The sequence below is a fragment of the Synechococcus sp. MU1648 genome (genome assembly GCF_023630615.1).
GTDB lineage: Bacteria > Cyanobacteriota > Cyanobacteriia > PCC-6307 > Cyanobiaceae > Parasynechococcus.
The window spans coordinates 1-55,744 of sequence record NZ_JAKUHI010000011.1 but is presented as its reverse complement, the minus strand read 5'-3'; the positions used below and the strand labels follow the sequence as shown (position 1 = coordinate 55,744).

Annotated in this window: 56 protein-coding genes and 2 tRNA genes (1 of these 58 cut by a window edge); 29 read left to right on the top strand and 29 right to left on the bottom strand. The window is 58.9% G+C overall.

Features of this window, described 5'->3' with window-relative positions:
- Both efp and accB read left to right on the top strand, forming a co-directional pair.
- Positions 1-390, top strand: the 3' portion of a protein-coding gene (gene efp / locus NCN06_RS10875; RefSeq protein WP_115024733.1) for an elongation factor P. The gene continues 174 nt to the left of window position 1, outside the view; only the last 390 of its 564 coding nucleotides appear in the window; the start codon falls outside the window, past its left edge; it ends in the stop codon at positions 388-390.
- Positions 387-863, top strand: a complete 477-nt coding sequence (gene accB / locus NCN06_RS10870) for an acetyl-CoA carboxylase biotin carboxyl carrier protein (protein WP_115024734.1) — start codon at positions 387-389, stop codon at positions 861-863. Before efp ends, accB begins: the two co-directional genes overlap by 4 nt.
- Positions 864-865: 2 nt before the next feature.
- On the opposite strand, the gene pdxA is transcribed toward accB, so the two are convergent.
- Positions 866-1,882: a 4-hydroxythreonine-4-phosphate dehydrogenase PdxA gene (pdxA, locus tag NCN06_RS10865; protein ID WP_226398938.1), complete on the bottom strand. Its 1,017-nt coding sequence runs from the start codon at positions 1,880-1,882 to the stop codon at positions 866-868.
- A gap of 4 nt (positions 1,883-1,886) precedes the next feature.
- On the opposite strand from pdxA, the gene NCN06_RS10860 reads away from it, so the two are divergent.
- A complete protein-coding gene (locus NCN06_RS10860) occupies positions 1,887-2,072 on the top strand; it encodes a hypothetical protein (protein WP_115024736.1) in 186 nt (61 codons plus the stop codon).
- Here the strand turns inward: NCN06_RS10860 and NCN06_RS10855 are convergent.
- Entirely contained in the window at positions 2,026-2,979 is a 954-nt protein-coding gene (locus NCN06_RS10855; protein WP_226398937.1) for an SDR family oxidoreductase, read from the bottom strand. The genes NCN06_RS10860 and NCN06_RS10855 overlap by 47 nt on opposite strands.
- Before the next feature lie 32 nt (positions 2,980-3,011).
- Between NCN06_RS10855 and NCN06_RS10850 the strand changes: the two genes are divergently transcribed.
- A complete protein-coding gene (locus NCN06_RS10850) occupies positions 3,012-3,179 on the top strand; it encodes a hypothetical protein (RefSeq protein WP_170951219.1) in 168 nt (55 codons plus the stop codon).
- Between the two features lie 3 nt (positions 3,180-3,182).
- On the opposite strand, the gene NCN06_RS10845 is transcribed toward NCN06_RS10850, so the two are convergent.
- Complete coding sequence (locus tag NCN06_RS10845; protein ID WP_115024739.1) at positions 3,183-3,578, bottom strand: HNH endonuclease; 396 nt, start codon at positions 3,576-3,578, stop codon at positions 3,183-3,185.
- Positions 3,579-3,739: 161 nt separating this feature from the next.
- Here NCN06_RS10845 and NCN06_RS10840 point away from each other — a divergent pair, with 161 nt between their 5' ends.
- The gene (locus tag NCN06_RS10840) at positions 3,740-5,344 is read left to right on the top strand and encodes an SNF2-related protein (protein ID WP_226422809.1); all 1,605 of its coding nucleotides are present in this window, start codon (positions 3,740-3,742) and stop codon (positions 5,342-5,344) included.
- Here NCN06_RS10840 and NCN06_RS10835 read toward each other — a convergent pair.
- The 3 genes from NCN06_RS10835 to NCN06_RS10825 all read right to left on the bottom strand — a co-directional run bounded on the left by NCN06_RS10835 (position 5,299) and on the right by NCN06_RS10825 (position 6,654).
- A complete protein-coding gene (locus NCN06_RS10835; protein WP_226398934.1) occupies positions 5,299-5,580 on the bottom strand; it encodes a hypothetical protein in 282 nt (93 codons plus the stop codon). The two genes, NCN06_RS10840 and NCN06_RS10835, sit on opposite strands and share 46 nt — an antisense overlap.
- A 100-nt stretch (positions 5,581-5,680) precedes the next feature.
- Positions 5,681-6,091 (bottom strand): DUF6554 family protein, encoded by a 411-nt coding sequence (locus NCN06_RS10830; RefSeq protein ID WP_226398933.1) that lies wholly within the window; start codon positions 6,089-6,091, stop codon positions 5,681-5,683.
- A gap of 32 nt (positions 6,092-6,123) precedes the next feature.
- The gene (locus tag NCN06_RS10825) at positions 6,124-6,654 is read right to left on the bottom strand and encodes an AbrB family transcriptional regulator (protein ID WP_255614075.1); all 531 of its coding nucleotides are present in this window, start codon (positions 6,652-6,654) and stop codon (positions 6,124-6,126) included.
- A gap of 65 nt (positions 6,655-6,719) precedes the next feature.
- On the opposite strand from NCN06_RS10825, the gene NCN06_RS10820 reads away from it, so the two are divergent.
- Together NCN06_RS10820 and NCN06_RS10815 are read left to right on the top strand one after the other, a co-directional pair.
- Entirely contained in the window at positions 6,720-7,043 is a 324-nt protein-coding gene (locus tag NCN06_RS10820; RefSeq protein ID WP_226398932.1) for a chemotaxis protein, read from the top strand.
- Between the two features lie 38 nt (positions 7,044-7,081).
- Entirely contained in the window at positions 7,082-7,300 is a 219-nt protein-coding gene (locus tag NCN06_RS10815; RefSeq protein ID WP_226398931.1) for a DUF8683 family protein, read from the top strand.
- Positions 7,301-7,651: 351 nt separating this feature from the next.
- Here NCN06_RS10815 and NCN06_RS10805 read toward each other — a convergent pair.
- Together NCN06_RS10805 and NCN06_RS10800 are read right to left on the bottom strand one after the other, a co-directional pair.
- Positions 7,652-7,723: transfer RNA gene (locus NCN06_RS10805), tRNA-Gly, on the bottom strand.
- A gap of 32 nt (positions 7,724-7,755) precedes the next feature.
- On the bottom strand, positions 7,756-8,904 hold the full coding sequence (locus NCN06_RS10800; protein ID WP_226398929.1) for a pyridoxal-phosphate-dependent aminotransferase family protein: 1,149 nt from the start codon (positions 8,902-8,904) through the stop codon (positions 7,756-7,758).
- A 38-nt stretch (positions 8,905-8,942) separates the two neighbouring features.
- On the opposite strand from NCN06_RS10800, the gene cbiD reads away from it, so the two are divergent.
- The 6 genes from cbiD to mrdA all read left to right on the top strand — a co-directional run bounded on the left by cbiD (position 8,943) and on the right by mrdA (position 15,140).
- On the top strand, positions 8,943-10,049 hold the full coding sequence (cbiD, locus tag NCN06_RS10795; protein WP_226398928.1) for a cobalt-precorrin-5B (C(1))-methyltransferase CbiD: 1,107 nt from the start codon (positions 8,943-8,945) through the stop codon (positions 10,047-10,049).
- Positions 10,050-10,081: 32 nt separating this feature from the next.
- Entirely contained in the window at positions 10,082-11,668 is a 1,587-nt protein-coding gene (guaA, locus tag NCN06_RS10790; RefSeq protein WP_115094678.1) for a glutamine-hydrolyzing GMP synthase, read from the top strand.
- On the top strand, positions 11,668-12,282 hold the full coding sequence (locus NCN06_RS10785) for a sulfotransferase (protein ID WP_226398927.1): 615 nt from the start codon (positions 11,668-11,670) through the stop codon (positions 12,280-12,282). Before guaA ends, NCN06_RS10785 begins: the two co-directional genes overlap by 1 nt.
- Before the next feature lie 66 nt (positions 12,283-12,348).
- The gene (locus NCN06_RS10780; protein WP_115024749.1) at positions 12,349-12,960 is read left to right on the top strand and encodes a DUF8672 family protein; all 612 of its coding nucleotides are present in this window, start codon (positions 12,349-12,351) and stop codon (positions 12,958-12,960) included.
- 9 nt (positions 12,961-12,969) lie between these two features.
- On the top strand, positions 12,970-13,356 hold the full coding sequence (locus tag NCN06_RS10775; RefSeq protein WP_226398926.1) for a hypothetical protein: 387 nt from the start codon (positions 12,970-12,972) through the stop codon (positions 13,354-13,356).
- Positions 13,353-15,140 (top strand): penicillin-binding protein 2, encoded by a 1,788-nt coding sequence (gene mrdA, locus NCN06_RS10770; RefSeq protein ID WP_226398925.1) that lies wholly within the window; start codon positions 13,353-13,355, stop codon positions 15,138-15,140. The genes NCN06_RS10775 and mrdA overlap by 4 nt, the downstream gene beginning before the upstream one ends.
- Here the strand turns inward: mrdA and NCN06_RS10765 are convergent.
- From NCN06_RS10765 to NCN06_RS10750, 4 genes are all read right to left on the bottom strand, one after another.
- Positions 15,137-16,282, bottom strand: a complete 1,146-nt coding sequence (locus NCN06_RS10765) for a glycosyltransferase family 4 protein (protein ID WP_226398924.1) — start codon at positions 16,280-16,282, stop codon at positions 15,137-15,139. The two genes, mrdA and NCN06_RS10765, sit on opposite strands and share 4 nt — an antisense overlap.
- 13 nt (positions 16,283-16,295) lie before the next feature.
- Positions 16,296-17,492 (bottom strand): NAD-dependent epimerase/dehydratase family protein, encoded by a 1,197-nt coding sequence (locus NCN06_RS10760; protein ID WP_115024753.1) that lies wholly within the window; start codon positions 17,490-17,492, stop codon positions 16,296-16,298.
- 73 nt (positions 17,493-17,565) lie between these two features.
- The gene (gene psb34 / locus NCN06_RS10755; protein WP_115094672.1) at positions 17,566-17,739 is read right to left on the bottom strand and encodes a photosystem II assembly protein Psb34; all 174 of its coding nucleotides are present in this window, start codon (positions 17,737-17,739) and stop codon (positions 17,566-17,568) included.
- A gap of 92 nt (positions 17,740-17,831) precedes the next feature.
- Positions 17,832-18,650, bottom strand: a complete 819-nt coding sequence (locus NCN06_RS10750) for a thiazole synthase (RefSeq protein WP_226422814.1) — start codon at positions 18,648-18,650, stop codon at positions 17,832-17,834.
- A gap of 51 nt (positions 18,651-18,701) precedes the next feature.
- Here NCN06_RS10750 and NCN06_RS10745 point away from each other — a divergent pair, with 51 nt between their 5' ends.
- Positions 18,702-19,247 carry a hypothetical protein gene (locus NCN06_RS10745; protein ID WP_250398928.1) on the top strand — a complete coding sequence of 182 codons (546 nt, stop codon included), beginning with the start codon at positions 18,702-18,704 and terminating at the stop codon, positions 19,245-19,247.
- Positions 19,248-19,357: 110 nt separating this feature from the next.
- Here the strand turns inward: NCN06_RS10745 and NCN06_RS10740 are convergent, their stop codons facing one another.
- From NCN06_RS10740 to rpmI, 3 genes are read right to left on the bottom strand one after another with little or no spacing between them, the layout of a single operon-like run.
- Positions 19,358-19,876 (bottom strand): hypothetical protein, encoded by a 519-nt coding sequence (locus NCN06_RS10740; RefSeq protein ID WP_226398921.1) that lies wholly within the window; start codon positions 19,874-19,876, stop codon positions 19,358-19,360.
- Positions 19,877-19,885: 9 nt separating this feature from the next.
- On the bottom strand, positions 19,886-20,233 hold the full coding sequence (gene rplT, locus NCN06_RS10735) for a 50S ribosomal protein L20 (RefSeq protein WP_011363098.1): 348 nt from the start codon (positions 20,231-20,233) through the stop codon (positions 19,886-19,888).
- Positions 20,234-20,289: 56 nt separating this feature from the next.
- Complete coding sequence (gene rpmI, locus NCN06_RS10730) at positions 20,290-20,487, bottom strand: 50S ribosomal protein L35 (protein ID WP_006852081.1); 198 nt, start codon at positions 20,485-20,487, stop codon at positions 20,290-20,292.
- Positions 20,488-20,544: 57 nt separating this feature from the next.
- Here rpmI and NCN06_RS10725 point away from each other — a divergent pair, with 57 nt between their 5' ends.
- Genes NCN06_RS10725 through NCN06_RS10715 form a run of 3 tightly spaced genes read left to right on the top strand, consistent with a single transcriptional unit; the run spans position 20,545 to position 24,694 of the window.
- A complete protein-coding gene (locus tag NCN06_RS10725; protein ID WP_250398927.1) occupies positions 20,545-22,104 on the top strand; it encodes a SpoIID/LytB domain-containing protein in 1,560 nt (519 codons plus the stop codon).
- A 23-nt stretch (positions 22,105-22,127) separates the two neighbouring features.
- Positions 22,128-23,447, top strand: a complete 1,320-nt coding sequence (locus tag NCN06_RS10720; protein ID WP_226398919.1) for a glycosyltransferase family 2 protein — start codon at positions 22,128-22,130, stop codon at positions 23,445-23,447.
- Positions 23,447-24,694 (top strand): exo-alpha-sialidase, encoded by a 1,248-nt coding sequence (locus NCN06_RS10715; protein WP_250398926.1) that lies wholly within the window; start codon positions 23,447-23,449, stop codon positions 24,692-24,694. Before NCN06_RS10720 ends, NCN06_RS10715 begins: the two co-directional genes overlap by 1 nt.
- A 15-nt stretch (positions 24,695-24,709) precedes the next feature.
- On the opposite strand, the gene NCN06_RS10710 is transcribed toward NCN06_RS10715, so the two are convergent.
- The 5 genes from NCN06_RS10710 to tig all read right to left on the bottom strand — a co-directional run bounded on the left by NCN06_RS10710 (position 24,710) and on the right by tig (position 30,710).
- Positions 24,710-26,533: a DNA polymerase III subunit gamma/tau gene (locus tag NCN06_RS10710; protein ID WP_250398925.1), complete on the bottom strand. Its 1,824-nt coding sequence runs from the start codon at positions 26,531-26,533 to the stop codon at positions 24,710-24,712.
- 23 nt (positions 26,534-26,556) lie between these two features.
- The gene (locus tag NCN06_RS10705; RefSeq protein ID WP_226398916.1) at positions 26,557-27,195 is read right to left on the bottom strand and encodes a lecithin retinol acyltransferase family protein; all 639 of its coding nucleotides are present in this window, start codon (positions 27,193-27,195) and stop codon (positions 26,557-26,559) included.
- A gap of 4 nt (positions 27,196-27,199) precedes the next feature.
- The gene (gene clpX / locus NCN06_RS10700) at positions 27,200-28,549 is read right to left on the bottom strand and encodes an ATP-dependent protease ATP-binding subunit ClpX (RefSeq protein WP_250398924.1); all 1,350 of its coding nucleotides are present in this window, start codon (positions 28,547-28,549) and stop codon (positions 27,200-27,202) included.
- Between the two features lie 90 nt (positions 28,550-28,639).
- Positions 28,640-29,314 (bottom strand): ATP-dependent Clp endopeptidase proteolytic subunit ClpP, encoded by a 675-nt coding sequence (gene clpP / locus NCN06_RS10695; protein ID WP_226398914.1) that lies wholly within the window; start codon positions 29,312-29,314, stop codon positions 28,640-28,642.
- A 43-nt stretch (positions 29,315-29,357) separates the two neighbouring features.
- Complete coding sequence (gene tig / locus NCN06_RS10690; protein ID WP_250398923.1) at positions 29,358-30,710, bottom strand: trigger factor; 1,353 nt, start codon at positions 30,708-30,710, stop codon at positions 29,358-29,360.
- 157 nt (positions 30,711-30,867) lie between these two features.
- Here tig and NCN06_RS10685 point away from each other — a divergent pair, with 157 nt between their 5' ends.
- Genes NCN06_RS10685 through NCN06_RS10675 form a run of 3 tightly spaced genes read left to right on the top strand, consistent with a single transcriptional unit; the run spans position 30,868 to position 34,908 of the window.
- Entirely contained in the window at positions 30,868-31,893 is a 1,026-nt protein-coding gene (locus NCN06_RS10685) for an aspartate-semialdehyde dehydrogenase (RefSeq protein ID WP_226422823.1), read from the top strand.
- A complete protein-coding gene (dapA, locus tag NCN06_RS10680; protein ID WP_115024766.1) occupies positions 31,890-32,798 on the top strand; it encodes a 4-hydroxy-tetrahydrodipicolinate synthase in 909 nt (302 codons plus the stop codon). The genes NCN06_RS10685 and dapA overlap by 4 nt, the downstream gene beginning before the upstream one ends.
- Positions 32,799-32,850: 52 nt before the next feature.
- Positions 32,851-34,908 carry a ribonuclease J gene (locus NCN06_RS10675; protein WP_250398922.1) on the top strand — a complete coding sequence of 686 codons (2,058 nt, stop codon included), beginning with the start codon at positions 32,851-32,853 and terminating at the stop codon, positions 34,906-34,908.
- Here the strand turns inward: NCN06_RS10675 and NCN06_RS10670 are convergent.
- From NCN06_RS10670 to holA, 3 genes are read right to left on the bottom strand one after another with little or no spacing between them, the layout of a single operon-like run.
- Positions 34,894-35,736, bottom strand: a complete 843-nt coding sequence (locus tag NCN06_RS10670; protein WP_226398909.1) for a hypothetical protein — start codon at positions 35,734-35,736, stop codon at positions 34,894-34,896. The genes NCN06_RS10675 and NCN06_RS10670 overlap by 15 nt on opposite strands.
- A gap of 32 nt (positions 35,737-35,768) precedes the next feature.
- The gene (locus NCN06_RS10665; RefSeq protein WP_250398929.1) at positions 35,769-37,574 is read right to left on the bottom strand and encodes an aspartate kinase; all 1,806 of its coding nucleotides are present in this window, start codon (positions 37,572-37,574) and stop codon (positions 35,769-35,771) included.
- A gap of 47 nt (positions 37,575-37,621) precedes the next feature.
- The gene (holA, locus tag NCN06_RS10660; RefSeq protein WP_250398921.1) at positions 37,622-38,587 is read right to left on the bottom strand and encodes a DNA polymerase III subunit delta; all 966 of its coding nucleotides are present in this window, start codon (positions 38,585-38,587) and stop codon (positions 37,622-37,624) included.
- Between the two features lie 9 nt (positions 38,588-38,596).
- Here holA and NCN06_RS10655 point away from each other — a divergent pair, with 9 nt between their 5' ends.
- The gene (locus NCN06_RS10655) at positions 38,597-39,244 is read left to right on the top strand and encodes a precorrin-8X methylmutase (protein WP_226398907.1); all 648 of its coding nucleotides are present in this window, start codon (positions 38,597-38,599) and stop codon (positions 39,242-39,244) included.
- Here the strand turns inward: NCN06_RS10655 and tilS are convergent.
- A complete protein-coding gene (tilS, locus tag NCN06_RS10650) occupies positions 39,192-40,172 on the bottom strand; it encodes a tRNA lysidine(34) synthetase TilS (protein ID WP_226422828.1) in 981 nt (326 codons plus the stop codon). The genes NCN06_RS10655 and tilS overlap by 53 nt on opposite strands.
- 58 nt (positions 40,173-40,230) lie before the next feature.
- Here tilS and NCN06_RS10645 point away from each other — a divergent pair, with 58 nt between their 5' ends.
- Positions 40,231-40,989 (top strand): DUF561 domain-containing protein, encoded by a 759-nt coding sequence (locus tag NCN06_RS10645; protein WP_226398905.1) that lies wholly within the window; start codon positions 40,231-40,233, stop codon positions 40,987-40,989.
- 9 nt (positions 40,990-40,998) lie between these two features.
- On the opposite strand, the gene NCN06_RS10640 is transcribed toward NCN06_RS10645, so the two are convergent.
- On the bottom strand, positions 40,999-41,730 hold the full coding sequence (locus NCN06_RS10640) for a sulfotransferase family protein (protein ID WP_250398920.1): 732 nt from the start codon (positions 41,728-41,730) through the stop codon (positions 40,999-41,001).
- 134 nt (positions 41,731-41,864) lie between these two features.
- Between NCN06_RS10640 and psbZ the strand changes: the two genes are divergently transcribed.
- Together psbZ and ribH are read left to right on the top strand one after the other, a co-directional pair.
- The gene (gene psbZ, locus NCN06_RS10635; RefSeq protein ID WP_006850156.1) at positions 41,865-42,053 is read left to right on the top strand and encodes a photosystem II reaction center protein PsbZ; all 189 of its coding nucleotides are present in this window, start codon (positions 41,865-41,867) and stop codon (positions 42,051-42,053) included.
- A 63-nt stretch (positions 42,054-42,116) separates the two neighbouring features.
- Positions 42,117-42,599: a 6,7-dimethyl-8-ribityllumazine synthase gene (ribH, locus tag NCN06_RS10630; protein ID WP_186494236.1), complete on the top strand. Its 483-nt coding sequence runs from the start codon at positions 42,117-42,119 to the stop codon at positions 42,597-42,599.
- Between the two features lie 4 nt (positions 42,600-42,603).
- Here the strand turns inward: ribH and mutS are convergent, their stop codons facing one another.
- Both mutS and NCN06_RS10620 read right to left on the bottom strand, forming a co-directional pair.
- A complete protein-coding gene (gene mutS / locus NCN06_RS10625) occupies positions 42,604-45,309 on the bottom strand; it encodes a DNA mismatch repair protein MutS (protein ID WP_250398919.1) in 2,706 nt (901 codons plus the stop codon).
- A 52-nt stretch (positions 45,310-45,361) separates the two neighbouring features.
- The gene (locus NCN06_RS10620) at positions 45,362-45,817 is read right to left on the bottom strand and encodes a GNAT family N-acetyltransferase (protein ID WP_226398901.1); all 456 of its coding nucleotides are present in this window, start codon (positions 45,815-45,817) and stop codon (positions 45,362-45,364) included.
- Positions 45,818-45,888: 71 nt separating this feature from the next.
- On the opposite strand from NCN06_RS10620, the gene uvrB reads away from it, so the two are divergent.
- Both uvrB and NCN06_RS10610 read left to right on the top strand, forming a co-directional pair.
- On the top strand, positions 45,889-47,928 hold the full coding sequence (gene uvrB, locus NCN06_RS10615) for an excinuclease ABC subunit UvrB (protein WP_250398918.1): 2,040 nt from the start codon (positions 45,889-45,891) through the stop codon (positions 47,926-47,928).
- Between the two features lie 93 nt (positions 47,929-48,021).
- Positions 48,022-48,093, top strand: a tRNA-Gly gene (locus tag NCN06_RS10610).
- Positions 48,094-48,164: 71 nt separating this feature from the next.
- On the opposite strand, the gene NCN06_RS10605 is transcribed toward NCN06_RS10610, so the two are convergent.
- Positions 48,165-49,028, bottom strand: coding sequence for a glycosyltransferase family 25 protein (locus NCN06_RS10605; RefSeq protein WP_250398917.1), 864 nt, complete (start codon positions 49,026-49,028; stop codon positions 48,165-48,167).
- 65 nt (positions 49,029-49,093) lie between these two features.
- Here NCN06_RS10605 and NCN06_RS10600 point away from each other — a divergent pair, with 65 nt between their 5' ends.
- Positions 49,094-50,452 carry an HlyD family secretion protein gene (locus NCN06_RS10600; protein ID WP_250398916.1) on the top strand — a complete coding sequence of 453 codons (1,359 nt, stop codon included), beginning with the start codon at positions 49,094-49,096 and terminating at the stop codon, positions 50,450-50,452.
- A gap of 27 nt (positions 50,453-50,479) precedes the next feature.
- Here the strand turns inward: NCN06_RS10600 and NCN06_RS10595 are convergent, their stop codons facing one another.
- Entirely contained in the window at positions 50,480-51,160 is a 681-nt protein-coding gene (locus NCN06_RS10595; protein WP_250398915.1) for a methyltransferase domain-containing protein, read from the bottom strand.
- Positions 51,161-51,234: 74 nt separating this feature from the next.
- Between NCN06_RS10595 and NCN06_RS10590 the strand changes: the two genes are divergently transcribed.
- Positions 51,235-51,996, top strand: coding sequence for a hypothetical protein (locus NCN06_RS10590; RefSeq protein WP_250398914.1), 762 nt, complete (start codon positions 51,235-51,237; stop codon positions 51,994-51,996).
- Positions 51,997-52,042: 46 nt separating this feature from the next.
- A complete protein-coding gene (locus tag NCN06_RS10585) occupies positions 52,043-54,982 on the top strand; it encodes an ABC transporter transmembrane domain-containing protein (RefSeq protein WP_250398913.1) in 2,940 nt (979 codons plus the stop codon).
- Positions 54,983-55,744 lie beyond the last annotated feature (762 nt).

Genomic DNA, 55,744 nt, shown 5'->3' with positions numbered 1-55,744 from the left:
ATGCTTCCCCAGGCGATGTTGGAGAAATCGTCTCTTCAGCACACCTATATGGAAGGTGAGGACTACGTCTTCATGGACATGGCCACCTATGAGGAGACCCGCCTCAGTGCCAATCAGATCGGGGAAAGCCGCAAATATCTCAAGGAGGGCATGGAGGTGAACGTGGTGTCCTGGAACGACACCCCCCTCGAGGTTGAACTCCCCAACTCCGTTGTCCTTGAGATCAAAGAAACTGATCCTGGGGTCAAAGGCGATACCGCCACAGGTGGCACCAAGCCCGCCATCCTTGAGACGGGTGCTCAAGTGATGGTTCCGCTCTTTCTTTCTGTGGGAGAAAAGATCAAAGTGGACACCCGCAACGACAGTTACCTCGGCCGCGAAAACGGATGACCATGCAGCTGGATCACGAACAACTGCACCGCCTGCTGGAGGCGCTCGGCGAGAGCGACATCCAGGAATTCCGGTTGGAGGGCGATGATTTCCGTCTGGAAATTCGTCGCAACCTGCCAGCCCAAACCGTGATGGCACCGGTGATGCCCGCTCCCGTCGCGGCAGCGGCGCCCGTTGCTGCCTCAGCAGAGCCTGCGTCCGCGCCGCCTGCGTCCACCGCAACTCGGAGTGACCTGCTCGAGGTCACGGCCCCCATGGTGGGCACCTTCTACCGAGCGCCCGCACCAGGAGAGCCTCCCTTCGTCGAAGTGGGAACTCGCATCAACGTCGGTCAGGCCGTTTGCATCCTTGAAGCGATGAAGCTGATGAACGAGCTGGAGTCGGAGGTCGGCGGTGAAGTTGTCGAGATCCTGGTCGACAACGGCACCCCTGTTGAATTCGGGCAGGTTCTGATGCGGGTCAAGCCGGTCTGAGTTCAGCTCAGATCCCAGGCGGCCCTGATCGCTGCGATGGTGCTGTCAGGGCTTGCGACTCCTTCGGCTGCGATGTCGAAGGCAGTGCCATGGTCGGGAGAGGTGCGCAGGAAGGGCAGTTCCAAGGTGGTGTTCACCGCTGCATCGAAAGCCAGCAGCTTCACTGGAATGAGTCCCTGGTCGTGATACAGAGCCAGGATCCCGTCAGGTCCAGGTTGGTTCGGGGTTTGCCAGGCGTGAGCTGCACTGATCCAGCAGGTGTCGGGAGGCACGGGACCCTCTAGGTGCACCTGAGGATGCTCGGCTCGCCATTGATCCAGCAGTGGCGTTAGCCAGTCGGCTTCTTCCTGGCCCAGCTGACCTGCTTCGCCGGCATGGGGATTCAGCCCGGCAATGCGCAGATGTGGTGTGGTCGTGAAGCGTCGACAGAAGCCATGCAGCACATTCAGTTTGTGGTGAACAAGGTCTGGTGTCAGCGCCTGAGGAATTTGGCTGAGGGGGATGTGGGTGGTGGCCAGCAGGGTGTTCAGGCGCCAGCCGCTGTTCGGAGAGACGGCGGTGAACAGCATTGAGGAGCGTTGGCATCCCGCCAACTCAGCCAGCCGTTCGGTCTGCCCGGGATAGCGATGGCCGGCCGCGTGCCAGAGGTGCTTGGCGATGGGGGCGGTGACCAGGGCGCGCGACCCCCGAGCCTGAAGCAGTTCAACGGCACGGGTGAGCCAATGAAATCCAGCATCGGCTCCGCTGGTGGTGGGTTGTCCGGGATGGACGATGTCCACCAAAGGTTGGTCGTCGATCCTGAGCGTTGCGGGGTCGGCGAGGGGTCGGCTCGATTGCTGTATCAACCGCGCATGGGTTCGGATCAGACTGCGTCTGCAACCGACCAATAGTGGTTTGAGCTCTTGGGGGACCTCAGGTGACGCCAGGGCCTTGAGCACCACTTCCATGCCGATCCCAGCGGGATCGCCGAGAGCGATCACCAGCTCATGCCTAGGGTTTGTCGAATCGTGCGGGCCCATCGCTGTGCTGCGTTTGCTGCTGCTTGGGTGTCTGTTGGTGGGATTGGCCTCCGGCCTGCGCAATGGCTGGGTCGAACTTCACCTGTCCCGTTTCCTTGAGGATGTCGGGTTTCCCATGCCCGAGCAGGGCAAGGGCTTCGATTTCAACCGTTGGTTGATTGAGGGGGAGAACGCAGGTCAGACGGATTGAGTTTGTCCTGGTTCAGGCAATCCTGCAGCCCAACGCGGTAGTTCGGATGCAACAACGGATAACCGAGTTCTTGGCAGAGCCTGTGATTGCTGACGCGGCGGTTCTCGCTCCAGAATGACTGCGCCATCGGGCTCATGCTGTCCACGATCTGATCGAACTGCTCCAGCGGTGGCAACTCACAGCCCAACAGTGAGGCGGCATGCCGTAGGAGATCGGATGTGGCGGCGGGGAGGTCATCCACCACATTCACCACGGTCCCAGGGCCCAGGGTTGGTAGAGGTACCTGCTCGGCGCGATGCATCAGATGCCAGCAAGCCCCCGCGATGTCTTCCACATGGATGCGGCAGAACACTTGTCCGGGCTTTTCGATCAGGCGCGCGCGTGCTTGCTGCAATCCGTTGAGAACCGACCGGCCCGGGCCGTAGATGCCCGGCAGCCGCAGAATCTGGATCGGTAGACCGGAGCGCTGCCAGGCGGCTTCGCAATTCAGGCGTCGGATGCTGCGGTCGAGCGCTGGAGCTGGGGCGTCCTCCTCCGACACCCAGCCGCCCTGGCGATCGCCGTAGACCCCTGTGGTGGAGAGATACCCCGCCCATCGCAGTGGCAGGCTCCTCAGCGTTGCAAGCAGTTTGGACAACGCCGGATCGTTTCCTTCGCGATCCGGTGGGATGGTGCACAGCAGATGGGTGACGCCCTCCAAGGCAGCGGGGTCGAGATGGTCCTGACCGTTGCTGTCGAAGAGCAAATCAGCCTCTTCGGAGTCGAGCGAGCGGCGGGTGCAGAGCACCTGCGTCCCCATGGAGCGGGCGAGCCGGGCCAGACAACGTCCGCTGTACCCACCGCCAAGCACCAGCAGCTTGGCGTTAGCTGCCAGTGGTTGCGATTGCTTGACAAGATCGGCCAGCATCAGTACACCTGTATTAGATCAAATGTACTGTTGTGACGTCGTCGTCCTTGCATCGCTCGCGCTCCAGGGGCATTGTCCTCCGGGCCATCCTGACGGCAGCCCTTCTTGCCAGTGCGGTGGCTCTGGCCCCTGAAGACCCGAGTGTTCAGGCCTCCATCTGCGAGCGGCATCACTCCTCTGATGTCTGCCGTGTCTGGTGAGCCTCAGGCGGCTTGGGCGGCGATGGGGAGGTCGTCAGGCTCGCTGACAGGCTGATCCGGTTGGGCCCATTGGAGCAGGCGCAGGGCCAGCCTGAGGTCGCCATCCATCCAGGCGCGAATCGCCATGGCGCGGCGTGGGTCATAGAAGCGTTGTCGCCGGTACCAGTCGAAAACATCTGCGTCAGACTTGCGTCCATTGCAGGACAAGCAGGCAGGTACACAGTTTTCGGTGACACTCAATCCACCCTTGGCTCGTGGATGAATGTGATCAATTGATTCAGAAGGTTTGCCGCAATAAATGCAACTTTTACCGGTAAAAGTGTGAAGCGACTGTCGCCATCTTCGGACGCGCAATTTGGGACAGAGTTCGTCGAGAAAAACCGCGTCCCTGTTATGCATCCGAATGCATCGGTTGTCGTGATTCTGCCGTGAACGAAAAGCCAGTCAATGTGTCGAGCGCTGCACTTTCGAAGGTTTCTTCGCCTGTGATGTGAATCTTGATTTCAAGGCTTGCACGCCGATCTGAGTTCACTAAAGTGATTGTTTGTGGGGGCCTGTTGGTGCCGCCAAAACCCACATCGACGTGTTATCTGGATCTCTCTCCAGCAGGTCTGATCCGCGTGATCAGTCCGTTCGATGCGGTGACCCAGTCTCAGTTGCGCCGGATCAAGCCCCGGGGGCGATGGAACGGTCCAGGCCATGGCTGGGATTTCCCCTTGGCGTCTGCCGATGCGCTTCAACAGGCCTTGGGACGGCGTTTTCCCATTACCTCCGCACTGCAGGAGTGGCTCGACTGGTGTCAGCACCCCCTGCCACCCGTGCCACCGCACCGGACGTTGGTGGCTTCAGCGGATCTCGACGAAGCCCTTCAGGATGGTCGTCGCCCCCTGCGCCATCAACGCTCCGGAGCCCGTTGGCTCCTGGCCCGTCGCGGTGCCGTTTTGGCGGATGAAATGGGTCTGGGAAAAACTCTCACAGCCCTTCTGGCGGCCCGTGCCTTGATGCGCTGTGCTGGGGTGCGCTTGCTTGTGGTGGCTCCCGTCGGGCTGCATCCCCACTGGCGCCGGGAATCAGAGGCCCTTGGGGTTGGTCTTGAGTTGGTGAGTTGGGCTCGGCTTCCCGACAACCTGCCGCCGGCGGGAACGCTCTTGGTGGTGGATGAAGCGCATTACGCCCAGTCTCTTCAGGCGCAGCGCACGGCTGCTTTGCTGCGTCTAGCGCGTCATCCCCGTCTGCGGGCGATCTGGATGCTCACGGGAACCCCGATGAAGAACGGTCGCCCTTCCCAGTTGTATCCCCTGCTCGCTGCCATGGACCATCCGATTGCGCGGGATCAGCGACGGTTCGAGGAGCGTTATTGCCAGGGTCACTGGAGGGAGAGTCGATCCGGGAAACGCTGGCAGGCGTCCGGTGCCAGTCAATTGGAGGAGCTGCGGCGTCTGAGTCGCCCGCTGATCTTGCATCGCCGTAAGCAGCAGGTCGTGGACCTTCCTCCCAAGCAGCGACGTCTTCACCCTGTGGATTTGTCGGAGGGTGAGCGCACGGGCTTTGATCATCGTGTCGGTCTGGTGCTGGATGACTATCGGCGTCGGGCCCGTCTCGGGGAGGTTCGACGGGATGCCGAGCCCCTGGCTTTGCTGACCTCCATGCGCCAGATCGCAGCGGAATTCAAATTGCCGGCGGCCCAGCACCTGGTGGAGTCATTGCGACGGCAAGGGGAGGCGGTAGTGCTGTTTAGTGGCTTTGTGGCCCCGTTGCAGCTGTTGCAGCAAACCATCGGGGGGGAGTTGTTGACCGGTCGCCAACGGCCTGCCGAACGCCAGGTGAGTGTGGATCGGTTTCAGCAGGGTCAAAACGATTGTTTGCTGGCCACCTACGGCACCGGTGCCCTTGGCTTCACTCTGCACCGGGCCCGACATGTGGTGTTGTTGGAACGCCCCTGGACGCCAGGGGACCTCGAACAAGCGGAAGACCGCTGTCATCGTCTCGGCATGGGGGATGGCCTCACCTGCCATTGGCTACAGCTCGGCGCAGCGGATCAGCTGGTGGATGGGTTGCTGGCCAGCAAGGCGGAACGGATTGAGGTGTTGTTGGGGCCTCGCCGGTTGACGCTGCAACGTCAATCACTCCCAGCCATGGTGCGTGACTGTTTGCAGGTGGTCTGACGCACCTGGAGTTCGTGCAGCAACATCGGATCGACTGGCTGACTGGAGCGGTTTAGCAGCGACAGCGCCACGTCGACGTCATTGCAAGCTTTGGCTTGATCGCCAAGCAGGGTCAAGACAAGGGCGCGGTCCCGATGCAAATCGGCTTGATCTGGCGTCTGGACTATGGCCTCATCGCAGCGTTCGACCATCAGTTTCAGGTCATCCATCTGGAAGTCCCCCAGGCAACTGGTCACCAGTGGTGTGGGGGCATTAACAGGCTTCGATGGTTGTTTTGCTTGGCATCCACCAAGCAGTACTCCAGATAGCAGAGTCAGAACCAGAACCACTGAGGGATCAGTAGCTGTAGCGCGTGGTGTCGTGGGTGCTCTCGATGGTGCTTTCGGTGACGGATGAGGAGTTTCCAAGGGTGGCGGCGGTGGCTGGTTGTGTGTTCCCGCCGAACAGATCACCAAGGAACTGGCCACAGTCGGGGAAATTGCCGGGGTCCTTGACGACGGCTTCCGTAATCATCACCGAGGCGTGCTCTGGAGATGTCTTGAACACGCTGCTGCCCTGGCGCTTGATCAAGCCATAAGCGGCATTCCAGCTGACCTTGTGGCCGTTGCCGCTGGAACGCATATAGCAATAAATCTTGGCGCCCTTCTCGTCTGTGGCTTCTGCTGCTTGCAAGGCGGGGCTGACGCTGCCAAACGCACCGATCAGGGCCGCGGTGCACAGAACCAGCGATGACCTGATGGGAGCCATGACAACGGTTGTGAGTTGCCTCAAGGTATCGATCAGCCTCCTGTTGTCGAGGGCACGATCATTCGCACCACTAAGGGCAGCACCAGCAGCACCGTGATTAGCCGAACAGCGTGGAGGGCGGCCACCGCGGCACCGACGCCGAATTCCGCACCGACAAGGCTCATGCCACTGATGCCCCCCGGCGCTGCTCCGAGCAAGGCCACGATTGGATCAATGCCAAGCAAGCGGCTGGTCCAGAGTCCCACCACGATTCCCGTCATCACCAGCGCCAGGGTGATCAGAACCGCTGGTTTCCACAGGAGTTGCAGTTGACTCAGGGATGCCCGCGTCAGGCCAGTACCGATCACGGTGCCGATGCCGATCTCAAGAACCGTGCGCGTTCCCGTTGGCCAGGTCGCTGTCTCCAGTTGACCGCTCATGCTGACGATGCCAGCACCCAGCAGTGCTCCCGCCAGGGGTGCAGCGGGAATGCCGCTGAGTAGAGCCAGCAGTCCGATGGCGGTTCCAGCCAGTAAATACAGCGCCAGCGTTGCCAATGGTGGCATCGGTCTCGATCGCGTCATGTCTGCTTGATCTTGAGACAGCGGCGCTCCTGTGTTGTTATCAGCGCAACCGCCAGGTTTCGAAGATGACGTCCTCCGTGTCCTTTCGGATCACCCGCACAGCGGAAGATCTCGCTCAAACCATCACTGCCTTGTCGCAGCGTTTGGTGAAATTGGAACAGCGTCAGGAAGCGCTTGAGCTTCAGCTGCGCCAGCAGCAGAAGGAGCTGAATGCTGTCCCTGACGAAGAGATTTCCACCCTGGAGGGTGTGGAAGCCCTGTTGCGTGAAACGCGTGAGCTGTTGGACAGCACCTCTCCCGTGGCGGAAGCCTCCATGCCGGAGGAGTCATTCCAGAACGACTCCTGGGGTCATGAGGACGGCTCAGATGTGACCCGCGATGTCGCATAGGGGTGGCACCCGGTGCCAAAATAAAAAGAAAGGCAACTATGGCGATCACCATCCCTGCCTCCAATGCTTGCTCTTCTCGCACCTTGCAGGGCATGACCATTTGGACCCGGTCAGGCTTCGTTGAAGGTGGCCATCAGCTCGAGAAGCTGGAATTTGCTCTGGCTCTTGCTGAAGCGCGCGGCGATCAAGTCCGCTGTCGTCAACTTCGGGATCGGATTGCCGATCTTGGGGGCAACGCTGAAGAACCTGGTACTTGACTCTGAGTCCAACGGCACCAGTGGCTGTTAGTCGGCAATGATGCTGATCGACGATGGAATGGTCTGAATATCAATCAGAGCTAATATTTTGTTGATAAGGGAACTCGAACGTTGACCCTGACACTCACAAAAACAAAACATTCCGAGACGACTCAACAACGTCAAAATCACGAATCAGCGGCTCAAGCTTTGTTCGTCAAAGCACGCGAGTGCGCTGAAGATGGCCGAATGAATGAAGCGGGTTCTTTTATCCTGCAAGCCTTGGGCCACGAACGTCGTGCTGGATGCGCTGGACCCCAAGTCCTTCAATTAATCAAGCCTCGTTCTTGAGATTCACTTGGAATTCGTTGAAGCGGATGACCGGATTCGAACCGGCGACGTTCAGCTTGGGAAGCTGACATTCTACCACTGAATTACATCCGCAATGGGGCGAGATCGCTCTCGCCACCTATGTTCTAGCCAAGCGCAGTGGAAGCTGCAGCGACGCCTGCACCCATGCTGCCTTTGTGCAGCCCTAAAGATTGAAGGGTGGCTTCAATCGCTGAGACGGCGGTCAGTACATCCCGGTCGCAGACATAGCCGAGATGCCCGATTCGGAACACCTTCCCTTTTAGGTGGTCTTGACCACCAGCCAAAAGAATGTCGAATTTTTCCTTCACGGCTTTGCGCAACTGTTCGGCGTCGATGCCTTCGGGGGCCACCGCGGTGATGGCCGGGCTGCCGCAACCCTCAGCAGCAAAGAGGGGCAGCCCCATTGCCTTCATGCCGGCTTGGGCGGCGGCGCGATGGCGGGCGTGTCGGGCAAAGATCGCCTCCAGCCCCTCCTTCTGCATCATCTCCAGGGCTGCTTCCAGGCCGAAATAGAGATTCACCGCGGGGGTGAAGGGGTTGCTGTCTTTCGCCGCTGTTTTCCGGTAAGGGCCCAGGTCCAGATAGAACTTGGGCAGATCGGAGCGCTCGTAGGCCTCCCAGGCCCTTGCGCTCATGGCCACAAAACTAAGGCCAGGCGGGAGCATGTAACCCTTCTGCGCGCCTGAGGCCACCACATCCAGCCCCCAGTCGTCCATGGGGACGTTGGTGGCACCTAGGCTGGTGACGCAGTCCGCCAGGGTCAGGGCCGTGCCGTGGGCCTTCACGTGACGGGCAATGCTTTCCAGATCGTTGATCACCCCCGTTGAGGTTTCCGAGTGGGTGAGGATCACGGCCTTGATCGCTTTGGCGCTGTCGGCTTCCAAAGCCGAGCGGAAGGCCTCCGGGTCGAGGGGCTGGCCCCATTCCGCTTTGATCACCTCCACGTCCAGTCCGTAGGCGCGGGCCACCTTGACCCAGCGTTCCCCGAATTTTCCGTTGTCGCCGCAGAGCACCTTGTCTCCGCGGCTGAGGGTGTTGATGATTCCCGCTTCCATGGCAGCTGTTCCACTGCCGGTGATTACCAGCACATCGCTGGTGGTCTGATGCAGCCACTTCAGCTGTTCAGTCGTGCGCCGGACGATGGCCTGGAATTCCCCGCTGCGGTGGCCAATGGGGTGTCGACCCATGGCCTTCAGCACCGTTTCCGGCACCGGCGTGGGGCCCGGAATCATCAGGGTGAGCTTGTCCTGCATGGCGCGGGGGATGCCAATCGGCGACTCTAGAAAACAGCTTGTCCAGTCCCATCGCCCCCTCCAGCCCAGGATTGACCTTGCCGGTGTGGGTGGCTGGGGCGGCCAAGGCAGCCCTGAAGGTGTTGCTTGGCGAGGCGTTTGATCCTGAACAGCAGTTGTGCCAGGGGCCAGATCAACCGTCTCTGCAGGTGCCTGTCTGCTCTGCGGCTCCCTTGGCGACTGATCAAGCCCTGGGGATCAGCCGCTGTGATCCTGGGCCTGGTCTGGATCTGACGCGGGATCTGGAGATCTGGGTGCGGGTGGCCTGGATCAGCGCATCTCAGCCGATGCTTGATTTGCAGGCAGGAGAAGGTGTTGGCCGCGTCGGTCCTGCGGGAGAGGCTTGTTTGTCAGGCTTCGCCCGTGAGCTGTTGGAGCGGAATCTGCTGCCCCTGTTGCCGCCCGGTCGGGGCCTGATGGTGCAGCCGATTCTTCCACTGGGTCGTGCCCTGGCCCAACGCACCAGCAATGCCGCATTTGGGGTGGTGGATGGCTTGGCGTTGATCGGCACACAAGCGGAGGTGCAGCGCAGCGCGGCTCCGGATCAGCTGCAGCAGGTGCTTGCTGATCTGGGGACGCTCGCTTCGGATCCGTCCTTTCAGGGACGCATCGTGTTGGTGATTGGTGAGAACGGCTTGGACCTCGCCCGCCAGCGGGGACTAGGGCCTTTGCTCAAGGTGGGGAACTGGCTGGGACCGGTGCTGGTGGCCGCGGCGGAAGCCGGTGTTCGCGATCTGCTGCTGCTCGGGTACCACGGCAAGTTGATCAAATTGGCTGGCGGCATCTTTCACACCCATCACCATCTGGCGGATGGCCGTCTGGAAGTGTTGGTGTCGCTGGGGCTGGATATCGGCCTGTCTGCAGACCAGTTGTTGCAACTGCGTGGTGCTGCGTCCGTTGAGGAGGCCTTCCAGGCCCTGGGTGCTGATCAATCCATGGCGCTCGGGCAGCATCTGGCCGCGATGGTGGAGCGGCGCAGTCAGTCCTATGTCGCTCGCTACGGCGACTGGTCAATGCGGATCGGTGCTGCTCTGTTCGACCGGAGCCGGACCCTCCGCTGGTGGGGACCGGAGGGGGAGAAGCGCTTCTTTACGCTGAGGGATTGACGCTCGTCTAAGAGCGGTACTTATCAGGATCGATGTCCCAGCCCTCGTCCGACGGTCAGCGTCAGCCGGCCATCGTCATCCTTGATTTCGGCTCCCAGTATTCGGAGTTGATTGCCCGGCGCGTGCGCGAGACCGAGGTGTTCTCGGTGGTGTTGGGCTACAGCACCTCGGCGGAGGAACTGCGCCGGATGCAACCGAAGGGGATCATTCTCAGCGGTGGCCCCAGTTCCGTGTATGCCGAACACGCGCCGCTCTGTGATCCCGGCATCTGGGATCTGGGCATTCCTGTGATGGGGGTTTGCTATGGGATGCAGCTGATGGTGCAGCAGCTCGGTGGCGTTGTGGAAGCCGCCACGGGCAAGGCTGAATACGGGAAGGCGCCCCTTGAGGTGGATGACCCGACGGATCTGCTCACCAATGTCGACAACGGATCGACGATGTGGATGAGTCATGGCGACTCGGTGAAAGCCCTTCCAGAGGGGTTTGTGCGTTTGGCGCACACGGCCAACACCCCTGAAGCGGCGGTGGCGCATTTGCAACGCAAGCTCTACGGCGTGCAATTCCACCCTGAGGTGGTGCACTCCACCTGCGGCATGGCCCTGATCCGCAATTTTGTTTATCACGTTTGCGGCTGTGATCCGGATTGGACCACGGCGGCCTTCATCGATGAGGCCGTTGGCCTGGTGCGGGAGCAGGTGGGCGATAAGCGCGTGCTGCTGGCGCTCTCCGGTGGGGTCGATTCATCAACCCTCGCCTTTCTGCTCAAGAAGGCGATCGGTGATCAGCTCACCTGCATGTTCATCGATCAGGGATTCATGCGCAAAGGCGAGCCGGAATTTCTGATGGACTTTTTCGACCGCAAGTTCAATATCCATGTGGAGTACATCAATGCCCGACAGCGGTTCATCAGCAAGCTCAACGGCATTACCGATCCGGAGGAGAAACGCAAAATCATCGGCACCGAGTTCATCCGGGTGTTCGAAGAGGAGAGCAAACGGCTCGGACCCTTTGATTACCTGGCCCAGGGAACGCTGTATCCCGACGTGATCGAAAGCGCAGGCACCAACGTCGACCCCAAGACCGGCGAGCGGGTGGCCGTGAAGATCAAGAGCCATCACAACGTGGGCGGTCTTCCCAAGGATCTTCGGTTCAAGCTGGTGGAGCCTTTGCGCAAACTTTTCAAAGATGAAGTGCGCAAGGTGGGGCGCAGCCTCGGCCTGCCCGAAGAGATCGTGCGCCGCCATCCTTTCCCTGGCCCTGGCCTGGCGATTCGCATCCTCGGTGAAGTTACCGATGAGAAGCTCAACTGTCTGCGTGATGCCGATCTGATCGTCCGCGAGGAAATTAAGGAAGCTGGTCTCTATCACGACATCTGGCAGGCCTTTGCGGTGCTGCTGCCGGTGCGTTCCGTCGGGGTCATGGGCGACAAACGCACCTATGCCTGGCCCATCGTTCTGCGCTGTGTGTCGAGCGAAGACGGCATGACCGCCGATTGGTCGCGCCTGCCTTACGACTTGATGGAGACCATTTCCAATCGGATCGTGAATGAGGTGAAGGGGGTGAACCGGGTGGTGCTCGACATCACCAGCAAGCCCCCCGGCACGATTGAGTGGGAGTGATGGCGTGGGATTGGTTGCGGCCCAAGCCGGGCCGCATCTTTTTAATTGGTCACAACAAGTGCGGCACGCGGTCGTTCCACAAGCTGTTGCGCAAGAACGGCTACAGCTCGATCCACTACGACAAGGGGCGCCTGGCGCGTCGGATCCAGGCCAACTTCACCTTTTCCAAGCCGCTGCTGGATGGCGTGGATGGCTACTGCGGGTACACCGATATGGAGCTCTGTGGTGAGTTCTACGCCTACCGCCTGTTCCCCCTGTTGGACCTGCAGTACCCAGGCTCCTGCTTCATTTACAACACGCGTGATGTGAGCCGCTGGGTCGACTCACGCATGAACCACCGCAAGGGCAAGTACGCCATTGCCTACCTGGATCGGATGCGTCGGGCCTTCGACGATCCCTCCTTGACGCTGGAGGACTTGCGCCAGCACTGGGAAGAGGCTTGGCAGCGCCATGATCTCGACCTGAAGCGTTATTTCGCTGGACGCAGCAACTTTTTCGCCTTCAACATCAGCGTGCCCTCGGAGCAGGCTGACCTTTGCCGTTTTCTGCGGCGTCGTGGTTACCGGATCCGCGGCAAGGTATTGCCCCATGCCGGGGCGCGATCCTCTGCATAAGCAGGTTGATTCACGGCTGGCGACGGCCCTGCATCGCCGATACCTTGGGCCACCGGCCTTTGGGACATGACGGCGACACAACAGCAGGATGTTCAGTTGCAGCGCCGCTTGCAGCAGGACAGCATTCAGCTGGGTGGCCGCACGATTTATCTGAATCCCTTTCTCTATTGGCGGCGGTTCGACAGCAACACCGATCGCTGGCTGCGGGAACCCGGTCAGCTGACCGAGGATCAAATCACGACCAACCGCAGCCGTTTTTACCCCGAACTCGACTGGGGTCAGCTGGATGATCACGGCACCGATGTCCACGATGGCGCCGTTGAGATGTTCCTCAAGAGTCTGGAGTTGATCAGCACCTTCCATCCCGAGCTGGGTTCCGGGCAGATGCTCGAGGTGGAACGCAAGATGACGATCACCAAGAAGCGGGCCTTCGAGCGCTGGGTGGATAAGGCGATCCGGCGGCGTCAGCGGGATCAGACCCGAGAGCATCGGCGCTTTGAGCGCAGCCGCTTCTGGCGCGCCTGGCGCGAGTGGATCCTGCTGGACACCACCCAGAAAGCACTGGTGCCTCTCGTGATGCTGATGGTGCTGAGTGGGGTGTTGGGCTGGTCTCTGGCGGCGAACCGTTCCGCTTGTCCGACATTGGCCCTTCCTTCGGGACAGACTGGGGTCCGTTGATCTGGCCCCATGGCCGCTGATTCCAGCTCCGAAAACCCGCTCGACCAGTTGCGTCTGTCGCTGATGCAGGACGTGCTTCCCGTGGGGCTGGCCGTGCTGGAACGGGCCCGGCAGGGCGGCCCGGGCAAGGTGGTGGAGGTGTTCACTGCGGGGTCGGAGGACCCCATAGCCGAGCTGCGCCAGGAGGGTGAGCCCGTGGCGCGTGATGTTCGAGAGCAGCTGGATGCTGTGAGCCCCGGGCTGGGCAACCCGGTGATGCCTGTCTCGGTTTCCGTCGATGAACCGGAAACGGTCGATGAACGCCAGGATGACCCCGATGACTTGATGCCGACCCTGCGGCGGATTGAAGAGCGTCTTGAGGAGTTGCGCCGTCGCTTGCCAGCGCAGCAGGGATGACCCGTTCCGCTCAGCAGCGGCAGACCGGTCTGCGTCAGCAACCCCTCGTGCTGCTGACGCTGGTGCTGCTGTTCTGCAGCGCCATGGTCGGTCGCTTGGTGTGGATGCAGCTGCTGGAGGGGTCGCGCTTCCGCGAATTGGCGGATGAAAACCGGATCCGTCTCGTGCCCCGCTCGCCCATCCGCGGTCGCTTGCTCGATCGCAAAGGGCGGGTGCTGGCCACAAGCAAGCTCACCTATTCCCTGTACCTCGAGCCGCGTCTAGTCAGTGATGCCGACTGGCCTGATCTGCGTGATCGCCTGGCACGTTTGCTCAATTTGAAGCCTGATCTGCTGGATCAGCGCCGTGAGAAGGGTCTGGATCGGGATGGTTACCGCACCACTCTGGCCCTGGATCTCAAGCCGGAACAGGTGCTGCGGTTCCGGGAACAGGCCTTGGGACTGCGGGGCGCCCAGGTGGATGTCGACATCCTGCGGGCCTATCCCCATGGAACCCTGGCGGCCCACGCCCTCGGTTACACCCAGCCGATCACGGAAAACGAATTCGAGATCTTGGCGGAAAAGGACTACAAGATCCGCGACCGCATTGGTCGCACCGGAGTTGAAGCGGCCTACGAGAGCCATCTGCGTGGCAAGTGGGGCGGTCAGATGTTGGAGGTGAATGCCATGGGAGAGGTGCAGCGCAACCTGGGCGATCGACCCTCCGAAGCGGGAGAGGATCTGGTGCTCACCCTCGACCTGGATCTGCAGCGCGTGGCGGAGCAGGCTTTGGCGGATAAGCCCGGTGGCGCTGTGGTGGCGCTTGAGGCCGCGACGGGTGCGGTGCTGGCCCTGGCTAGTCGTCCCAGTTTTGATCCGAACTTTTTCTCCAAGCTGATCACCACCCAGAAGGAGTACGACGCCCTCTTCTCCAATCCGAAGAAACCGTTGCTCTCCAGGGCCATGAATCCCTATGACCCCGGCAGCACCTGGAAGCCGGTGACGGCGATGGCCGGTATGGAGTCCGGCAAATTCCCGCCCGACACCAAGTTGCACACCACGGCCTGCATCACCTACGGCGGCCACTGCTTCCCGGATCACAACGGGGCTGGGTTCGGCCACATCGGGTATGCCGATGCCCTGCGCTTTTCCAGCAACACCTTCTTCTATCAAGTGGGGGTTGGGGTTGGCTCCAAGGCCCTGAAACAAGCGGCTGATCAGCTCGGCTTTCAGCAGAAGACCGGCATTGAGATCGGTTGGGAAGAGAGCGTCGGACTGGTTGGGGATGAAGACTGGGCGGCTCGAGGCCGCGGCTGGACTGATCCCGGCACCAGCCCCTGGATCCCTGAGGACATGGCCAGCGCCTCCATCGGTCAGTCAGTGGTGCAGATCACACCCCTGCAACTGGCCCGTGCTTACGCCGTGTTCGCTAACGGCGGCTGGCTCGTGACACCGCACCTTGCGGCCGGTGACATCAACTGGATGAGCCCCGAGCATCGCTCCAAGGTGGCGATTGATCCGTCCACGTTGCAGACGATCCGTGAGGGGTTGCGCAAAGTGGTGGAGGCCGGAACCGGTGCCGGCCTCAATGGCCCTGGCATTCCTCCGGCGGCCGGCAAAACTGGAACGGCCGAGGACAGCACTGGAGGTCCTGATCACGCCTGGTTCGGCTGCTTTGCCCCCTATCCGGACGGCAAGATTGTGGTGGTGGCCTTTGCCCAGAACACCCCTGGCGGTGGATCCGTTCACGCCCTGCCGATGGCCAAGAAGGTGCTGGCTGAGTGGGAGAGGACCCGTCAGCGTTAGGCAGCGGTGAGTTGGGCTGTTGACAGCACACTGCGGTAGTAAGTCCGCAGTTGCTCGGTGGCACCAGCCCAGCCCCAGCGCTCCGCTTCTTCACGGGCTGCATTGCGCAGGGCCTGGCGTTCCAGATCGTTGCCCAGAAGGCGGCGGGTGGCTTCGATCAGACTGGCCGCGCCGCCATCCGCACCGTCGGGCTCATACAGGCAGCCGTTGACGCCGTCGGTAATGATGTCGGGGATTCCGCCACGGTTGGCGCCGACCACGGGACAACCGGCGGCCATGGCTTCCAGCAGCACCAGGCCCAATGTCTCCGTGCTGGAGGGGAACAGAAACGCATCGCCGCTGGCGTAGGCCCCGGCCAGTTCTTCTCCGGCGAGGTAACCGACGAAGGTGGTGGCGGTTCCTTCGAAGTGTTTTTCGAGTTGCTGGCGGTGCGGACCATCCCCAACCAGGGCGAGGCGTGCCTCGGGAAGGGCTTCCAGCACCGGTCGGATCCGTTCGATCTGCTTTTCCGCTGACAAGCGGCCCACATAGAGCAGCAGAGCACCGCGATCGTCATGGCCACCCAGAAGCCGTTGGCGCAGTTCCGAACTGCGCAGTTCGGGACGGAACAGCTCCGTGTCCACGCCCCGTTGCCAGAGATCGGTGTGCTGAATGCCCTTGTCACTCAGTTCCTTCACCATGGCGGTGGAGGTGCATAGGTTCAGCAGGGCTTGGTTGTGGGCGGCCTTGAGCATTTCCCACAGGAGCGGCTCCAGCATCCCCAAGCCGTAATACTCCAGATATTTGGGCAGGTGGGTGTGATAACTGGCGACGAGGGGAATGTTTTTGTTCTTGGCGAGCCAGATGCCACCGAGGCCCAGCACTGCTGGGTTCACCACATGGATCAGATCGGGTTGAAATTCATCGATCGCTTCCGACACCGCTGGGCGAGGTAACGCCAGTTTGAGCTCGGGATAGAGAGGAAGCGGCATTGCCGGAACGCCGATCAGCCGCGCTCCCATGTACTCATCCGGACAACCTTCCGGGCAGAAGACCACCACTTCATCGCCGGCTTCCACCAGATGCTTCACCGTTTTGGTGAGACGGGTGACGATGCCATCGACCTTCGGCAGGAAGGTTTCGGTGAAGAAGGCGACTTTCAAGGATGAAGCTTGTTCAGGATGCGGAGCCGATGGCCTGGGCTTGAGTTTTGGTCCAGGCGGATGTGCAGAGGATGCGGTTGCGGTCGCAACGGTCGGCGTAGCGGGTTGCGATCTCCACTACTTCCTTCAGCAAACCGTCGTCGAGGGTGGTGGGGTTGAGGCCCAGCTCGATGAAACAGCGGTTGTCAACGATCAGATCGTTCTCTACAGCCTCGTTGCGGGGGTTCGGCAGGTTGTTCACCTGAGCACCAGTGAGAGCAGCCACCTTTTTGGCCAATTCGCCCACCTGATGGCTTTCGGTCATCTGGTTGAAGATCTTCACCCGCTCGCCATCTTCAGGAGGGTTCTCCAGCGCCAGCTGGACGCAGCGCACGGAATCGCGGATGTGGATGAAAGCGCGCGTCTGGCCTCCAGTGCCATGAACGGTGAGCGGATAGCCGATGGCGGCTTGCATCAGGAAGCGGTTCAGCACGGTGCCGTAGTCACCGTCGTAATCGAAGCGATTGGTCAGCCGCGGGTCGCGGTCGGTGGCGTCGGTGTTGGTTCCCCAGACAATGCCCTGGTGCAGGTCGGTGATGCGGACCTTGTCGTTTTTGTTGTAGTAGAGGAAAAGCAGCTGATCGAGCGTCTTGGTCATGTGATAGACGCTGCCGGGGCTTGCCGGGTGGAGGATCTCCTCCTCGAAGCGGCTGCCATCGGGCTGGGGCACTTCCACCTTCAGGTAGCCCTCAGGGATGGTGGCGCCGCGGTGGGAGCCATAGCCATAGACGCCCATGGTGCCGAGGTGCACCACATGAATTTCTTGACCGCTTTCAACGATGGCGGCCAGCAGGTTATGGGTGCCGTTGACGTTGTTATCAACGGTGTAGCGCTTGGTGGCGCTGCTCTTCATGGAGTAAGGCGCGGCCCGCTGTTCCGCGAAGTGGACCACAGAATCTGGTCGTTCTTCCAGTAGTAGATCCAGCAGGCGTTGGTACTCATGGGCGATGTCCATGTGGACAAAGCGCATCGGCTTGCCGCCGGTTTCTTCCCAGGCTTTAAGGCGCTCACCGATGCTCACGATTGGCGTCAGCGACTCAACTTCAAGGTCGATATCGATCTTGCGACGGCTGAGGTTGTCGACGATCAGAACCTCGTGGCCCTGATCCGCCAGGTTCACCGCACAGGGCCAGCCGCAGAAGCCGTCACCGCCGAGAACGAGAACTTTCACCCCAAACTCCTTCTGGAACGAGCGTGACGCTCAGTCCTGGCAAGCTACTACAGGGATTTCAGCGTGGACCGTCTCAGCTGATGGCGACGGTCACTGCCACCATGCCGGCCACGAGCAATCCACCGGTCACCAGCATCATCATCGAGCTGCGGTTGCGGCTCTGGCTGGTGGCAACATCCATCACCTCCATGCGTGGCTCCTTGGCGAATGCATTGAGACGACCGCCGTCTTCCGTGGTGACCGACATGGGTCTGATGTGACTGGTCGGACCTTATGAGTCCAATTGCTTATTACCTGGCTTTGTGAAGCAGGCTTCACCTCAATTCACGTCTCTTCATCTCATGGTGCCGACTGCACGATGCCTGTGGTCGGTGAGCTGGCGGAGGCCTGGTCCCGCCGCGGCAAGCGTCCGGAGCGATGGGCGGTCCGCCCCGCGAGCACTGCCTGACCCATGGCCTCGGCCATCGCTGGGGGGTCGCCGGCCATGGCGATAGCGCTGTTGACCAGGACGGCATCGGCTCCCATCTCCAGGGCCTGCGCCGCTTCGCTGGGCACGCCAATGCCTGCGTCAACCACCACTGGAACACAGGCGTTTTCGATGATCAATCCGATGTTTGCGGCGTTGTTGAGGCCCTGGCCCGAGCCGATCGGAGAGCCCAGGGGCATCACCGTGGCGCATCCGACCTCCTCCAGGCGTTTGGCCAGCAAGGGATCCGCATTGATGTAAGGCAGCACCGTGAAGCCTTCCTTCACCAGGCGTTCTGCGGCTTGCAAGGTGCCGATCGGATCAGGCAGAAGATGCCGGGTGTCGGGAATGACCTCCAGCTTGACGAAGGTGTTCTCGTCTTGCCCCGCCAGCTTGGCCAGTTCCCGTCCAAGCCTGGCGACACGCACCGCTTCCTCCGCATCGGTGCAGCCCGCGGTGTTGGGCAGCATCCAGATTCGGTTCCAATCGATGGCTTCCATCAGGCCCTCATGGCCTGCGGCCACAGCCTGGACCCGTCGAACAGCCACCGTGACCATGTCGCAGCCGGATCGCTCGATGCTCTGCTTCATCAAGGCCATTGATGGATATTTGCCGGTGCCCGTGAACAGACGGCTATTGAACTGACGCCCGCCAATGGTGAGGGGGTCGCATGTGGGGGAGGGCAAATCCATGACGCGCGTGAGCAAAAGGGCCTACCGTGCCCTCATCATCCATCGTCTTCCATGCCGTTCCTGCTTGCCATGGATCTCCCGGTTGGCAGCCAGGTGCCGTTTGAGACCAATCCTCAGCTGCCTCTGGATCCGATTCAGCTTGCGGTTCCTCTGGAAATCGATGAGAGAGACGTGGAGAGCTTCGATCCGGTGGCACGTGCTGTCGATCTGGCTGCATCGTTGCCCCGCCAGTGGTGCGGCACGTTTGAACCCTTTGATGGCAATTCCACCGTTGATGTCACCTTGGACATCACCCAACTGACGGCGTTGGGCCAGATGGTTGATATACGGGGAACGATGACCTTTGGTTCCGTCACCACACCGGTTCAGGGCAACTTCCACGCCAAGTCGGATCAGCTTGATCTCATTCCCTTGGCGGATCCCTTAATCGCTGGCCTCGAGCCCGGAGGTGTCTTCCTCGGCCTGCAAGGTTTCAGTCCTACCGGTTGGCAGGCTCCTCGCCTGGTGAATGTGGCCAACCCCAGCACCGGGGTTGGAGGTCGTCTTGCGATGACCAGCAGCTGCCAAGACGAGATTCCCGTTCAGCCTCTTTGGTAATCACATCGCGGTGATGAAACTGCGGTGATGAAACTGCGGTGATGAAACTGCGGTGATGAAACTGCGGTGATGACACCGTGGTGATGTCATCAAGGTGATTCCATCACTGTTCAGTTCATCCGACGCTTGAGTTTCTTCATCCCTTTCTTCGCTGTGGCGTTCTCAGGTTCGATTCTGAGTGTCTGCTCATAAAGCGAGATCGCCTCAGCGTCTTTCAACAACTTTTCCTGGGCAAAGGCCAGGTTGTTGAGGGCAACGGGATAGTCATTTTTGGCCTTCAGCGCCAGCTTGTAGTGCTTGGTGGCACCGGAATAGTCCTTTTGCGCAGCCAGAGCAAAGCCAAGAGCATTTTCAATCAGTGCGCGAGCCTCTTCGGGTTCACCACTCAGGCGTTTCAGTGCCTGCTTGAGGGTGGCCGCAGCTTGGGGGTAAAGCCGTTTGCGCAGTTGCACGGATCCGAGCTCATAAAGATCCGATGCCTGCCGAGATGAGGCCGTGTCAGATTTTTCGAGTTCGATCAGTCGTGCTTCGTCACGTCGCACACGAAAAAATTGTCGGCCCACCACCACCGCAACGATGGCAAGCAGGCCGACCAGGCCCAGCAGGTAGGTCTGGGGCAGCAGGTTCACAGTTGGAGATCAGCTCTTGGCTGCAGCCACCACGTTGGTGAAGCTGCCGGGGTCAACGACCGCTAGCTGAGCCAGCATCTTGCGGTTCAGGCGCACATCCGCCTTCTTGAGTCCGCCCATCAGTCGGCTGTAGCTCACGCCATTCAACCGAGCGGCTGCGTTGATACGGGCAATCCAGAGGCGACGGAAGTCGCGCTTGCGACGACGACGATCGCGATAGGCATTGCAGAGGGCTTTCATCACCCGCTGGTTTGCTGTGCGGAACAGAGTTCCGTTGCCACCACGGAAGCCACGGGCCAGCCGCAGAATCTTGTTGCGGCGTTTACGGGCGACGTTGCCTCTCTTGACGCGGGCCATGAGGTTGGAAGGGTTGGATCAGGTCTTGTTGAACGGTCTCGTCTGAGCAGCTGTGCTCAGGCGTAGGGCATCATCAGAGTCACGCGCTCTTCATCGGTGCGATCCACCACAGCCTTGGTGGCCAGATGACGCTTCTGCTTAGGGGTTTTGTGGTCCAGCAGGTGGTTCCGGAAAGCGCGACGACGCAGAAATTTGCCAGTGCCGGTTGCTTTGAACCGCTTCGCGGCAGCTTTGCGGGTCTTCAGCTTGGGCATTGGTCTGCTCGTTCGGGCACAAACGACAACAATACGTCCCGACGTGCCCCCCGCGGAATGATTCGGTTCCTGACGCTCACATTGCTTCTTTGCATGGGTCTGGGCTGCAAGGCCCGTGAAGACGTTGCAACTCAGTCACCCGCCGCGGTCGAGCCTGCTGCCGTTGAACCGATTCAGCTCCCCACCCACCGCTCCATCGCTGACCCACCGCCGATTGAGGGCCCTGAACCGGTGCTCTGGGTGGCGTTGGAGGACCATCTGGGTACCGCTGCAATAGCGGCGCCGCTGAATCTCCGTGCCTTCTCAGGATCGCTCACCCTTCGGGATGCAACGGGGGAGCAACGCAGCGGATCGGATTTTGCGATCACCTGGCGAAGCGTGCCCTTGGGCACTCCGTTTCCGTTGGCCCGCCGGATTGCAGGCCCCTACGCCAGCTTTGAATCGGCGGATCGTGTCGCCTCCCGTTGGCGTGCTTTGGGAGTTGAAGCGGAGGTCGCCCATCCCGGGGAATGGGAGGTCTGGGCGCCAGAAGGGGCCCCGGTTCCAGAGGGTCTCGCTGTGCGCGATTGGCAAGGCACGCTCACCAGCACCGTCGAACCGGTATTGCAAATGCCGGAGGGGGGACGCACGTTGCAGGGTCCTGTTTCGATTGAGGCGTCCGATGGACTGTTCTGGGCAGGTGGACGCTTTCAGGGTCCCTTCCGCTTGCAACGGGATGCCTACGGCAGTTGGTCCCTGGTGGAGCAAGTGCCGGTGGAGCGTTATCTGGAGGGGGTGGTTCCCCATGAGATCGGTGCCGGTTCACCGATGGCGGCGTTGCAGGCCCAGACCGTTTTGGCGCGCACCTGGGCCTTGGCGAATAGCCATCGCTTCAGCATCGATGGCTATCACCTCTGCAGTGACACCCAGTGCCAGGTTTATAGCGATCCCCGCCATGCGGGAGCTGCTGTGCGCGAAGCAATTGCGGCCACCCAGGGAAAGTTGCTCAGCCTGAATAACCAACCGATCAGTGCGGTTTATCACGCCACCAATGGCGGGATCATGGCCGCCGGCCCGGAAGCCTGGGCGATGCAGCCCACCACCTACCTGCGTCCGAAACCGGATGGGGATGAGGGCTGGAGCAGTCGTCATCCCTTGCCGCTACAGCAGCGCCAGGCGGTGCAGGCGTTGCTGGCGGATCGCTCCGGGGCCTATGGCCAGCAGCACCCCCGCTTCCGCTGGACCCGAACCCTCTCTGGTCAGAGCCTGCGCCAGGCCCTCGGAGCAGCGGCAGAACCGCTGGCTTCTCCCTTGCAGCTGCAGGTTCTGGAGCGGGGTGCCAGCGGCCGTGTGCTGGCGTTGCAGATTTCCGGCAGCGGCGATGCCTCACCGGTCACCCTCAGGTTGGATGCCATCCGTCGCACCCTCCGGACACTTCCCAGCACCCTGTTTGTGCTGGAGCCTCAGGGGGCTGAACGCTGGCTGGTGCTGGGCGGTGGCTTCGGCCATGGGGCCGGTTTGTCGCAGGCGGGAGCGATCGATCTGGCCTGGCGGGGCTGGTCTGTGGAGCGGATCCTGCGCCATTACTACCCAGGGACTGTCTACGGCCCGCTCTCAACAGTTGTGCAGTCCCCTTAAAGTCCTGCCACCTGGGCAGCTGGATGAGCTCGAACGCCACCTCTGGTGATCACCGACGGGTGAAGTCGGCCGCGTTCCTGTTCGCTTGTGGATGCGCTGGTGCAGCTCCCCATTGGCTTGACCCAGCCCGCTCGCTCTGGCCTGCCATCAGTCTTGCTCTGATGCTTGGTGGGTATGGCTTGCGTTCCGTGATGCGTGGGCAGCTGACACGTGGTGCAGCGGATGCCGTCCCGGAAATGGATCCGGGGCAGCTTCCCAGCCTGGATGTGGTGGTGGCCGCCCGGGACGAAGAATCTGTGGTGCAGCGTTTGGTGGAACGCCTCACATCGCTGCGCTATCCATCAGGGCAACTCACCACCTGGGTGATCGACGACGGCAGTGTGGATCGCACGCCTGAGTTGCTGGACAACCTGGCTGCCGAGCACCCGGGACTCAATGTCATCCATCGCCAGCGCAATGCCGGTGGTGGCAAGTCGGGTGCTCTCAACACCGCCTTGGATCGCCTGAGTGGCGATTGGCTGCTGGTGCTTGATGCTGATGCCCAATTGCAGGAGGACCTGCTCGAGCGCCTTGTGCCCTACGCGCTCGATGGTGGCTGGTCAGCGGTGCAGCTGCGCAAGGCCGTGATTGATGCAGATCGCAACTGGCTGACCCGATCCCAGGCGATGGAGATGGCCCTGGATGCGGTGATCCAGTCGGGGCGTCTGGCCAATGGAGGTGTGGCAGAGCTGCGGGGGAACGGACAGCTGATCAAGCGTTCGGTGCTGGAGGCCAGCGGCGGTTTCAACGAAGACACCGTGACCGATGACCTTGATCTCAGCTTCCGCCTGTTGACCCATGGGGCCTTGGTAGGACTTCTGTGGGACCCCCCGGTTCAGGAAGAGGCAGTACCCGGTCTCCAGGCCTTGTGGAAGCAACGGCAACGCTGGGCGGAAGGAGGATTGCAGCGTTTCTTCGATTACTGGCCGGTGCTGACGTCGGCCCAGCTCAGTGTTCGCCAGCGCTGGGACCTGACGGCGTTTTTCCTGCTCCAATACGCCCTGCCGGTGGTGTCGTTCGCTGACCTGTGCGCGGGTTTGATCACCAGAAGCGTTCCGGTGTACTGGCCCTTGTCGTTGGTGGCGTTCAGCGTTTCGGGTCTGGCGTTTTGGCGTGGTTGTCGCAGTGGGAGCGCGGGGCCGGCGATTCCAACCGCGGGCCCGGTGAATCTCCTGGTGGCCATTGCCTACCTGGGCCACTGGTTTGTGGTGATTCCCTGGGTGACGTTGCGGATGTCGCTGCTCCCCAAACGTTTGGTTTGGGCCAAAACCAGCCACGGCCATGACCATCCGGTACAGGCATGATGGTGCCCCCTTTTTCGTCCTTCGATCAGGCCGAAGATCGCTTTGAGGATTTGGCTTGGGGCCAGGTTCTCATCACACCTTTTGAACTGGGTGCCTGGGCGCTGTTGGAGCCGATGGGCGAACAAAACCATGCGCCACAGCTGTGTTGGATCCGTCCTGATCTGCTGGGCTGTGTCTGGATGGCAGGCAGCGGGGAGGGAACCGCAGGGATGTCGGTGTTTCTTTCCCTTTTGGGCGCTGAAGGCGGACGTTGGTCGGAACCGCAGCGGATTTCCAGGGATGTGGAGAGGTCGGAGCAGAACCCCTTGCTGTTCGTCTCCGACGGGTGTCTGCATCTGATTCATTCCGCCCAGTTGGTTCGCGATCCAGCGGATCGATCCGCTCTCGAGGCATCCAGCAGCTTTTCCATGCAGTGGACGGCCGTCCTTCGGCATCAGCGGCTTTCGCTGGAAGGGTTTGACCTTTATGACCTTGAGACCTGGTCGGCCGAGGCATGGTCGTCTCCCGTTGACCTCTTTAACGATCCCGCTTTCTGCCGCAATCCCCCCCATCCCTTGGAGAACGGCCATTGGTTGTTGCCGATCTACCGCAGTCTGGAAGCGGGAGGGGCCTTTGGTCATGACCACAGCGAGATGCTGCGTTTGGATCCGTCAGGTCACTGTCTGGACCAGCCGGTCGGCATTCCAGACAGCACCGGCAGGGTGCATGGCTCAGTGGTTGCGTCGTTTGATGGAAAGGAATTGCTCCAGTTTTTTCGCAGTCGCCTTGCGGATCAGATCTACCGCAGTGTGAGTACCGACGACGGGCTCACCTGGTCGGCGCCGGAGCCCACACTTCTGCCCAACAACAACAGCTCCATCCAGGCCTGTCGCTTGGCGAGTGGGCGATTGGCGATGATTTTTAATCGCTTTGGCTTCGCGCCGGATCCGGCTTCGTCAGATAAGCAGCTGGAGTGGGGAGAGGCCCGCTGGCCGCGCACCCGCTGGCCGTTGTCGATCGCCATCAGTGATGATGATGGCCTTCATTGGCCATGGATCCGCGATATCGATACTGGATTCGGCTTCTGTGGTCAGCAGAATTGGGACCTTAATGGACAACTCGCTTACCCAACTCTGATTGAGGGAAGGGCAGGGGAGCTGCATGTGGCCTATTCCTGGGCAGGTCGCCAGGCCATTCGCTACTTGAGTCTGCGGGAACTTGAGGTGATTGGCTACAACCCCGAGGCCATACCTTTTGGCTCGTTCTGATGTGAGTTGAGAACGTCAGTTGATTTCATCAACGTCGAGAACCTGACCATTGAAGAAGTCCGCCAGATTGCGGGCCTGACGATCCAGGCCAGAAGGTGGGCTGGGTTGAGGGTTGGTTTCAGTTGGAGCAGGTGCCGGCTTTGCTTCAACCGGCTCGGACTGCGTGCGCGGCAGTTCTGGTGCAACCGCCGGAGCTGATGTTGCAGCAGGTGGTTGTGTTGGTGCTGGAGGCTCGACTGCTGCTGCTGCTGCTGGTGTTGCGATCGGCGGTGTTGTGATCGGCGGTGTTGTGATCGGCGGTGGCATGGCGCTGTTGCTGGCTTCCAGGATCAGCTGCCTCGAGCCACCGAGAGCTGTGGCCACCGCCTGTTCCAGCAGTGACGCCCGGCTCTGCACCATCCCCATCCAGTTGCCAGCCACCTGCACAACTGCGCGGTTGGGATCCAGTCGCACCAGTTGCGCTTGCTGCGAGAGCAACATCCGTGTGGAGGGCAGTTCGAGGCTGCCCAGGATCTGTTGCCACAGTTCGGGCAGGTTGGTGCTGGGCGATGGCGCAGGGTTGGAGACCGTTGGCAGTTCCGGTGATGCCGCAGGTGCCGGTTTTGGACTGGCGGTAGGTGCCTCGGTTGGGGTTGGTGCGGCGGCGGGAGCTGGCACAGGAGCTGCGAACGGAGTCACAGCGATTGGTGGTGTCGTCGCTGGTTGTGTTTGGGGCGGGGCTGCGGTTATGGGCTGAGCAGCCACCGGTTCCGCCAGCAACCCCAGCAACAGCACTTCCAGCCAAAGCCGAGGCTGCACGCTTTGGCGCAGTTGTTGCTCGGTGCCCCGCAGTTGGGCTTGCCATTGCAGCAAGCGGGCTCTGCCCATGGTCTTCGCGAGGGCGGGTAGCTGATCGCGGAACTGGGGCGAAACGCTGGTGAGCTCCAGCCGATCGGGAGCGGCAGCCATCAGCACCAGATCCCGCAGCATCCCGGCCAGACCTTGCAGCACGGCCCCAGGATCTCGGCCCCGGTCCAGCAGGTTGCGGGTCGCCTCCAGCAGTTGCACCGGTTCGGCGCTGCTCATGGCCCCCACCAGCTCCAGCAGTTCCTGTTCGGGAACCGCGCCCAGTAGATCCCACACCGCAGCGGCTTCGATGGGTGGCGGCAGCAGACTCAGTTGGTCCAGAAGGCTTTCGGCATCCCGAAGCCCTCCTTGGGACCGCTGGGCCACCACGTGAATGGCTTCGGGTTGGATGTCGATCGCTTCCTGTTCGGCGATCCAGCTCAGATGTTTGTTGAGGGCATCGAGCGGGATGCGCCGGAAATCAAAGCGTTGGCAGCGGCTGAGGATCGTTGGCAGCACTCGTTGCGGATCGGTGGTGGCGAGCACGAACACCACCTGTGGAGGTGGTTCCTCGAGGGTTTTCAGCAGGGCGTTGAAGGCTGCGGTGGAGAGCATGTGGCACTCGTCCACCACGTACACCTTCCAGCGGGCCTGCACCGGTGCGAAACGGGAGCGTTCGATCAGTTCACGGATGTTGTCAACACCGGTGTTGGAGGCGGCGTCGATCTCGATCACATCCAGGGCTGTGCCGGCGGCAATCGTTTTGCACAGCTCGCAGGTTCCGCAGGGTTCGGGAGTTGGCCCGTCGCTGTTCAGGCAATTGAGCGAGCGGGCCAGGATGCGGGCGCTGGAGGTTTTGCCGGTGCCGCGGGGGCCACTGAACAGGTAGGCCGGGGCAATCCGATTGCTGGTAAGGGCGTGGCCCAGGGTGGCGGCGATCGCCTCCTGACCCACCAGCTGATCAAAGCGTTGGGGCCGGTATTTGTGATGCAGCGGCTGGTAGGCAGAACTCATGCGCCGCGAGCGTTAAAAGGAGATTACTCAGAGGATTCGGAGCCTGGCAGCGCGGGGCGCTGTTCCAACAGGGCATCAATTCGTTGTTTGAGGTCTTCCACGGCCGCCAGCTCATCCGCAAGGCTTTGACCCGTAAGCAGCAGCCGGCGGTCCGTTCCATCTCCTGCCCGTTCCAGGAGGCCCTCCAATTTGCCCAGCAGCGACAGGCGCAGGCGTTCCAGTTTCTCCACACCCCGCCTGGCCATCGTGCGGGCATCGTCATCGAGCAGGCCCCGTTGCACCAGGAGTTCCAGCCCACGCATCAGGGCGGAAGACATCAGACCGCTCCAGTGACGTCCTCGCTCCAGCACCGAGTCCACCTGGCCGCTGCGATGGCGCCCGGTTTTGCACCAGGTGGCGAAGTGCTCGCAGTTGTTGAACAGCAGGTTGTAATCCTGTTCACCCAGGCGCCCCATGGCCCGGCGCAGGGTTACCCCCACCGGTGAAGCACCGGGATGGCTAATCACCCGCATTGGTTGGCCTCGACTGAACTCCTCCAAGGGGCTTCGCAGGATTTCACGCCCCTCCAGGTAGTGGGCGACGGTTCCGTCACCGAGGTCGATGCCGTGATGGTTGAACAGGCCGTGCTGACGCGGCACCTCCAGGTGGTCAGCGGCAGCCAAGGGCTTAGGCGGTCTTCTGTTGTTCCGTGCCAGGCAGGGGGAGCACCTTGCCGCCGGTGTGTTCTTCCACCATCGCCCGGGTCACGGTGAATTCCTTCACGGATGTCTGGGAGGGGAGGTCGTACATCAAATCGAGCATCAGCTCTTCGACGATGCCGCGCAGAGCGCGGGCGCCGGTCTTGCGCCGGTGGGCCTCTTGGGCGATTGCCTCGATGGCGTCATCGGCGAACTGGAGTTGCACGTTGTCCATGCTCAGCAGGGTGCGGAACTGCTTCACCAGGGCATCGCGGGGCTCGGTCAGGATGGATTGCAAGGCGCTTTCGTCCAGGGGTTCGAGCACGGCACTCACCGGCATTCGGCCGATGAATTCTGGGATCAAGCCATAGCGCACCAGATCATCCGGCTCCAGGTGACGCAGCACATGGGCGGCTTGCAGGTCGCGATTGGCCCGACTGCGTCCGCGGCCATCGCTGGGCATGAAGCCAATGGCATTGCGGCCCATCCGTTTCTGCACCACGTCCTCGAGGCCGACGAAGGCACCGCCGCAGATGAACAGGATCTGGCTGGTGTCGATCTGGATGCAGTCCTGGTAGGGGTGCTTGCGGCCACCCTGGGGCGGCACGTTGGCCACGGTGCCCTCCAGCATTTTCAACAGGGCCTGTTGAACACCTTCGCCGGAGACATCCCGAGTGATCGAGGGGTTCTCGCTCTTGCGGGCGATTTTGTCGATCTCATCGATGTAGATGATGCCCCGCTGGGCCTGGTCCACATCCATGTCGGCCTTCTGCAGTAGCCGCAGCAGGATGTTTTCCACGTCCTCACCCACATAGCCCGCTTCGGTGAGGGTGGTGGCATCGGCCACGGCGAAGGGCACATCCAGCATTTCGGCCAGGGTCTGGGCCAACAGCGTCTTGCCGCAGCCGGTGGGTCCGATCAGCAGGATGTTGCTCTTGTGAAGGCGGGTTGCGGTTTCCTCGGTTTCGCCGTTGCCATCGCCTTGCCAGGCCAGACGCTTGTAGTGGTTGTAAACCGCCACCGACATCACCTTCTTGGCGGCTTCCTGGCCGACCACCTGTTCATCCAGGAAGCTCTTTATGTCCTGAGGCCGGGGGATGGAGGCCAGCGTTGGGGCAGGTTTACTGCTCTTGCGCGCGGCCGGTGCGGCCTTGCGGTTCTGCTCTTGGCTGTGGCGTGGATTGCCCTGGCCATCCACAAGCTCCTCATCCAAGATCTCGTTGCAGAGATCGATGCATTCATCGCAGATGTAGACGCCGGGTCCGGCGATCAACTTGCGCACCTGATCCTGGGATTTCCCGCAGAAAGAGCACTTCAGATGGGCGTCGAACTTGGCCATCGAACGCTGGGCACCACAAAGGAGAACAACACAGGAATCAACCGAGGGCGTCTCCCTGAACACACAGGATCGAGAACGGAAGGGCTTCTGTCAGCTCTCCGTAATGATTCCTCCGTCCCCGGAACTGTCCACCACGCGATCGATCAGGCCGTATTCAACCGCTTCTGCTGGAGAAAGGAAGTAGTCGCGGTCGGTGTCTTCTGAGATCTTGTCGAGGGGCTGGCCGGTGTGGTCGGCCATAAGTCCGTTCAAGGTCTCCTTCAGATACAGAATTTCCTTCGCTTGAATCTCAATGTCCACCGCCTGACCCTGGGCGCCTCCGAGAGGTTGGTGGATCATGATCCGGGCATTGGGCAAGGCGAGACGCTTGCCTTTGGTGCCTCCGGAAAGCAGAAACGCTCCCATGCTGGCGGCAAGGCCGTAGCAGATGGTCACCACGTCCGGGGCCACCTGCTGCATCGTGTCGTAGATCGCCAGTCCTGCTGTGACTGAGCCGCCCGGCGAGTTGATGTAGATCTGAATGTCCTTCTCTGGGTCCTCAGCCTCGAGGAACAGCATTTGGGCCACTAGAGCATCGGCGACGGCGTCATCCACACCGGTGCCGAGGAAGATGATTCGCTCCCGCAAGAGCCGGGAATAGATGTCAAAGGCACGGTCGCCGCGACCGGACTGTTCCACAACCGTGGGTAGAGGCCCCGGTGCCGAGACGGGCATGGCGGCCCGCCAGCGGTTCTGGACGGGGTGGTGACTGCGGGCGTCGATCACGCGATCGGTGTGCGGTGAAGTTGGCTCAATCTATGGGCGTTGCTCAGTCCTTGGCGTCCGCCTTGGACTTGGTTTTGGTGGGGGCCTTTTCGGTGAGCGTGCTGTTCTCCTCGAGCCAACCCATCAGACGGTCCTGCATCAGGTCATCCATCACGGCCTGCCGCAGGCGTTCCGGATCGATTTTGGCCTCGTCGGAGAGTTCTTTTTTCACCTCTTTGATCTTGGCGTCAACGTCCTTGTCGTCGAGCTTGATCTCCTCCGCTTCAGCCAGGGCGGTGAGGGCAAAACTGCGGCGCAGCCGTTCCTCGGCCTCCGGCCGGGAGTTCTGCATCAGGTTGCGCACAAGATCGGGCGTGAACAGAGACTTCACATCCATGCCCTGCTGGGCGAACTGGGCTGCCGTTTGCTCCAGCAGGTTGCGGCTCTCCTGCTGAATCAGGGCTTCGGGCAAGTCCACTTCGAGCTGCTCGACCAATGCGGCGACGAGCGCATCGCGGCGGTTGCTGGTCTGGCGCCGTTCGGCGTCGTCCTTGAGCCGCTGCTCGAGATCTTTGCGCAGATCTGCCAGGGTTTCCTGCTCGCTGGCCTGCTTGGCGAAGGCGTCATCCAGGTCGGGCAGTTCGCGGGTCTTGAGGTCCTTGAGCTCGATCTCGAAGGCGGCCTTGCGTCCGCGCGCGTCCTCCTTCGGATAGTCCTCGGGGAATTGGCAATCCACGGTTTTGTTGTCGCCGACTTTCATGCCGATGACCCCCTCGATGAAGCCCGGGATCATCCGGCCGTTTTCCAGGTCGACATCCATGGAATTGGCACTGCCCCCCTCGATTTCGCTGCCGTCATCGCTGTAGGTCCCTTTGAACCCAAGCACCGCGATGTCACCGTTCTGCGCGGCACGATCTTCCACGGGAACGACCGTGGCCATTTGCTTGCGGGAGTCCTCGATCATCTCGTCGACTCGGGAGGCGTCGTAGGCGACGGTTTCGAATTCCGCCTTCAGCCCCTTGGTGCTCTTCAGTTTCGGCGTCGGAGCGACGTCGGCTTCCAGGGTGAAGGTGAGTTCCTTGCCGGGCTCAAAGCTTTCCAGCAGCCCATCGAAGCCACTGCTCAGATCGGGCTGGCTGATCGGCTCCAGGGATTCCTGCTGAATGGCGTCCCGCCAGGCGCCATCAATCAGCTGTTCCAACGCTGTGGCTTTGATTCGCACACCTCCCAGCTGCTGAACCAGCACCGTGCGCGGCACCTTGCCCTTACGGAAGCCCGGCAGGTTGATGCTGCGGCTGAGACTGGTGATCGCGTCTTCGTAACTCGTTTTGCAGCGCTCCCCAGGAACGGTGACCGTCACCGCCAGACGGCTGCTTGGGCGGGCTTCGGTGGTCACCTTCAGGGCTGCAGCGCTCATGGGGGAAGGGAAAGGGCAGCCAAGCACTGTATGCAACGGTTGAACTGGGCCTGGATCGGTAAGCTGAGCCCGTCGCACCATCGGCATCACGTTCTCTACGTAGTGATGTCGGTTCCGAAAGTCGACGGGTTTTCGTTCAGATCGTTCACTCCACCGCTTGTCTTCGACCCTTCCCAACCGTCCTCTCAATGTTGCTGTTCTTGGTGCCAGCGGTGCTGTTGGCCAGGAACTGCTGCTGCTGCTTGAAGAACGCCGTTTCCCTGTTGGCGAGCTGAAGCTGCTGGCGTCGGCCCGCTCTGCCGGTCAGACCCAAGCCTGGAATGGCCGTGTTCTCACGGTGGAAGAGGTGTCGGCTCAGTCGTTCGAAGGGGTTGACTTGGTGCTCGCCTCCGCCGGTGGCTCCGTTTCAAAGCAGTGGCGTGATGCGATCACGGCTGCAGGTGCGGTGATGGTCGACAACTCCAGCGCCTTTCGCATGGAGCAGGGGGTTCCCCTGGTGGTGCCGGAGGTCAATCCCGATGCGGCCTTCGCCCACAAGGGGGTGATCGCCAATCCGAATTGCACCACGATCCTGCTCACCTTGGCCTTGGCCCCTCTGGCCGCGAAGCGAGCGCTGCGCAGGGTTGTCGTGAGCACGTATCAGTCCGCCAGTGGCGCCGGCGCCAGGGCGATGGAGGAGCTGAAAAATTTGTCCCAGACCGTGTTGGACGGGGGAACCCCCAAGGGTGAAGTGCTGCCTTACTCCCTGGCCTTCAATCTCTTTCTGCATAACTCACCGCTCCAGGCGAACAGCTACTGCGAGGAGGAGATGAAGATGGTCAACGAGACCCGCAAGATCATGGGTCTGCCGGATCTGCGTTTCACCGCGACCTGTGTGCGGGTGCCTGTGCTGCGGGCCCATTCCGAAGCAGTGAATATTGAGTTCGAGTCTCCTTTCCCTGTTGAGGAGGCACGTGAGCTCCTGGCCGCTGCCCCTGGTGTTGAGTTGATTAACGACCCGGCGGCGAACCGCTTCCCCATGCCGACAGACGTCACCGGTCGCGATCCGGTGGCGATCGGCCGGATCCGTCAGGACATCAGTGATGCAAACGCACTGGAGCTCTGGTTGTGCGGTGATCAAATCCGCAAGGGAGCGGCGCTCAACGCCGTTCAGATCGCTGAACTGTTGATCCAGAAGTCATGACACGTACCGCCACCCTCTCCCCAACACCCTTCGGTCGTGTTGTCACCGCCATGGTGACCCCCTTTGATGCCAGCGGTGCTGTGGATCTGACCTTGGCGGGTCAGTTGGCACGCCATCTCGTGGAGCAGGGTTCCGATGGATTGTTGGTGTGTGGCACCACCGGCGAGTCCCCGACCCTCAGCTGGCAAGAGCAGTTGCAACTGCTGCAGGCCGTTCGCGACGCCGTCGGCAACGACGCCAAGGTGTTGGCGGGCACCGGCAGCAACTCCACAGCGGAGGCAATAGAGGCCACCCAGCAAGCAGCGGCAGCCGGCGCCGATGGTGCTCTCGTGGTTGTGCCCTACTACAACAAGCCTCCCCAAGAGGGCCTAGAGGCCCATTTCCGTGCCATCGCTAAGGCGGCTCCTGAGTTGCCTTTGATGCTCTACAACATCCCCGGCCGCACCGGCTGCAGCATCGCTCCGGCCACGGTGGCGCGGCTGATGGACTGCCCCAATGTGGTGAGTTTCAAGGCCGCCAGCGGTACCACCGAAGAGGTCACGGCGCTGCGCCTGGCCTGCGGTCCGCAGTTGGCGATCTACAGCGGCGATGACGGCCTCACCTTGCCCATGCTCGCCGTGGGTGCTGTTGGTGTGGTGAGTGTGGGCAGCCATGTGGCGGGCCCCGAGATACGCGCCATGATCGAGTCCTATCTGAATGGCGACGGTGCCTCCGCACTCGCCCTGCACGACGCTCTTATTCCTCTGTTTAAGGCCCTGTTCGCCACCACCAATCCGATTCCCGTTAAGGCTGCTCTCGAACTCAATGGCTGGTCTGTCGGTGCTCCCCGTCCACCTTTGTGCCCCCTCTCTGACGACATGAAACGTTCCCTCTCCATCGCCATGGCCGCCCTTCGTCAGACCTAGCCCGGTCCGGCTTATCGGCTTACGCAATCCGTTCTTCTTCAACTCTTTTTCTATGGCCAACAACGCGCGATCCAGCAAGGGGCAGGAGCCTTGTCTTCGGGTGATCCCCCTGGGTGGACTGCATGAGATCGGCAAGAACACCTGTGTGTTCGAGTACGGCGATGACCTGATGCTGGTGGATGCAGGTCTGGCTTTCCCCAGCGATGGTATGCACGGGGTGAATGTGGTGCTGCCCGACACCAGCTTCCTGCGCGAGAACCAGAAGCGGATCCGCGGCATGATCGTCACCCATGGTCATGAAGACCACATCGGTGGCATTGCTCACCACCTCAAGCACTTCAACATTCCGGTGATCTATGGGCCGCGGCTGGCCCTCTCGATGCTGACCGGGAAGATGGACGAAGCGGGGGTAAGAGACCGCACCACCCTGCAGACCGTCGGTCCGCGCGATGTGGTGAAGGTGGGTCAGCACTTCTCGGTGGAGTTCATCCGCAACACCCACTCGATGGCCGACAGCTTCACGCTGGCCATTTCCACACCGGTCGGAACCGTGATCTTCACGGGTGATTTCAAGTTCGACCACACCCCGGTCGATGGTGAAAACTTCGACATGGCACGGCTCGCCCACCACGGTGAAAAGGGGGTCTTGTGTCTGTTCAGTGATTCCACCAACTCGGAAGTTCCTGGCTTTTGCCCTCCTGAGCGCTCCGTGTTCCCCAACTTGGACCGCCACATCGCCAATGCCGAGGGTCGGGTCATCGTGACCACCTTCGCCAGCTCGATCCATCGGGTGTCGATGATTCTGGAGTTGGCCCTGAAGAACGGCCGCAAGGTGGGCCTTCTGGGCCGCTCCATGCTCAATGTGATCGCCAAAGCCCGGGAACTGGGCTACATGCGTGCGCCGGATGAGCTGTTTGTGCCGATCAAGCAGATCAATGATGTGCCCGATCGTGAAACGCTGTTGCTGATGACCGGTAGTCAGGGCGAGCCACTGGCAGCCCTGAGCCGCATCTCCCGCGGTGAACATCCCCAGGTGAGGGTGAAGACCACCGACACGATCATTTTCTCAGCCAGCCCGATCCCCGGGAACACGATTTCCGTGGTCAACACGATCGACAAGCTGATGATGCTGGGCGCCAAGGTCGTGTACGGGAAAGGCGAGGGCATTCATGTCTCCGGCCATGGCTTCCAGGAAGACCAGAAATTGATGCTGGCCCTCACCCGGCCCAAGTTCTTCGTGCCGGTGCACGGTGAGCACCGGATGCTTGTGCAGCACTCCAAAACCGGCCACTCCATGGGGGTTCCGGTCGACAACACCTTGATCATCGACAACGGTGACGTGGTGGAGCTCACTCCGGATTCGCTCCGCAAGGGCAATGCTGTGAAGGCAGGCATTGAGCTGCTGGATCAATCCCGCAACGGCATCGTTGACGCCCGTGTTCTGAAGGAGCGCCAACAGTTGGCGGAAGACGGCGTGGTGACGATCCTGGCGGCGATCAGCACCGATGGCGCCATGGTGGCTCCGCCGCGGGTGAACCTGCGGGGTGTGGTCACCACGGCGGATGCCCGCAAGATGTCCTTGTGGACCGAGCGGGAAGTCACCTGGGTGCTCGAAAATCGCTGGAAGCAGCTCTGCCGCAACACCGGTGAGAAGGCACCGGAAGTGGATTGGATGGGTGTGCAGCGTGAGGTGGAGGTGGGCCTCGGCCGGCGGATGCGCCGTGAACTGCAGGTGGAGCCACTGATCCTGTGCCTGGTGCAGCCAGCTCCTGGTGGCACGCCCGTTTACAAGGGTCGCGCCGATGCTGAGCCCGATGATCGTCCGGCGCCGCGCGGTCGCGGTGGTCGTGGAGGTGGTTCCCCCTATGGCCGTCGTAACGGTGGTGGTGGAACACCCGCTCCTGTGCGCACCAATCAGGGCAATGGCAACGGCCGTTCTGGCTCACCAACGCCGGCCCCCGTCCGTGCGGCGGCAGCAACAGCAACCGCTGTGGTCGAGAAAGTGACTCCCCAACCGGTTGTCGAGAAAGCTGCTGCTGCTGTGCAACAGCCGGTCGAAGCGGAGATGCCTGCAGGGCGCACCCGTCGTCGTCGTTCAGCGGCCAGCTGAGCGGGCGAAGGCCCCTTTGATCCTGTTCATCAGCCCCATCGGCTCAGTGGAGTCGGTGGGGCTTTTGATTGCAGGTTGAAGTTGTCTGCGGAGCCACGATTGCTCCAGGAGATCCTTGGCTGCAGGCTCCTGGGGTGTTGGTTCGACCTCGACTTCGATCCCGTCGCTCGGTGGCTGATCCGCTGGCTCGGTTGTGATCTCTGGTTCCAGGGTCACCGTTGGCTCTGGGGTTGTGGGCTCGATCTCGTCGCTCGGTCGCTGCTCCGTTGGCTCGGTTGTGATCTCCGGTTCCAGGGCGACCGCAGGCGCTGAGGTTGGTGCCGGATCCGGAGAGGGAGTGCCAGCCGCAGTGGGCGTGGGCCGGGGTTCCTCGTCACTGGGCAACCACGGCAACGCCGTGACCACATGGGGCTGTGCTGGCCTGGCTTGATCGGCATCCGTTGTTAGGAAGGGATCCTTCAGCAGGTCTGGGAGGACGACATCGGTTGCAGGTGTCGTTGTTGCTGCGCTGATGACGGTGTTCTGCGATCGGCAGAGCTCTAGCCCTTGTTCCGCCAGGGCCGCAAGGGTGGCCTCCGGTTCACTGTCCAGCACCCGTTGGTAAAAGAGGGCGGCTTGCTCCGGTTGCTGGAGTCCATGCAGCTGGATGTGCCCCAGGAGCAACGCCACCACAGCCCGCCATCCCAAGACGAGGCTTTGGTCTTGCTCGTCTGATGCGCTTTGGAGTTGATCCCACAACGCCGAGGCGAGGGCATGAGCCTCGGTGTACTCCCCGAGGCCGTAGGCCCGTTCCGCGGCTTGATAGTGCTGCTCGAAATCGGCGTCCACGCTTGGGGTTCCGGTATCCCAGTTGTAGACCTTCAGCTGGCGTCGTGAGGTGATGGGGTGCCTTGGGCGGAGTGACGTTCATCACCACCCAGTCCGAACCCGGCGTGCACCACTTGGAGGGCCTCGACGCCAGCCTCTTCTGCCACCACGCAGCTGGTTCTGATTTCACTGGTGGCGATTAGGCCGATGTTGATGCCTGCATCCGCCAGAGCACGGAACATGCGCCCCGCTGTTCCTGGCGTTGCCGGCATCCCAGCACCGACGGCACTCACCCGTGCAATGGCCTCGCCGTCTTCCAGGGCGGCACCCGGCCACTGGGCCAGCAGGGGGGCTAGGGCTACATCGGCACGGGCGCGGTCGTCCTTGCGCAGGATGAAGGTGATGTCTCGTGATCCGTCGCTGTGTTGTCGTTCCGATTGAACGATGGCATCCAGGCTGATGCTGTTGTCGGCCAGGGCTGAACACAGCGACGCTGCGGTGCCGGGTCGATCGGGCACGTGGCGAACACTCAGTTGCACCTGGTCGCGGTCGAGGGCGACGCCGCGCACTTCCGGTTCTCCACGGCCGTTGTTGGTGGGATTGATGCGGATTTGCGATTCCTCAAGGTCGAAGGCGTCCCGCACCGCTTGAACAGCTTTGCTGCCGGCACTGGATTCGATCACGCAGCTCACCTTCACTTCACTGGTGGCGATCAGTCGGAGGTTGATGCCTTGTTGACACAGGCAGTTGAACAGGTTGGCGGCTATGCCTGGTCGCCCCATGATCCCGGCCCCGCTGATGCTGAGCTTCGTCAGCCCTCCTTCTGCTGCCAGATCGCCGCCCAGTTGATCCAGAACTTTCTGGCTTATGCCGCGGGCCAGCTCGAGATCCGCTTCGGCCACCGTGAAGGTGATGTCATTGCTGCTGCCCTCATGGGTGGCCTGAATGATCAGGTCCACATTGATTCCCCCGTCGGAGAGGGTTTCGAACAGTCGTGCGGCAATGCCGGGCTGATCGGGGATATGGGAGAGGGCGAGCACGGCCTGTCCGTCCACTTCCTCCATCCCATCCACGGGACTGCCGAGCTCAATGCCGTTGGTGCTGATCGGACGGGCTGGTCGGCTGGTGAGCCGGGTGCCTGCGGCATCGCTCCAACTGGATCGCACCACAAGATTCACGCCGTAGTTGCGGGCGATCTCAACTGCTCTGGGATGCAGCACGGAGGCCCCAAGGCTCGCGAGTTCCAGCATTTCGTCGCAGCTGATCGTGTCCATCAACTGGGCATCCGGCACTTTGCGCGGGTCGGTGCTGAGAACACCCGGAACGTCGGTGTAGATCTCACAGGCATCGGCACCCAGGGCTGCCGCCAGGGCCACTGCGGAGGTGTCGGAGCCCCCGCGTCCGAGTGTGGTGATTTCGTTGAGGCCATCACTGCTGGTGCTGGTGCCCTGGAACCCGGCGACCACCACCACCTGGCCAGCAGCGAGGCGGTTGCGGATTCGGTCGGTGCGAATCCCGAGAATCCTGGCCCGGCCGTGGGTGGATTCCGTGGCGATGCCCACCTGCGGGCCGGTCATCGACGTTGCACTGACCCCTTGGGCGTTTAGGGCCATGGCCAGCAAGGCGATCGACACCTGCTCACCACTGGCCAGCAGCATGTCCATCTCCCGCTGGGTGGGGGTTGAGGTGATGGCGTTGGCCAGACCCGTCAGTTCGTCGGTGGTGTGGCCCATGGCGGAGACCACCACGACCACGTCGTGCCCCTCCTCACGGCAGCGTCCGATGCGATCGGCCACCGTCTTGATGCGTTCCACGCTGCCGACGGAAGTGCCCCCGAATTTCTGCACCAGGAGGGCCATGGTCTGGGCTTCAGCAACGCTGGATTTTCTCACCTGGCGGGCAGCGATCAGCTCAGCAGTCCGTCGCGGAAGGCATCGCCAGGCTGGGCGCCGCGTTTCAGCCGTGCCTCCACCTCCAGCAGGCGCCCGAGCAGGGAGAGGAAGCGTTTGGCCGGTCGACCCTGCAGCTGCTTGCGCATCACATAGATGCGTTTGGGGTTGCCGATCCCGGCGGCTTTCGCAATCACTGCCACATCTCTTTCCCCCTGCTGTTCCAGCAGGCTCACCCAGAGCCAACCCCGGATCTGACCGGTGAGGGTGGCCACAATGCGCAGAGCTGGTTCCCCGGCTTCGATGAGGGCATCCCAGCGGGCAATGGCTTCGCCGGGGTTGCCCTCCAGCAGAGCATCGCCCACGGCCAGAGCATTGGTGGAGCGACCCCCCACCAGCTCCTGAACCCGCGCAGCGGAAATGGTGGTGCCGCGCAGGGAAAGCTTGCGCAGTTCTGATTCGAGTCGGGCGCTGTCGGTGCCGATGGCCTCCACCAGGGCATCGATGGCATCTGGGTCGACCTGCAGGCCAAGGGCCTCGGCAGTGCGTTGCACTAATTGGCGCTGACCATTGCCATCCCAGGCGGCTGGCAGCGGGAAGCTCTGTTCCTGAGCGAGACCGGTTTTGATTCGCTTCTGCAGGGTTTTGGTGGTTCGCAGGCGACCATCCGGTTTGGCAGGGTTCACCAGCACCAGGTGGCTGGTGTCGGGGATGAGCTCAAGGGCGGCTTCAAACCGGTCGGCCAGCTCACTGGGACAGCCGTTGCAGAACGGACTGCGCTGCAGCAGCACCAGCCGTTCGCCCGTGGCGAAGGGAGGTGTGCGGGCCTCCTCGAGGGCCTGCAGGGCTTGACCAGCGTCTGCCCCATCCAGGCGGCTGAGGTTGAGGCTGCTCCAGCTGGGGTCGACCACCTGGCCGATCAGAGCCTCGATGGCCCGGTCCCGCGCGGCGGCGTCATCACCCCAGAGCAGATGGATCGGCATGGGTTGATGATGGCGTGGATGGCCCAGGACCACCCGATCTTCACTGAAAGCATCCGGCGGATCCAGGCGGCTCTGGGCGACACGGGCTTGCCTCCGCTGCAACAGCAGGTGCTGGAACGGCTGGTGCACAGCAGTGGTGATCTTTCCCTGGGGCCCCTGCTGCAATTCAGCGAGGGGGCCTGTGAGCAGGGGGTGGAGGCGCTGCGGCAGGGGGCGCCGATCCTGACGGATACCGCGATGGCAGCGGCAGCGGTGGCCCCGATGGCCCAACGCACCCTCGGCAGCGCGGTGCACACGGTGCTGGAGTGGGCTCCAGAGCTGGCACCGCAGGGTTCGACGCGCACGGCCGCTGGCATGGAGCAGGCCTGGACGACGCTCGCGGTGGCGTCACCCACTCCAGTGGTGCTGATCGGCAGTGCACCGACAGCGCTGGAGGTGCTGTTGCAGCGGGTGGCCGCCGGGGCCCAGGCCCCCAGCCTGGTGATCGGCATGCCGGTGGGCTTCGTGGGGGTGGCGGAAAGCAAGAGGCATCTGGCGGCCAGCGGCCTGGCTCAGATTCGTTTGGAGGGCAGTCGTGGGGGCGCGGGTCTGGTGGCGGCGGCGGTCAATGCCCTGCTTCGCGCTGCAGCAGCATCAGCTCCGCCCCCTTCCAGCTGAGTTGCCAGCCCCCGAGAAGATCGGCTGAACCGCCGGGGGCACCCTTGTCCAGTCGCCGACTGAGCTCGTCCAGTTGAGGGGCCGGAAGTGGTGGCACCCCCTGCTGCTGCAGCCATTGCGCCAGCAGCAGGCGGCGGGTGGCTGGGTTCAACGCCCCCAGGCCGCGGCGGTCCAGTCCGGCTGGGGTTTGCAGAAGCTCCAGGGCCATCCGGCTGAGTTCTGTCTGACTGTCCCGCACCTGGGACACCCGTTCGGCCAGATCGCTCATCCGCAGACTGCAGCCCGGATGCAGTTCCTCGAGCACGGGCAGCACCTCCTGACGGATCCGGTTGCGGGCGAAATCAGCGGATTGGTTGCTCGGGTCGTCCCAGATGGGCAGGGCCAGGTCTTGGCAGATCTGCAGGGTGTCGTGGCGTTGCAGGTGCAGCAGCGGCCTACGCAGGTGGGGACCCTCCGAGCTCAGGGGGCGGACGCTGGGCAGTGCCGCCAGACCGGCGAGGTCGCTGCCGCGGGCCAGTTGCATCAGCATCGTTTCGGCCCGATCGCTGGCGGTGTGGCCCGTCACCACATCGGCGCCTGCTTCGCGGGCCCGTTGTTCCAGCCGTTCGTAACGCCACTGCCGGGCTTTGGCTTCACTAGGGACCTGTCCTGGCGCTGCCTGGTCCACCTGGAGGAGGAGTTCCCGCTGTTGGCACCAGGCCCCGAGCTCCGCGGCGATCTGGCTGGAGCCGTCGTGCCAGCGGTGGTCGCCATGCCAAATGCTCAGGCTCCAGCCGTGCATGGGCGCCAGATCTTGCAGCAACGCCAGCAGAGCCATGGAGTCTTGTCCGCCGGACACCGCCAGCAGCAGTGAGCTGCCTTGGGGCAGCAGCTGCGGCTGCATCAGCAGGCGCCGGTGCAGGCGGTCATGCCAGGACGTCCAGCCCAAAGGGAGAGGTGCGTTTCCCCCACGGTGTGAGAATCAGGGCATCGCTGTCCAGTCCCCCATGACCCGTCTTCAGCAGCTGCCCGTTTCTCTTCAGCGCAGTCTTGAGCAGCGCTGTGCGCTCAAGGTGATCGCCGGCCTGATGAATTTCGATGCCGCCAGCGTGGAGCGGGTCGCCCGTGCAGCCAGGCGTGGCGGTGCTGATCTGATCGACGTGGCCTGCGACCCAGCCCTGGTGCGTCTGGCGATTGAGGCCTCCGGTGGCGTGCCCGTGTGCGTGTCGTCAGTGGAGCCCGAGCAGTTCCCCGCGGCGGTGGCGGCCGGTGCGCTGATGGTGGAGATCGGCAACTACGACGCCTTCTATCCCCAGGGCCGGATCTTTGACGCGGCTGAGGTGCTCGAGCTCACCCGCCGCACCCGCCAACTGCTGCCCAACGTTGTGTTGAGCGTCACGGTGCCCCATGTGTTGCCGATGGATGAGCAGGAGCAGCTGGCCATCGATTTGGTGGCCGCCGGTGCCGATTTGATCCAGACCGAGGGCGGCACCAGTGCCAAGCCCTTCAGCGCTGGCCACCTGGGCTTGATCGAGAAGGCTGCCCCCACCCTGGCGGCGGCCCACAGCATCAGCCGCGCTGTCGATGTGCCCGTTCTGTGTGCGTCTGGTCTTTCTGCGGTGACGCTGCCGATGGCCATCGCTGCCGGTGCGGCCGGTGTTGGTGTTGGTTCTGCCGTGAATCGCCTGCAGGATGAGCTGGCGATGGTGGCTGTGGTGCGTGGTCTGCGCGATGCGCTGGGCAGCGCTGTAGCGGCCCGCGTCTAAGACTTCGCCTCAGCTCCACTCCCATTCGATGCCATAGCAGCTCCGGACGCCAGCAACGGTTTCTGCCAGTTGCTGCCTGAGTTGTTGGCGTAGGGCTGGGTCGATACGGTCAGCCAGCCCGTCGCCTGCATTGGCGCGGGGCAACGCCCCGGGCCAAGCAATGGGCTTGAGCTGGAGAAAACTGAGCAGCTGCTGCCAGATGCGCTCCGGCGTGGAGAACAGGTCTTCACTGCGCAGGATCAGCAGCTGCTCCCGGGGGAAGAGGGCTTCGTAGCGGTTCAGCTGCTCTAGGTAGAGGCTGCGGCTGAGGTAGCTGTGCTTTTGAAAGCTGTAAGGGTCACCTGTGGCGAGTCGGCCTTGTTCCGCCGCCAATGCTTCATCCACCGGGAGTGGTTCAAAACCGAGTCGTTGGGCATGAAACACCTGTGAAATGGCCCTTTCGACAGGGTCCCTTAGCAGCACGATCAGACGAGCGTTGGGGAGATGTTGATGAATCCGCCCAGGCACATCGGGGTGGAATAGATAGAAGGGCGTGATGTCTCCGCAACGTTGAGCCGGCTGGGCTCCTTGAAAGTGTTCCCGGTACCAGTCTTCGCCGGCGTTGTAGTTCTGATCAAAGAAATGAACTTCCTTGCAGGCCGGCAGATAAACGTCCGGGTGCTGCCCCAGCAAGCGATGCAGCGTGGTTGTTCCACCTTTCTGGGTGCCGAGGCCAAGGAAGTCAGGTAAGGGTGCTGCCATTCAGCTGGTGTGGCCGATTGGCAGCATTTTGCTGGTGTTACAGGGACGGAACGCCTTCATGGTGTGAAGAGTGGCCTGCATTGCCTCCTGGCTATCTGTTCACATGTGAAAATCGAACCCTGACTTCCAGTTCCATGCAGTTCATCAACACGCTGACCGTTCTGGCCCTGGTGGTGGCTTCTTTTGCCTTGATCGTTGCGGTGCCGGTGCTGTATGCCTCCAGCGAGGACAGCGGCCGCTCCAACCGTCTGATCCTGCTGGGCAGTGCTGTTTGGGTCGCCCTGGTGCTGCTGAACTGGGGTGTGAGCTTCTTCGTCGTCTGATTTCGTCTGTCAGCCGCAACCGGCGGGTGCCACGATGGCTGAGATTCAGTCGGCACCTTCCCAATGGCCACGTTCGAAGGACGTTTCTCTGACGCAGCTGGTCTGCGCGTCGGCATCGTCGTGGCTCGTTTCAACGATCTGGTCACCGCCAAGCTGCTGAGCGGTTGTCTCGACTGCCTCAAGCGCCATGGCGTTGATGTGTCGGAGACCAGTTCACAGCTCGATGTGGCCTGGGTGCCTGGTTCATTCGAACTGCCGATCGTGGCGCAGCAGATGGCCCGCTCCGGTCAGTACCAGGTTCTGATCACCTTGGGGGCGGTGATCCGTGGCGACACGCCCCATTTCGATGTGGTCGTCGCAGAAGCCAGCAAGGGCATTGCGGCGGTGGCCCGAGACACGTCCGTGCCGGTGATCTTCGGGGTGTTGACCACCGACACGATGCAACAGGCGCTGGAGCGGGCTGGCATCAAGAGCAACCTCGGCTGGAGCTATGGGCTGGAGGCGCTGGAGATGGGCAGCCTGATGCGCGCGTTGCCTTCGGCTTGATGCTTCAGGCCGCCAGCTGATCCAGCACCTGACGCGCCCGTTGCACCACCGGCTTGGGCACGCCGGCTAAGCGCGCCGCTTCGATGCCGTAGCTGCGGCTGGCGCCGCCGGATTGCACCTGGTGCAGAAAGACCAAGTCGTCGCCGGTTTCCTCCACCAGCACCTGGAAGTTGGCCACGTTGTCGCGTTCGGAGGCCAGGTTGTTGAGCTCGTGATAGTGGGTGGCGAACACCGTGCGGCTGCCTAGATCGCCGGCCAGGTGCTCGCTCACGGCCCAGGCGATCGAGAGGCCATCAAAGGTGGCGGTGCCCCGGCCGATCTCATCGAGGAGCACCAGGGATCGATCGCTGGCGTGGTGCAGGATGTTGGCGGTTTCGGCCATCTCCACCATGAAGGTGGACTGGCCGGCGGCCAGATCATCCACGGCACCCACCCGCGTGAAGATCCGATCGGCGATGCCCACGCTGGCGGATCGGGCCGGTACCCAGCTGCCGATCTGGGCCATCAACTGGATCAGGCCGATCTGACGCAAATAGCAGCTTTTTCCACTGGCGTTGGGGCCGGTGAGCACCACCAGGTCGGTGCCGTCACCGAGTTGCACATCGTTGGGAGTGAAGGCGGTTTCCACCAGCCGTTGCTCCACCACCGGATGGCGGCTGGCCTCCAGCTGCAGGGCGCGGCTCTCGGTGATGGTGGGGGCGCAGTAGCCACCACTGGCGGCCACATCGGCCAGGCCTGTTAGGGCATCCAGCGCAGCAACGGCGCGGGCCGCCTGGCGGATCGGGGCGGCCATGGCGCCCACCTGCTCCCGCAATTGGCAGAACAGCTCGTATTCCCGCTGGCAGGCGCGGGCCCGCAGCTGGAAGATGCGGCCCTCCCGCTCCTTGAGGTCGGGCGTGATGAAGCGTTCCTCGTTGGCCAGGGTCTGGCGCCGGATCCAGTGGTCCGGCACCGAGCTGGCCTTGGCTTTGCTCACCGCCAGGAAGTAGCCGAAGGTGCGGTGGTGCTGCAGCTTCAGGGTGCTGATGCCACTGCGTTGGCGCTCCTGTTGCTCCTGATGGTTGAGCCAGGCGTCCTGATCGTCCAGCTGGTTGCGCAATCCATCGAGCAGCGGGTCGACGCCGTCGTGAATCAGATCGCCTTCCGAGAGCGATAGGGGCGGTGCTTCCACCAGGTTGTGGCGAATCGTCTGGGCCAGTTCCGCCAGGGCTGGATCGGGGCTGAGCAGCTGTTGCAACCAGTCGGGTCCCGCGCTGATCGCTGCCTCCAGCCGTGCGGTGAGTTGGGGCAACCGTTCCAGGCCATCAGCGATGGCCACCAGATCCCTGGCACCGGCATGGCCCGCCCCAGCCCGTCCGGCCAACCGTTCCAGATCTCCCATCGGCCGCAGCAGCTGGCGGATCGTCAGCCGCAGGCTGCGTTCGCCCACCAGGCTGCTGACCAGATCCTGCCGCTGCTGAATGGCCTCGCGGTCCATCAAGGGCGCTTCCAGCCAGCGGCGCAGGCAACGGCCGCCCATGGCGGTGAGGGTGCGATCGATGGCCCAGAGCAACGACCCCTGCAATTGGTTGTCGCGCTGGGTGGCGGTGAGTTCTAAGTTGCGGCGGGTTTGGGCATCCAGCACCAGGGCATCGCCGCGGTGCACGATCGCCGGCACCTCCAGGGGAATGCGGCTGTCGTCCTCCAGGGGCTGAGTCTCCTGCAGGTAGCGCAGCAGGCCGCCGAGGGCCTGCAGGGCCAGGGGATGCTCCGGCAGCCCCAGGCCATCGAGGCTGCTGAGGCCGTAGTGCTGCTGCAGGGTGTGCTCCGCCTCGGCGGGGCTGAAGGGGGTGCTGGCCATTAGCGTCAGCCGCAGCCTTTCCGGACACCAGGCCGGCCGGCCCGCGTCGTGCTCGGCGCTCCAGAGCAGTTCGGAGGCCTCCTGCTGGGCCAGTTGCTGGTGCAGGGCGCTGCTCTCCTCCCGCTGCATCACTTGCACCTCGCCGGTGCTCACATCGGCGCTGGCCAGGCCCCAGCGCAGCGGTTGCTTGCCCTTGGCTGGCTCCACCACCACCGCCGCCAGCCAGTTGTTGCGGCGGGCGCTGAGCATGCCTTCCTCCAGCACCGTGCCTGGGGTCAGCACCCGGGTGATGTCCCGTTTGAGCAGGGCGCCCTTGGTGGGGGTGGTCTCCAGCTGATCGCAGAGGGCCACGCTGTAGCCCTGCTTGATCAGTTCGGCGCAGTATCGCTCGGCGGCATGGTGAGGGATGCCCGCCATCGGCACCCGGCCGATGGCCTTGCCGCCCTCCTTGCCGGTGAGGGTGAGTTCCAGCACCCGGGAGAGTTCGATCGCGTCTTCGAAGAAGCACTCGAAGAAGTCGCCCAATCGATAGAGCAGCACCCGCTCCGGATGGGCGGCCTTGAGCTCCACGTAGTGGCGCAGCATCGGCGTGAGCTGCTGCGGATCCAGTTGGCTGTGGTGGGCCCAAGCCGGATCGTCGCTGCTGGGTTCGGGATCGCTGGCCCCTGGGCTGTCAGCACTGGTGGCGCTTGCGCTGTCCTGGCGTTGGCGGGGCCGGGCGGCGGCATCGGCCCCGAGCTCGTCGTCGCTGAGATCGTGGCTAGCCGCCTCAGGTTCGCTGGCTGGCGCAGCCGGTGCGGCCGGTTCGGGCGCTCCGAACAGATTGCCCTGCAGGGCGTCGTCAGGGGGCTGGGACGCGGACCGGGGCATCGGCTGCTCTGACGAATCCGGATCGTACCGGGCCTGACTGGATTGAGATGCCTCAGCGCCGCAGCACCATTAACTGTTGAGGGTTTGCATCCTGGAAACCCAGTTGCCGGTAGAAGCCGGCACTTTTGGTGGTCATCAGATACACCCGCTCTACGCCCACCACCGGCGGGGTGTGGAGGAGTTCTTCGATCACCCGGCGGCCCAGGCCATGGCCCTGCAGATCGCCGGCCACCACGATGTCCCAGAGCACGGCGCGGCTGAAGCCATCGGAGGTGGCCCGCCCGAAGCCCACCAGCCGCTTGCCCCGCCAAAGGCTCACCACGGCATCGCTCCCTGCCAGCAAACGCCGCAACTGGGAAAAGCTGCGGCCGCGGGCCCAGAAGGCATGGCGATCGAACAGACGTTGCAGCTTGATCAGCGCCCGGCTGGGGCGCAGATCCGGCCCAAGGCCGAGCCAGCGCAGGCCGGGGGCTCCGGGGGCGTGGTGAACCAGCCGGATCGGGGTCACGGGTCGGGGAGCCGCAGCACTTCATCTTGCTCCCCGGTGATAATTGACGGCCGCCGTTTGGCACAGCACCCATGCCCGCCTACGACCTCACGGCGCCCTATACCCCTAAAGGCGACCAGCCGACGGCGATTAAGCAGCTGGTGAAAGGGGTGAATGGTGGTGAGCGCTATCAGACCCTGCTGGGGGCGACGGGCACGGGCAAGACGTTCACGATGGCCAATGTCATCGCTCAGACCGGCAGGCCGGCCTTGGTTTTGGCCCACAACAAAACTCTGGCCGCCCAGCTCTGCAATGAGCTGCGGGAGTTCTTCCCCCAGAACGCCGTTGAGTACTTCATCTCCTACTACGACTACTACCAGCCGGAGGCCTACGTTCCTGTCAGCGACACCTACATAGCCAAGACGGCGTCGATCAACGAAGAGATCGACATGCTGCGCCACTCGGCGACGCGGTCGTTGTTCGAGCGTCGGGATGTGATCGTTGTGGCCTCAATCAGCTGCATTTACGGCCTGGGGATTCCCAGTGAATACCTCAAGGCGGCAGTGAAGTTCGAGGTGGGGGAGACCCTCAACATCCGCGGCCAGCTGCGGGAGTTGGTGAACAACCAGTACAGCCGCAACGACACCGAAATCGCCCGCGGCCGTTTTCGGATGAAGGGAGATGTGCTGGAGATCGGCCCTGCTTATGAAGACCGGCTGGTGCGGATCGAGCTGTTCGGCGATGAGGTGGAGGCGATCCGCTACGTCGACCCCACCACCGGCGAAATCCTGCAGAGCATGGATGCGGTGAACATCTACCCGGCCAAGCACTTCGTCACCCCCAAAGATCGGCTCGACACCGCCATTCGTGAGATCCGCCAGGAATTGCGGGATCGGCTGGATGTGCTCAATGGCGAAGGCAAGTTGCTGGAGGCCCAGCGGCTGGAGCAGCGCACCAAGTACGACCTGGAGATGCTGGGTCAGGTGGGCTACTGCAACGGGGTGGAGAACTATGCCCGCCACCTGGCTGGTCGCGAGGAGGGCACGCCGCCGGAGTGCCTGATCGATTACTTCCCTGATGATTGGCTACTGATCGTTGACGAGAGCCATGTCACCTGCTCGCAGCTGCAGGCGATGTACAACGGCGACCAGGCCCGCAAGAAGGTGCTGATCGAGCACGGTTTCCGCTTGCCCAGTGCAGCCGATAACCGGCCGCTCAAGGGCGAGGAGTTTTGGCAGAAGGCGCGTCAAACGGTGTTCGTCTCGGCCACGCCGGGCAATTGGGAGATGGAGGTGAGCGGCGGTGAGGTGGCCGAGCAGGTGATCCGCCCGACGGGGGTGCTGGATCCGGTGGTGGAGGTGCGGCCCACCACCGGCCAGGTGGATGATTTGTTAGGGGAGATCCGCGATCGGGCTGCCAAGAACCAGCGGGTGCTGGTCACCACGCTCACCAAGCGCATGGCGGAAGACCTCACCGATTACATGGCGGAGAACGAGGTGCGGGTGCGGTATCTGCACTCGGAGATCCACTCGATCGAGCGGATCGAGATCATTCAGGATTTGCGCCTAGGGGAATACGACGTGCTGGTGGGGGTGAACCTGCTGCGGGAGGGCCTGGACCTGCCGGAGGTGAGCTTGGTGGCGATCCTTGATGCCGACAAGGAGGGCTTCCTGCGGGCTGAGCGGTCCTTGATCCAGACCATCGGTCGGGCCGCCAGGCACGTGGAGGGGGTGGCGCTGCTCTATGCCGACAACATGACCGACTCGATGGCCAAGGCCATCTCCGAAACCGAGCGTCGCCGGGCGATCCAGCAGGCCCACAACGAGAAGCACGGGGTGGTGCCCACCGCTGCGGGCAAGAAGGCCAGCAACTCGATCCTCAGCTTCCTGGAGCTAAGCCGCAAGCTGAAGCAGGACGGCCCCAATGCGGATCTCGTGGAGGTGGTGGGCAAGGCTGCCAAGGCCCTTGAGGACGATCCTGATGCAGGCCTCGCACTGGAGGCGTTGCCTGAGTTGATTGATCAGTTGGAGTCCAAGATGAAGGAAGCGGCCAAGAAGCTCGACTTCGAAGAAGCTGCCAACCTGCGAGACCGGGTCAAGCAGCTACGGCAGAAGATGGCAGGGTCTCACTGAAGCGATGCCGCATTCGGTTGGATTGTTTGACCAACGGGCCCTCTTTGGTGCATCATCGTTAGGCCGAAGGGAGGCCACTCCGACGGCCGATCTGCGGATGTAGCTCAGTGGTAGAGCATCTCCTTGCCAAGGAGAGGGTCGAGAGTTCGAATCTCTTCATCCGCTTTCTCAATACCAATTATAAATATTTACTTGGTGTAAGTTATTTGTGAAAGAATTAACTTTTGGTTGCGAGATTAATAACATATAGACTTCCATTGGCGATACGCCTCTATGAGTTCAGTGTAGTTTTCTTCTCTCCATATTTGTAATGTCGCTTCGCGGCTGGCTAGATGATAGGTATTAATGTGTTTTTGATGAAGAGATGATGTTTCTGCTTCAAGACAAAATAATGGAAATGTGCTAACCCAGCATGTATTTTCAGGCAAAGAAGCGTATAGCCATTTGTCGGCAACTGGTCTTATCTTGTATGGATGAGTAAGAAAGTGAAAATTAGTTAATATTTTTTCTATAATGCGTCCCAATCTCCTTTTCAGAAATGGAATAGCACTTTGATTTAGTAGAACTGCACCATTTCCATGACTCTTTACGCAATTTTTCGGAACAACTAGAGTTCGTCCTCTGCTTTCCTTCCATTCATGATGAAGCTTGCTACGGAGATTCCCGTTAATCGGTGCCATTTGGATTGCAAGTGCATCTTCCGGAACATTTTCAATGATTTCATTTAAACAAACAGGCCAATTGTGAACTGTGGCCAAACTGCTCCCGACATCATCTTCCATTAATAAAAACCAGCCACAACTTGAGTCATAATTTTCAAGAGATTCTACGAGCATTTGCCAACTGCATAAGCACGCAAGCTCTCCCCTATTTGTAATTCTATTAGGAATATCTTCATCATAAATGAAAGCGCCGGGGAAAGATGTCCCCTTATGCCAAAATTTTTCTAATGGAATAAATTTATTTTTTGGATCCGAACCGTCTATGGCATCAAATCGGTAATTATTAATCCAACCTCCCTCCCTCAATGCATATTCCATACGCTTTTTACGTATGATCTGGCTATTTAAGTTGATCCAAAATAAAGGAAATCGACTCATTATTATAGTTTTTGTTGATGTCGAACTAGGTTTCAACCTGCAAATCATATCTTACTTCATTCAGCTTGGCAGCAAAGGCTGCTAAAATAATTGAAATTCGAGCACTGGCATCGGGAACTCCAAATGGGTTGCCGATCACCCAAGGCAATATTCATTGTTTAATCATGGACAATCCTTCTTCCCAAATTACAAATAACAAAAGTAATGCTATGTCTGATTCAGAAATAACTGATAATAAAAATGATTCAAAAGACAATGTAACTATCAAATTATCCTTGGCTACTCAGTTTAATGAACGAGTAAGCCAATGGATGGAAAAAAATAGGAGTTTATCTCTTCGCCAAACACCTATTTGGGCTCAAACATTGGCAGGAAGCCTTTTTCTGCTTGGTACTATTTCTATAGTCGCAGGTGTATTTTACCGTATAGATGAAGTCGTTACAGTTAGTGGACAATTAAAGTCCATTGGAGGAACAATTGAGGTCAAAACACCTGCTGGTGGCAAAATTAAAGCGGTTTACTTTGAGGACGGAGATACTGTGAAGAAAGGCGATTTATTGCTTAGATTTGATGCCACACAAGCAGTGAATGATATTCAATCGGCTGAACGATTGATGGCAACAGAAAAAAAATCATCTTCCTCAAGGATTAAATCCTATACTACGCAGCTTTCTATTCTAAAAACTCGTGCAGCCGTGATATCTAAAAAGTTAAATACAAAGCAGATGTTTTTGTCTGAATATCAAAAACTCGAACAACTTGGAGGAGTATCACGAATTCAGGTCTTCGATATGAAGGATAGGGTATTAGAACTTGAAGAGTCATTTGCCTCAACAAATAATCAAATAGAACAACTGCAATACCAAATGGATTCACTTAAGCTCGAATCTCAAAAAACCTTAGAGCGGTTGTCTAATGATATTGCTAGGAATGAATTGCAAGTACAATACCAAAATGTACACGCGCCGGCCGACGGTGTTGTATTTGATCAAGTAGTTAGAGAAGACAGCGTTCAACCCAGTGGAGAGAGATTGCTTTCGATTGTATCCCAAAAAGGCTTATATGCTGAAGTCAATATTCCTAATAAAGACATCGGTTATGTTAAAGAGGGGCAAACGGCAGATGTACGAATTGATGCTTTTCCTTTCGCTCAATTTGGTACTTTAGATGCTGTACTTGAGAGTGTTGGTGCAGATGCTCTTAAACCAACAGAAACAATCCCTTTCTATAGTTTTTTAGGGAAACTAAAACTTGATTCAGATTATTTATCTAAGGGAGATAGAAAAATTTATCTTAAGCCTGGGATGTCAATTACGACCAATTTAAATCTTGGCAATAAGCCTTTAATAAGCCTTGTAAGTGATATGTTTGTAGAACAAGTTGATAGTGTTAAAAGTATAAGGCAGACACAGCCTGGCGGCTAATCTAATTTTAAAGTCATCATTGATTTTTTATTTAGAGGATTTTTTTTCGTATTTGCGCTTTTTTTCAAGGACTCCGCCTTTCAATGTTAGTTCAAATATGTTTAATTTTAGAAGAAAACTGTGCATTGCAACTAAGTGCTTGTTATCATTTGTAGCGGTAATTACAACCTTTTGAATATCCCCAGATTGATGGTAGACAGGAAAACAACTGAAACATTTAAAGTGCTGTGAGATTTTCATTTGCCACCAATCAGGTGGGGCTAGTAAAATGTGAGCATTTCTTCCGTCTGCCAAGGTTTTTACAGCTGGCTGTAGATCTATTACTAAATAACAGAAATTATTTGTTAAATCATTGATTTCATTTAGTACGTGGTCAATACTATCTAGCTCAACATGCTCTAAAACATCCAGGCAGCTAACGATATCAAATTTACCCGTTGGTATTGTGGCAAACTCTTGAACTGCTGGATCATATCCAGTAATTGTAATGTTAGACTTCATTGATTCACGAATATATTGAATTAATTTCCCTTTACCTGTTCCATAATCCAGAAAGCTATTGCAAAACCCCAGTTGATTAAGCCTGTCTAAAATCTGCGGCAAATGATTTGCGAGTCCAGCTGCATTTTTTCTATTCCCATAGTTATTGTCTTGATGTAACGAGGCATTCAGCTTCTGCTGTTGTTCTGAAATTGTAAGATTTTGCATCCCTGCTGTAGTATTGACCAATCGAGTCTACAACAATTTTTCGCGTGTCATCTACATTCAGTGACCCTAGCCTTTTGGATCCAGCATTTGAAGCATGGTGGAGCCCAAAAAGAGAGGATAGATTCAAATCTTATTTTTCCAACCCATATCTCCTTGCCTTGTCTGGCCACTTAGAACTTGTTCTTAAATATTGGATTCATGTTGAAGTTGCTAAAGACTATTTGGAGGATAATCCAAACTGGGTTTTGAATGAGGGTCAGGAATATATTGAAAGTCAGATTGAGCAAAATAAAATTTCTAACAAGAAATTCTCCAGACTTCCAAAAAAATTATTGGAAGAGAAGTTATTGGTCAAGCCTGCGAGCTTGCTCTGGGCATCTTCGCAATGGTCTCATCTGGCTGAAAAACTCTTTCTGGAATCAAATCATGGGTTAGACCAGATTTCACTTGAGACATTTTCCTCAGAAGATAATGCCATTATGACCGAAGTGTATTATCGATTAGTAGACGATAGCCAGAGTGCATCAGATATAATAAAAAGTTTTCCTAGTATCTCGACTATGACAGTGAAATCCCAAGATATTAATACATTGCCTGCGATAATTTTGCAGGCTATATCGCGACTAAAAAGCCGTGATATTCAGATTTCTAAACCTCTTAAGGTAGATAATAATTTTATTGTCCTAAACGTACTTGATTATGTTCCTTCTGCCTTGGATGATCAGATGACGATGCGGCTGATGGGAATGCTGTTGACTGCCTGGATAGACATGGTTGCTGCTAAAATTGAAAATGATTTTGTGGATAGCAGCTTTGCCCGAGAACAGGTTACTTGAGCTAATTGCATCGCGTAAGCCATTTTCGGCTCTTTCATCATCAAGATTGACAGATATTATTGCTTCATCCAGCGTTAAATCATATACCGCGGGCCAAAGATTGTACGGAAGCGACGAGATACCCCGTTATATCTCTTTTGTCTTAAGTGGAGAATTTAGACTTCTCACATATGATGAATCAATATCACGGATAGTAACCTTAGCAAAGTATGGTCCAGGCCGACTTCTCGGCTGGAGTAGTATTTTGAGAGGCGTTTCTGCTGATTATTCAATTTGTAGCACTAATGCCAAAGTAATTCAGATTCCTGCCGAAAAATTCCTTTATTCGTATCAAAATAGCGATTCTTTCTCTTCCTTTTTTAACAGTAAAGTCACAGAGCAAGAAGTCTTGTTGGCAATTAGTGCTGTTTTTAATACTCAACAGATTAATCAGCGTGATTTGGCTGTAAAGTCATCAAGGTATTTGCCATATGCAAAACTCACGACACTTTCTTCTGAAGATTCACTGCACGTTTCTGATTTAGATCCGGAATGTTTTTGGTATTTAACCACTGGGTGCATTGAAAATCTTGAGCTAGGACAAAAAGTTGCCAACAATAATATTTTAGAAATTAAATCCACCTTGTCTGTTCCTTTAAGGCTTCTAGGCCTTCCCAAAGCTATTGTCTCGTCAAATTTTGACTTAAATGATTCAAATTCTTTTGGCGACACTAACAACACTGCCAATCTAAGTACGCTCAGTATAGAACATAAAGATTCCACAAAAGCTGTTATTCCTTTCTCTTTGGAGCAGTTGGGTATCGTTGAGTCTGAGCAAAAGTCTATTTACGATATTTATCCGTTTATATCTGGGGGATCACCATCTCAAAAAGTGTTAGCTCTATGCCAAATGCTAGCCCTATTTCATAATATACCTTTCCGTAAAGATTCTATTGAGAAAGTTTTAGAAGATTACCTCCGTCGCGATAAGCAATACTCACTTCCAATGTTAGGCGGTTTGCTAGAGTTAATGGGGTACAGATGCCTTGTTGGAAAAACAAATTCTGAAAATCTACTTTCACTAGATTTTCCTGCTGTAGTGTTCATCGATCAAGATCCAGTAATCATATTTGGACTATCTAAACAAAAACTAGTAATTGCCAATCCTCAATCTTCTAAATTAGAAGAAAGGGATTTGTCCGAATTGCCTATATCATTTGGCGAAGAAGTTAAATTTCTATTGCCTCAAAAAACTGATACTACCCCCGAGCAAACGCTCAATTGGTCTTGGTTTCTACCACTTGTTAACAAGTATAGAAAGTCGCTGGCTCTTGTGTTTGCAGCATCATTACTCGCCCAATTATTTGGTTTGGCAATACCTCTTATGATTCAGCAGATTATTGATAAAGTATTAACTCAAGGAAATCTCAATAGCCTCAATTTAATAGGTTCGGCAATGATTGTATTTGCCTTATTTCAAGGAGTTCTGGTTGCTTTGCGTTCGTATATTTTTGTAGATACTACTGATCGAATGGATTTGACGTTGGGATCAACAGTAATCCAGAGATTACTTTCACTGCCTTTATCATATTTTGACAAAAGACCGGTTGGAGAATTAAGTCAAAGGCTGGGAGAATTAAATACTATTCGTGGTTTCCTTACAGGTACTGCTTTAGTAAGCAGTTTGAATATTATATTTGCTTTGATATATCTTGTGGTGATGTTTTTGTATTCACCAATATTATCTCTTATTGCTCTGAGCACTATTCCCTTATATATCATAGTTGTTTTGGTGATTTCGCCAATTTTTAAGTCCCTTATTAGAAAGCGAGCAGTCGCACAAGCTAAAACGCAAAGTCATTTGATTGAGGTTCTAAATGGTATACAAACAGTAAAAGCTCAGCATTTTGAGCTTACTGCAAGATGGAGATGGCAGGATAAATATCGTCATTTTGTTGACGAAGGCTTCAAGAGTTCAGTAATTGGTGTTGCTTCGGGTGAAATCGGAAAATTTTTGAATACCATAAGTAGTTTGCTTGTACTTTGGTATGGAATGTGGCTTGTCCTAGATGGAAAGCTAACTCTTGGAATGCTGATAGCTTTTCGTATTATAAGCGGTAATGTAACAGGCCCATTATTACAATTATCTGGTTTATACCAATCTTTCCAAGGTGTTCAACTTTCGATGGAACGCTTGAGTGATGTGATTGATCAAAAACCTGAACTAGATACAACATCAGCCGAAGTTGGGAAAATTATTTTGCCTCCAATCCAAGGACATATTGAGTTTAGAGATGTTTATTTCAGATTCAAACCTAATGGTCCTTATCAAGTAGACGGCGTAAATATAACGGTTGAAAAAGGTAATTTTGTTGGCGTTGTTGGTCAAAGTGGAAGCGGTAAAAGTACGCTTATGAAGCTTGTACCGAAACTTTATAATCCTGAAAAGGGTCAAATACTTGTTGATGGATATGATATTGACAAAGTTGACCTGGCAAGCTTAAGAAGACAAGTTGGAATTGTTCCGCAGGATTCAATATTATTTGAAGGATCTATCGCTGAAAACATTGCTCTCAATGATCCCAACGCCTCTACTGATTCAATCATTAATGCAGCAAAAATTGCTTGTGCGCATGATTTTATTATGGAATTAGATGAAGGCTACTCTACTCAACTTTCGGAGCGGGGCTCAAATCTGAGCGGTGGACAACGCCAACGAGTTGCTGTTGCAAGAACTATTCTTGCAGACCCGCAACTTTTAATAATGGATGAAGCCACAAGTGCTTTAGATTTTAATACTGAACGTCAATTGTGCGAAAATCTCTATAATTGGGCCGACAATAAAACCGTATTCTTCATAACGCATAGGCTCTCCACCATTAAATCTAGTGACGTCATAATCGTTATGAATAAAGGCAGTGTTGTCGAGACTGGAATTCATGATGATTTGATGTCTTCAAGAGGGAGGTATTTTGCCTTGTATCAGCAACAACAAATTGGTTCTTAGGTGTAACTCTTTTTTGAATTAACATATAGATTATGTTTAGGATTCCCGCAATTTTCGATTTAAAGCTATCTCTACGCTTAGTTTCTTGTGGAATATAAGAGCTTATCACGTGGCCTCTTCTCTTTTCCATCTTGATCTATTGTCTTATCATCTCCCTGTTGCGATAAATAAAACTTTGTCAATCTCCCTATTATTTGTTATTCCGCTTAGATATTTAAATATTATTTTTAAATACATTGGTTTTTAATTATTTATCAAATCTGCTTCCAGGTTATTATTTAGTCAGATTTTGATCTGACGCTATCGTAGATAAAGCTGTACTATATTATTGTTATGACTAATGATTTTAAGTAATTTTTTTGTGAATCAGATATTTGCCTCATAGTATGTGGAATGTGTTGTCTGTATGAGCTATCAGATGATCCCATTGAGAGTGGTAATATTAGAGCCTGTTTTTGATTTAGTTCTAGGTGGTAAGCCGTTTGAGGAGATCCAAAACAAGCCCCTCCTTCGGGTTGCTGATGTGATCTTTGGAGTAGAGAAGCTGTTGATTTAAATAGTAGATGAGCCTCTTGAGGTTAGCTAAGCCCTGCTTTTGACTTAGTACTAGGTGGTAAGCCGTTTGGATAGAGACAAAAAAAGCCCCGCTTCTGGGTTGCTGATGTGATCTTTGGAGTAGAGAAGCTGTTGATTTAAATAGTAGATGAGCCTCTTGAGGTTAGCTAAGCCCTGCTTTTGACTTAGTACTAGGTGGTAAGCCGT

Bases quoted from the DNA above. Each gene is read 5' to 3' on its own strand.
- accB (WP_115024734.1), top strand. From the start codon at position 387: ATGACCATGCAGCTGGATCACGAACAACTGCACCGCCTGCTGGAGGCG.
- pdxA (WP_226398938.1), bottom strand. From the start codon at position 1,882: ATGGGCCCGCACGATTCGACAAACCCTAGGCATGAGCTGGTGATCGCT.
- NCN06_RS10855 (WP_226398937.1), bottom strand. From the start codon at position 2,979: ATGCTGGCCGATCTTGTCAAGCAATCGCAACCACTGGCAGCTAACGCC.
- NCN06_RS10845 (WP_115024739.1), bottom strand. From the start codon at position 3,578: ATGCATAACAGGGACGCGGTTTTTCTCGACGAACTCTGTCCCAAATTG.
- NCN06_RS10830 (WP_226398933.1), bottom strand. From the start codon at position 6,091: ATGGCTCCCATCAGGTCATCGCTGGTTCTGTGCACCGCGGCCCTGATC.
- NCN06_RS10825 (WP_255614075.1), bottom strand. From the start codon at position 6,654: ATGACGCGATCGAGACCGATGCCACCATTGGCAACGCTGGCGCTGTAT.
- NCN06_RS10820 (WP_226398932.1), top strand. From the start codon at position 6,720: ATGACGTCCTCCGTGTCCTTTCGGATCACCCGCACAGCGGAAGATCTC.
- NCN06_RS10815 (WP_226398931.1), top strand. From the start codon at position 7,082: ATGGCGATCACCATCCCTGCCTCCAATGCTTGCTCTTCTCGCACCTTG.
- NCN06_RS10800 (WP_226398929.1), bottom strand. From the start codon at position 8,904: ATGCAGGACAAGCTCACCCTGATGATTCCGGGCCCCACGCCGGTGCCG.
- guaA (WP_115094678.1), top strand. From the start codon at position 10,082: ATGTCCCAGCCCTCGTCCGACGGTCAGCGTCAGCCGGCCATCGTCATC.
- NCN06_RS10785 (WP_226398927.1), top strand. From the start codon at position 11,668: ATGGCGTGGGATTGGTTGCGGCCCAAGCCGGGCCGCATCTTTTTAATT.
- NCN06_RS10780 (WP_115024749.1), top strand. From the start codon at position 12,349: ATGACGGCGACACAACAGCAGGATGTTCAGTTGCAGCGCCGCTTGCAG.
- NCN06_RS10775 (WP_226398926.1), top strand. From the start codon at position 12,970: ATGGCCGCTGATTCCAGCTCCGAAAACCCGCTCGACCAGTTGCGTCTG.
- mrdA (WP_226398925.1), top strand. From the start codon at position 13,353: ATGACCCGTTCCGCTCAGCAGCGGCAGACCGGTCTGCGTCAGCAACCC.
- psb34 (WP_115094672.1), bottom strand. From the start codon at position 17,739: ATGTCGGTCACCACGGAAGACGGCGGTCGTCTCAATGCATTCGCCAAG.
- NCN06_RS10750 (WP_226422814.1), bottom strand. From the start codon at position 18,650: ATGGATTTGCCCTCCCCCACATGCGACCCCCTCACCATTGGCGGGCGT.
- NCN06_RS10745 (WP_250398928.1), top strand. From the start codon at position 18,702: ATGCCGTTCCTGCTTGCCATGGATCTCCCGGTTGGCAGCCAGGTGCCG.
- rplT (WP_011363098.1), bottom strand. From the start codon at position 20,233: ATGGCCCGCGTCAAGAGAGGCAACGTCGCCCGTAAACGCCGCAACAAG.
- rpmI (WP_006852081.1), bottom strand. From the start codon at position 20,487: ATGCCCAAGCTGAAGACCCGCAAAGCTGCCGCGAAGCGGTTCAAAGCA.
- NCN06_RS10725 (WP_250398927.1), top strand. From the start codon at position 20,545: ATGATTCGGTTCCTGACGCTCACATTGCTTCTTTGCATGGGTCTGGGC.
- NCN06_RS10720 (WP_226398919.1), top strand. From the start codon at position 22,128: ATGAGCTCGAACGCCACCTCTGGTGATCACCGACGGGTGAAGTCGGCC.
- NCN06_RS10715 (WP_250398926.1), top strand. From the start codon at position 23,447: ATGGTGCCCCCTTTTTCGTCCTTCGATCAGGCCGAAGATCGCTTTGAG.
- NCN06_RS10710 (WP_250398925.1), bottom strand. From the start codon at position 26,533: ATGAGTTCTGCCTACCAGCCGCTGCATCACAAATACCGGCCCCAACGC.
- clpX (WP_250398924.1), bottom strand. From the start codon at position 28,549: ATGGCCAAGTTCGACGCCCATCTGAAGTGCTCTTTCTGCGGGAAATCC.
- tig (WP_250398923.1), bottom strand. From the start codon at position 30,710: ATGAGCGCTGCAGCCCTGAAGGTGACCACCGAAGCCCGCCCAAGCAGC.
- dapA (WP_115024766.1), top strand. From the start codon at position 31,890: ATGACACGTACCGCCACCCTCTCCCCAACACCCTTCGGTCGTGTTGTC.
- NCN06_RS10675 (WP_250398922.1), top strand. From the start codon at position 32,851: ATGGCCAACAACGCGCGATCCAGCAAGGGGCAGGAGCCTTGTCTTCGG.
- NCN06_RS10665 (WP_250398929.1), bottom strand. From the start codon at position 37,574: ATGGCCCTCCTGGTGCAGAAATTCGGGGGCACTTCCGTCGGCAGCGTG.
- holA (WP_250398921.1), bottom strand. From the start codon at position 38,587: ATGCCGATCCATCTGCTCTGGGGTGATGACGCCGCCGCGCGGGACCGG.
- NCN06_RS10655 (WP_226398907.1), top strand. From the start codon at position 38,597: ATGGCGTGGATGGCCCAGGACCACCCGATCTTCACTGAAAGCATCCGG.
- NCN06_RS10645 (WP_226398905.1), top strand. From the start codon at position 40,231: ATGACCCGTCTTCAGCAGCTGCCCGTTTCTCTTCAGCGCAGTCTTGAG.
- NCN06_RS10640 (WP_250398920.1), bottom strand. From the start codon at position 41,730: ATGGCAGCACCCTTACCTGACTTCCTTGGCCTCGGCACCCAGAAAGGT.
- psbZ (WP_006850156.1), top strand. From the start codon at position 41,865: ATGCAGTTCATCAACACGCTGACCGTTCTGGCCCTGGTGGTGGCTTCT.
- ribH (WP_186494236.1), top strand. From the start codon at position 42,117: ATGGCCACGTTCGAAGGACGTTTCTCTGACGCAGCTGGTCTGCGCGTC.
- mutS (WP_250398919.1), bottom strand. From the start codon at position 45,309: ATGCCCCGGTCCGCGTCCCAGCCCCCTGACGACGCCCTGCAGGGCAAT.
- uvrB (WP_250398918.1), top strand. From the start codon at position 45,889: ATGCCCGCCTACGACCTCACGGCGCCCTATACCCCTAAAGGCGACCAG.
- NCN06_RS10605 (WP_250398917.1), bottom strand. From the start codon at position 49,028: ATGAGTCGATTTCCTTTATTTTGGATCAACTTAAATAGCCAGATCATA.
- NCN06_RS10595 (WP_250398915.1), bottom strand. From the start codon at position 51,160: ATGCAAAATCTTACAATTTCAGAACAACAGCAGAAGCTGAATGCCTCG.